Source organism: Acidovorax sp. FG42 (genome assembly GCF_057809195.1).
Map to the genome: position 1 here is coordinate 1 of NZ_JBMDJM010000002.1, position 56,837 is coordinate 56,837.

Annotated in this window: 48 protein-coding genes, 1 tRNA gene and 1 pseudogene (1 of these 50 running past the window's edge); 25 read left to right on the forward strand and 25 right to left on the reverse strand. The window is 63.9% G+C overall.

Annotation, left to right across the window (positions count from 1 at the left end; translation table 11 throughout):
• The 3 genes and pseudogenes from ACODSM_RS02625 to ACODSM_RS02635 all read left to right on the forward strand — a co-directional run.
• Positions 1-717: pseudogene (locus tag ACODSM_RS02625) on the forward strand (peptidase M48); the annotation flags it as partial.
• A gap of 103 nt (positions 718-820) precedes the next feature.
• Positions 821-2,095, forward strand: coding sequence for an RsmB/NOP family class I SAM-dependent RNA methyltransferase (locus tag ACODSM_RS02630; protein ID WP_488804241.1), 1,275 nt, complete (start codon positions 821-823; stop codon positions 2,093-2,095).
• 131 nt (positions 2,096-2,226) lie between these two features.
• On the forward strand, positions 2,227-3,441 hold the full coding sequence (locus ACODSM_RS02635) for a DesA family fatty acid desaturase (protein WP_488804242.1): 1,215 nt from the start codon (positions 2,227-2,229) through the stop codon (positions 3,439-3,441).
• A gap of 234 nt (positions 3,442-3,675) precedes the next feature.
• On the opposite strand, the gene rpmG is transcribed toward ACODSM_RS02635, so the two are convergent.
• The 3 genes from rpmG to trxB form a co-directional block, all read right to left on the reverse strand.
• Complete coding sequence (gene rpmG / locus ACODSM_RS02640; protein ID WP_005797189.1) at positions 3,676-3,846, reverse strand: 50S ribosomal protein L33; 171 nt, start codon at positions 3,844-3,846, stop codon at positions 3,676-3,678.
• An 11-nt stretch (positions 3,847-3,857) separates the two neighbouring features.
• The gene (rpmB, locus tag ACODSM_RS02645; protein WP_015013086.1) at positions 3,858-4,091 is read right to left on the reverse strand and encodes a 50S ribosomal protein L28; all 234 of its coding nucleotides are present in this window, start codon (positions 4,089-4,091) and stop codon (positions 3,858-3,860) included.
• Positions 4,092-4,360: 269 nt separating this feature from the next.
• Positions 4,361-5,314, reverse strand: a complete 954-nt coding sequence (trxB, locus tag ACODSM_RS02650; RefSeq protein WP_015013087.1) for a thioredoxin-disulfide reductase — start codon at positions 5,312-5,314, stop codon at positions 4,361-4,363.
• 186 nt (positions 5,315-5,500) lie between these two features.
• Between trxB and ACODSM_RS02655 the strand changes: the two genes are divergently transcribed.
• From ACODSM_RS02655 to ACODSM_RS02705, 11 genes are all read left to right on the forward strand, one after another.
• On the forward strand, positions 5,501-6,178 hold the full coding sequence (locus ACODSM_RS02655) for a Crp/Fnr family transcriptional regulator (RefSeq protein ID WP_015013088.1): 678 nt from the start codon (positions 5,501-5,503) through the stop codon (positions 6,176-6,178).
• Positions 6,179-6,251: 73 nt separating this feature from the next.
• Positions 6,252-8,588 carry a DNA translocase FtsK gene (locus ACODSM_RS02660; protein WP_209817264.1) on the forward strand — a complete coding sequence of 779 codons (2,337 nt, stop codon included), beginning with the start codon at positions 6,252-6,254 and terminating at the stop codon, positions 8,586-8,588.
• Positions 8,589-8,632: 44 nt separating this feature from the next.
• The gene (gene lolA / locus ACODSM_RS02665) at positions 8,633-9,265 is read left to right on the forward strand and encodes an outer membrane lipoprotein periplasmic chaperone LolA (RefSeq protein WP_488804243.1); all 633 of its coding nucleotides are present in this window, start codon (positions 8,633-8,635) and stop codon (positions 9,263-9,265) included.
• A gap of 94 nt (positions 9,266-9,359) precedes the next feature.
• Complete coding sequence (locus tag ACODSM_RS02670; RefSeq protein ID WP_488804244.1) at positions 9,360-10,715, forward strand: replication-associated recombination protein A; 1,356 nt, start codon at positions 9,360-9,362, stop codon at positions 10,713-10,715.
• Between the two features lie 360 nt (positions 10,716-11,075).
• Positions 11,076-12,005, forward strand: coding sequence for a branched-chain amino acid ABC transporter permease (locus ACODSM_RS02675; RefSeq protein WP_015013095.1), 930 nt, complete (start codon positions 11,076-11,078; stop codon positions 12,003-12,005).
• A 13-nt stretch (positions 12,006-12,018) separates the two neighbouring features.
• Positions 12,019-13,095, forward strand: a complete 1,077-nt coding sequence (locus ACODSM_RS02680) for an ABC transporter permease subunit (RefSeq protein WP_015013096.1) — start codon at positions 12,019-12,021, stop codon at positions 13,093-13,095.
• A 25-nt stretch (positions 13,096-13,120) separates the two neighbouring features.
• Positions 13,121-13,903 (forward strand): ABC transporter ATP-binding protein, encoded by a 783-nt coding sequence (locus ACODSM_RS02685; RefSeq protein WP_015013097.1) that lies wholly within the window; start codon positions 13,121-13,123, stop codon positions 13,901-13,903.
• 2 nt (positions 13,904-13,905) lie between these two features.
• Complete coding sequence (locus ACODSM_RS02690) at positions 13,906-14,634, forward strand: ABC transporter ATP-binding protein (RefSeq protein WP_015013098.1); 729 nt, start codon at positions 13,906-13,908, stop codon at positions 14,632-14,634.
• A 208-nt stretch (positions 14,635-14,842) separates the two neighbouring features.
• Positions 14,843-15,205 (forward strand): DMT family protein, encoded by a 363-nt coding sequence (locus ACODSM_RS02695; protein WP_015013099.1) that lies wholly within the window; start codon positions 14,843-14,845, stop codon positions 15,203-15,205.
• Positions 15,206-15,399: 194 nt separating this feature from the next.
• The gene (locus ACODSM_RS02700) at positions 15,400-16,047 is read left to right on the forward strand and encodes a DUF47 domain-containing protein (RefSeq protein ID WP_055403060.1); all 648 of its coding nucleotides are present in this window, start codon (positions 15,400-15,402) and stop codon (positions 16,045-16,047) included.
• A gap of 19 nt (positions 16,048-16,066) precedes the next feature.
• Positions 16,067-17,077, forward strand: a complete 1,011-nt coding sequence (locus tag ACODSM_RS02705) for an inorganic phosphate transporter (protein WP_056747483.1) — start codon at positions 16,067-16,069, stop codon at positions 17,075-17,077.
• Between the two features lie 127 nt (positions 17,078-17,204).
• Here ACODSM_RS02705 and ACODSM_RS02710 read toward each other — a convergent pair whose 3' ends face one another.
• Entirely contained in the window at positions 17,205-17,651 is a 447-nt protein-coding gene (locus tag ACODSM_RS02710; protein WP_291445108.1) for a TM2 domain-containing protein, read from the reverse strand.
• 12 nt (positions 17,652-17,663) lie between these two features.
• Positions 17,664-18,185 (reverse strand): GNAT family N-acetyltransferase, encoded by a 522-nt coding sequence (locus ACODSM_RS02715; RefSeq protein ID WP_488804245.1) that lies wholly within the window; start codon positions 18,183-18,185, stop codon positions 17,664-17,666.
• 144 nt (positions 18,186-18,329) lie between these two features.
• Here ACODSM_RS02715 and rpsP point away from each other — a divergent pair, with 144 nt between their 5' ends.
• The 6 genes from rpsP to ACODSM_RS02745 all read left to right on the forward strand — a co-directional run bounded on the left by rpsP (position 18,330) and on the right by ACODSM_RS02745 (position 22,389).
• Positions 18,330-18,581 (forward strand): 30S ribosomal protein S16, encoded by a 252-nt coding sequence (rpsP, locus tag ACODSM_RS02720; protein WP_015013104.1) that lies wholly within the window; start codon positions 18,330-18,332, stop codon positions 18,579-18,581.
• 74 nt (positions 18,582-18,655) lie between these two features.
• On the forward strand, positions 18,656-19,228 hold the full coding sequence (rimM, locus tag ACODSM_RS02725) for a ribosome maturation factor RimM (RefSeq protein ID WP_015013105.1): 573 nt from the start codon (positions 18,656-18,658) through the stop codon (positions 19,226-19,228).
• 29 nt (positions 19,229-19,257) lie between these two features.
• A complete protein-coding gene (gene trmD / locus ACODSM_RS02730) occupies positions 19,258-20,016 on the forward strand; it encodes a tRNA (guanosine(37)-N1)-methyltransferase TrmD (RefSeq protein ID WP_488804246.1) in 759 nt (252 codons plus the stop codon).
• A 128-nt stretch (positions 20,017-20,144) separates the two neighbouring features.
• Positions 20,145-20,528, forward strand: coding sequence for a 50S ribosomal protein L19 (rplS, locus tag ACODSM_RS02735; RefSeq protein WP_060986900.1), 384 nt, complete (start codon positions 20,145-20,147; stop codon positions 20,526-20,528).
• A gap of 97 nt (positions 20,529-20,625) precedes the next feature.
• Positions 20,626-21,345, forward strand: coding sequence for a CoA pyrophosphatase (locus ACODSM_RS02740; RefSeq protein WP_488804247.1), 720 nt, complete (start codon positions 20,626-20,628; stop codon positions 21,343-21,345).
• A gap of 57 nt (positions 21,346-21,402) precedes the next feature.
• On the forward strand, positions 21,403-22,389 hold the full coding sequence (locus ACODSM_RS02745; protein ID WP_015013109.1) for a CobD/CbiB family protein: 987 nt from the start codon (positions 21,403-21,405) through the stop codon (positions 22,387-22,389).
• Positions 22,390-22,440: 51 nt separating this feature from the next.
• Here ACODSM_RS02745 and rsgA read toward each other — a convergent pair whose 3' ends face one another.
• Genes rsgA through ACODSM_RS02760 form a run of 3 tightly spaced genes read right to left on the reverse strand, consistent with a single transcriptional unit; the run spans position 22,441 to position 25,040 of the window.
• Positions 22,441-23,385, reverse strand: coding sequence for a ribosome small subunit-dependent GTPase A (gene rsgA / locus ACODSM_RS02750; RefSeq protein WP_422849014.1), 945 nt, complete (start codon positions 23,383-23,385; stop codon positions 22,441-22,443).
• 12 nt (positions 23,386-23,397) lie between these two features.
• Complete coding sequence (locus ACODSM_RS02755; RefSeq protein ID WP_488804248.1) at positions 23,398-23,736, reverse strand: 4a-hydroxytetrahydrobiopterin dehydratase; 339 nt, start codon at positions 23,734-23,736, stop codon at positions 23,398-23,400.
• On the reverse strand, positions 23,733-25,040 hold the full coding sequence (locus tag ACODSM_RS02760; RefSeq protein ID WP_488804249.1) for a M48 family metallopeptidase: 1,308 nt from the start codon (positions 25,038-25,040) through the stop codon (positions 23,733-23,735). The genes ACODSM_RS02755 and ACODSM_RS02760 overlap by 4 nt, the downstream gene beginning before the upstream one ends.
• 37 nt (positions 25,041-25,077) lie before the next feature.
• On the opposite strand from ACODSM_RS02760, the gene orn reads away from it, so the two are divergent.
• The 3 genes from orn to ACODSM_RS02775 all read left to right on the forward strand — a co-directional run bounded on the left by orn (position 25,078) and on the right by ACODSM_RS02775 (position 29,555).
• On the forward strand, positions 25,078-25,671 hold the full coding sequence (gene orn / locus ACODSM_RS02765) for an oligoribonuclease (protein WP_488804250.1): 594 nt from the start codon (positions 25,078-25,080) through the stop codon (positions 25,669-25,671).
• Positions 25,672-26,056: 385 nt separating this feature from the next.
• Positions 26,057-27,928: a DEAD/DEAH box helicase gene (locus tag ACODSM_RS02770; protein WP_488804251.1), complete on the forward strand. Its 1,872-nt coding sequence runs from the start codon at positions 26,057-26,059 to the stop codon at positions 27,926-27,928.
• Positions 27,929-28,082: 154 nt separating this feature from the next.
• Positions 28,083-29,555, forward strand: coding sequence for a sensor domain-containing diguanylate cyclase (locus tag ACODSM_RS02775; protein WP_488804252.1), 1,473 nt, complete (start codon positions 28,083-28,085; stop codon positions 29,553-29,555).
• Positions 29,556-29,567: 12 nt separating this feature from the next.
• On the opposite strand, the gene ACODSM_RS02780 is transcribed toward ACODSM_RS02775, so the two are convergent.
• The 11 genes from ACODSM_RS02780 to ACODSM_RS02830 form a co-directional block, all read right to left on the reverse strand.
• Positions 29,568-30,800, reverse strand: a complete 1,233-nt coding sequence (locus ACODSM_RS02780) for a multidrug effflux MFS transporter (protein WP_488804253.1) — start codon at positions 30,798-30,800, stop codon at positions 29,568-29,570.
• A 171-nt stretch (positions 30,801-30,971) separates the two neighbouring features.
• Positions 30,972-32,549: a cellulose biosynthesis protein BcsG gene (gene bcsG, locus ACODSM_RS02785; protein ID WP_488804254.1), complete on the reverse strand. Its 1,578-nt coding sequence runs from the start codon at positions 32,547-32,549 to the stop codon at positions 30,972-30,974.
• Positions 32,546-34,741 carry a UDP-forming cellulose synthase catalytic subunit gene (gene bcsA / locus ACODSM_RS02790; RefSeq protein WP_488804255.1) on the reverse strand — a complete coding sequence of 732 codons (2,196 nt, stop codon included), beginning with the start codon at positions 34,739-34,741 and terminating at the stop codon, positions 32,546-32,548. Before bcsA ends, bcsG begins: the two co-directional genes overlap by 4 nt.
• A gap of 311 nt (positions 34,742-35,052) precedes the next feature.
• The gene (gene bcsQ / locus ACODSM_RS02795) at positions 35,053-35,844 is read right to left on the reverse strand and encodes a cellulose biosynthesis protein BcsQ (protein WP_488804256.1); all 792 of its coding nucleotides are present in this window, start codon (positions 35,842-35,844) and stop codon (positions 35,053-35,055) included.
• 13 nt (positions 35,845-35,857) lie between these two features.
• Positions 35,858-36,043: a hypothetical protein gene (locus ACODSM_RS02800; RefSeq protein ID WP_343735213.1), complete on the reverse strand. Its 186-nt coding sequence runs from the start codon at positions 36,041-36,043 to the stop codon at positions 35,858-35,860.
• Positions 36,040-37,860 (reverse strand): cellulose biosynthesis protein BcsE, encoded by a 1,821-nt coding sequence (gene bcsE / locus ACODSM_RS02805; protein ID WP_488804257.1) that lies wholly within the window; start codon positions 37,858-37,860, stop codon positions 36,040-36,042. Before bcsE ends, ACODSM_RS02800 begins: the two co-directional genes overlap by 4 nt.
• A 1-nt stretch (position 37,861) precedes the next feature.
• On the reverse strand, positions 37,862-41,779 hold the full coding sequence (locus ACODSM_RS02810; RefSeq protein ID WP_488804258.1) for a cellulose synthase subunit BcsC-related outer membrane protein: 3,918 nt from the start codon (positions 41,777-41,779) through the stop codon (positions 37,862-37,864).
• Complete coding sequence (gene bcsZ, locus ACODSM_RS02815) at positions 41,776-42,930, reverse strand: cellulose synthase complex periplasmic endoglucanase BcsZ (protein WP_488804259.1); 1,155 nt, start codon at positions 42,928-42,930, stop codon at positions 41,776-41,778. Before bcsZ ends, ACODSM_RS02810 begins: the two co-directional genes overlap by 4 nt.
• Positions 42,923-45,301 (reverse strand): cellulose biosynthesis cyclic di-GMP-binding regulatory protein BcsB, encoded by a 2,379-nt coding sequence (gene bcsB / locus ACODSM_RS02820; protein WP_488804260.1) that lies wholly within the window; start codon positions 45,299-45,301, stop codon positions 42,923-42,925. The genes bcsZ and bcsB overlap by 8 nt, the downstream gene beginning before the upstream one ends.
• Positions 45,302-45,802: 501 nt before the next feature.
• Positions 45,803-45,878 (reverse strand) — tRNA-Lys (locus ACODSM_RS02825).
• Between the two features lie 83 nt (positions 45,879-45,961).
• A complete protein-coding gene (locus ACODSM_RS02830; RefSeq protein WP_488804261.1) occupies positions 45,962-46,846 on the reverse strand; it encodes an NAD(P)-dependent oxidoreductase in 885 nt (294 codons plus the stop codon).
• Positions 46,847-47,056: 210 nt separating this feature from the next.
• On the opposite strand from ACODSM_RS02830, the gene ACODSM_RS02835 reads away from it, so the two are divergent.
• A complete protein-coding gene (locus tag ACODSM_RS02835; RefSeq protein WP_488804262.1) occupies positions 47,057-47,938 on the forward strand; it encodes an alpha/beta hydrolase in 882 nt (293 codons plus the stop codon).
• A 45-nt stretch (positions 47,939-47,983) separates the two neighbouring features.
• On the opposite strand, the gene ACODSM_RS02840 is transcribed toward ACODSM_RS02835, so the two are convergent.
• A complete protein-coding gene (locus ACODSM_RS02840) occupies positions 47,984-48,961 on the reverse strand; it encodes a GMP reductase (protein WP_015013119.1) in 978 nt (325 codons plus the stop codon).
• Between the two features lie 204 nt (positions 48,962-49,165).
• Positions 49,166-49,891 (reverse strand): hypothetical protein, encoded by a 726-nt coding sequence (locus tag ACODSM_RS02845; protein WP_488804263.1) that lies wholly within the window; start codon positions 49,889-49,891, stop codon positions 49,166-49,168.
• Between the two features lie 43 nt (positions 49,892-49,934).
• On the opposite strand from ACODSM_RS02845, the gene ACODSM_RS02850 reads away from it, so the two are divergent.
• Positions 49,935-52,409 (forward strand): UvrD-helicase domain-containing protein, encoded by a 2,475-nt coding sequence (locus ACODSM_RS02850; RefSeq protein WP_488804264.1) that lies wholly within the window; start codon positions 49,935-49,937, stop codon positions 52,407-52,409.
• A 178-nt stretch (positions 52,410-52,587) separates the two neighbouring features.
• On the opposite strand, the gene ACODSM_RS02855 is transcribed toward ACODSM_RS02850, so the two are convergent.
• The 4 genes from ACODSM_RS02855 to ACODSM_RS02870 form a co-directional block, all read right to left on the reverse strand.
• On the reverse strand, positions 52,588-54,540 hold the full coding sequence (locus tag ACODSM_RS02855) for a PhoX family protein (protein WP_488804265.1): 1,953 nt from the start codon (positions 54,538-54,540) through the stop codon (positions 52,588-52,590).
• Between the two features lie 260 nt (positions 54,541-54,800).
• A complete protein-coding gene (locus tag ACODSM_RS02860) occupies positions 54,801-55,592 on the reverse strand; it encodes a FecR domain-containing protein (RefSeq protein ID WP_488804266.1) in 792 nt (263 codons plus the stop codon).
• Positions 55,540-56,394: a BPSS1780 family membrane protein gene (locus ACODSM_RS02865; protein WP_015013124.1), complete on the reverse strand. Its 855-nt coding sequence runs from the start codon at positions 56,392-56,394 to the stop codon at positions 55,540-55,542. Before ACODSM_RS02865 ends, ACODSM_RS02860 begins: the two co-directional genes overlap by 53 nt.
• A gap of 166 nt (positions 56,395-56,560) precedes the next feature.
• Positions 56,561-56,837: the 3' portion of a homoserine kinase gene (locus tag ACODSM_RS02870; protein WP_476017139.1), read on the reverse strand. Its footprint extends 677 nt past the window's final position; only the last 277 of its 954 coding nucleotides appear in the window; its start codon lies beyond the right edge, outside the window; the stop codon is at positions 56,561-56,563.

The window sequence follows — 56,837 nt, forward strand, 5'->3', positions numbered from 1 at the left end:
CCCCCCCCCCCCCCCCCCGAGGCCCTGGGTGCATCGACGGCACAGAGCAGCGCCGGCGACCTGGTGGAACTGGCCCGTCTCAAGCGCCACCTGGACCCACATGCCGATGTGCGCGCCCTGTACGAGCTGGCGCTGCAGCGCAGCCCCGAATACCCTGCCGCGTTGCGCGGGCTGGTGCCCTGCCTGGCAGAGGATGATCGGGAGGGCAAGCTGCAGCTGCTGCACCGTCTGTGGGAAACGGGCAGCAGCGACCGCTACTGGGCTGCGCGCACGGCATTGGCCGAACTGGAGACCCCACGCCTGGGGCTGGACCACGATGCAGCCGCCTTCAAGCAATGGCGCAAGCGGCTGGAACGCGCGCAAGAATCCGAAGAGCGGGCCTGGGAAGAGCTGTCGGGCACCTCGTTCTTCAGCCGGATCGTGCGGCACGACCTCAGCTCGTTCGAGCTGGCCGAGCTGCAGTCCGAGCTGGCCCGCTGCGCACCGCTGGCGCGCTGCTGGCTGGTGTGCAAGAACCTGCGCGAATACCCCCAGCGCAGGGCCTACCTGGTGTTTGTCGAGTTGCCGGGCATGGACGATGAAAGCCGCTACCACCTGTGCCGCGCGCTGGAGCGCAACCTGAGCCTGCCGGGCCCCGCTCTGGTGCTGTGGGCGGGTGAGTCGCCGACCCTGCAGCAGATCGAGCGCTCGGCGTTCGAGCCGATCTACAGCCGCTGACGACCTGGCCGTGCATGGAGTGGCTTGCTCGTGGACTTGCGGCTGTCGCAGTGGGCGGGTGGGGGGATATTGGTAGCGCGGCGGGGAATGGGACAATCGCAGGATGCATCCCAAAGTTCTTCTCGACGCCTGCGCCGAACTGGTCAGGCTCACCCTCACGTTTGAACACCCCGCCGATGCGGTGGTGTCACGATTCTTCCGCGACAACCGGGGCCTGGGGCCGCGCGAGCGCGCCACGCTGGCGGAAACGGTCTACACCGTGCTGCGCAAAAAGCTGCTGTTCGATCACATGGCCCCGTCGGGCTCGGGCCCCAAGGAGCGCCGTCTGGCCATCCTGGGGTTTCATGGTCCGCGCGATTTTCTCAAGAGTGCCCTGACCGAGCAGGAAAAAAAATGGCTCGACCAGTGCGATGCGGTCACGGTGGACGACCTCATGGAGCGCCATCGCCACAACCTGCCCGAATGGCTGGTCAAACCCCTCAAGGATCAATTGGGCGACGGCTTCTGGCCGCTGGTGGAAAGCCTGGCGCAGAGCGCACCGCTGGATCTGCGTGTCAACGCACTCAAGGACAAGCGCGCCGACGTGCAAAAGGAGCTGGCCAAAGCGGGCATCAAGGCGCATCCCACGCCGTTTTCCCCTTGGGGCCTGCGCATTGACGACAAGCCCGCGCTGACCAAGCTGGACGCCTTCACACGCGGTGCCATCGAGGTGCAGGACGAGGGCTCCCAACTGCTGGCTCTGCTGCTGGATGCCAAGCGCGGCGAGATGGTGGTGGATTTTTGTGCCGGGGCCGGGGGCAAGACCCTGGCCATTGGCGCCAGCATGCGCAATACCGGGCGTTTGTACGCTTTTGATGTGTCGGGCCACCGGCTGGATGCACTGAAACCCCGCCTCGCCCGCAGCGGCCTGTCGAACGTGCACCCCGCCGCCATCGCCCATGAGCGTGATGACCGCGTCAAGCGGCTCGCAGGAAAGATCGACCGCGTGCTGGTGGACGCCCCGTGCTCGGGCCTAGGCACCCTGCGGCGCAACCCGGACCTCAAATGGCGCCAGTCGCCCAAGGCCGTCGAGGAACTGGTGGCCAAGCAGACGTCCATTCTGGACAGTGCGGCTCGCCTGCTCAAGCCGGGCGGCCGCTTGGTGTACGCCACTTGCAGCATCCTGCCGCAAGAAAACGAGGCCATTGCCGAGGCGTTCAGTGCCGCCCACCCGGACTTCCTGTTGTTGGACGCCAGCGAGCTGCTGGAGCAACTCAAGGTCGAAGGCGCCAAGGGTTTGTGCAGCGGCGGCGCATCGGGCAGTAGTTATTTGCGCTTGTGGCCCCATCTGCACCAGACTGACGGATTCTTTGCGGCCATCTGGGCCAAGAAGGACTGAAATGCCGGGGGTAGGGCTCTAAACCAGTGTAAACACGCTGGATTTCCCTGATCCTTTCAGAGGCAGGCCCTCTAAAATGAAATAGCTGCTTCGTTGGTGAGCAGGTTCTCTGTAGTAAGGTTTTTGTGAATATGCTGTTACCCGACTGGGCTGTACTGAACGCCGCCATTGACTGGCTGGGACATGGGTTGTGGAACCTGGCCTGGTGGCAGATCGTGTTGTACACCCTTGCCACGACCCACATCACCATCGCAGCGGTCACGATCTTTCTGCACCGCGCCCAGGCCCACCGCGCGCTGGACCTGCATGCCATTCCTTCGCATTTCTTCCGCTTCTGGCTGTGGATTGGGACCGGCATGGTCACCAAGGAATGGGTGGCCATCCACCGCAAGCATCACGCCAAATGCGAAACCGTGGACGACCCGCACAGCCCCCAGACCCGTGGGCTGGACACCGTGATGTGGCGCGGCGCCGAGCTGTACCGCGCCGAGTCCAAGAACATGGAGACGATCAAGAAGTTCGGTCACGGCACGCCCGATGACTGGATGGAGCGCAATGTTTACACCCGCTACGGCTGGCAAGGCGTGGGCCTGATGCTCATTCTGGACCTGGCCCTGTTCGGCGCCCTGGGCGCGGCAGTGTGGGCGGTGCAGATGCTCTGGATTCCGTTCTGGGCCGCCGGTGTGGTCAATGGTGTGGGTCACTACTGGGGCTACCGCAACTTTGAGGCGCAGGACGCCAGCACCAATTTGTCCCCCTGGGGCATCATCATCGGCGGCGAAGAGCTGCACAACAATCACCACACGTACCCCACGTCGGCCAAGTTCTCGGTCAAGCCCTATGAGTTCGACATTGGCTGGGTGTACATCAGCCTCATGAAGAAAATCGGCTGGGCTACGGTGAAGAAGGTGCCGCCCAAGCTGCAATTGGGCGATGTGAAGCCTGTGGCCGACGAAAAGACTTTGGAAGCCTTGATCGCCAACCGCTACGAAGTGATGGCTGGCTATGCACGCGGCGTGCGGCAGGCTTGCAGGGACGAGATTGCCGCGCTGCAGGCGCGTCAGGCCGATGTGTCGGTGCTCAAGGCGGCCAAGCGCTGGCTGCACCGCGATGCCGAGAAGGTGCCAGCGGGCGCCTTGTCGCAGTTGGCGCAGGCCCGTGCGGCATCACCGACGCTCGACAAGATGGTGACCATGCGTGAAGAGCTGCGTCAGCTGTGGTTGAACACCTCCCAGTCCCGCGAGCAGCTGACTGCTGACCTGCAAGCCTGGTGCCGCCGTGCGGAAGAAAGCGGTGTGGCGGCTCTGCGCGAGTTCTCCATCCGACTGCGCGCTGCGCGTGCCTGACCAGATGTTCTCAGGACGTTGAAGGGCTGGCTACAGGTCCGGGCACCTCAGGCGCACCTCCCAACAAACCGCTGTAAGGCCTTGTGCCTGCAGCGGTTTTTTGTTGGCTTCAGCGGAGAAGGAAGGAGCGCGGCGGGGATGCCGCCAGGCTGTACGCAAAGACCTGCATGCCCATGAAAAAAGCCGCCGGGCTGGACGCCGGGCGGCTTTTGGGAAGACCAGAAAGAGGCTGAATTACTTCAGCTTCATTTCCTTGTATTCCACGTGCTTGCGAGCCTTGGGATCAAACTTCATGATCGCCATCTTCTCGGGCATGGTCTTCTTGTTCTTGGTGGTGGTGTAGAAGTGGCCGGTACCCGCAGTGGATTCCAGCTTGATCTTGTCGCGTCCGCCTTTGCTTGCCATGGTGCTACTCCTTAAGCCTGGCCACGGGCACGCAGGTCTGCGAGCACCGAGTCGATACCGTTCTTGTCGATCAAACGCAGGGCAGCGCTCGAAACACGCAGGCGCACCCAACGGTTTTCGCTCTCAACCCAGAAACGGCGGTATTGCAGGTTCGGCAGGAACCGGCGCTTGGTTTTGTTGTTGGCGTGGGAAACGTTGTTCCCAGTCATGGGCTTCTTGCCCGTTACGTCGCAGACGCGTGCCATGAGGACACTCCGATACTGTATTAACGGCCGTTCGCTGAGCCCTGGGCGGTGGATTTGCCCAGGTTGGCTTGCGGCCTCACCTCGCCAGAAAGGGTGGCGGTAACCCGATTCGCCGGTTTCGGATGACCGCAAAAAACGGGCCGAATTCAGCAAAGCCGCAGATTATAGCCTGCAGCCCGATTTTTGTCGACGGGCCGCCCCAAGACAAAAAAGCCCCCTTGGGGGGCAGCGACCCGCGCAGCTGCGGAGCGTGGGGGTCTTGCTCGTGATCAAGCTTCTTGTTCAAGGAAGCGCTGCGCGTCCAGCGCGGCCATGCAGCCGGTCCCGGCGCTGGTGATGGCCTGGCGGTAAACGTGGTCCTGCACGTCGCCCGCGGCGAACACGCCGGGCACGCTGGTCTGCGTGGCAAAACCCTTGAGTCCGCCCTGGGTGATGATGTAGCCGTTTTCCATCTCCAGCTGGCCCTGGAAGATTTCGGTGTTGGGCGCATGGCCGATGGCGATGAAGCAGCCCTGCAGCTTGATGTCTTGCGTGCTGCCGTCCTGGGTGCTCTTGATGCGGATGCCCGTCACGCCCGTGTTGTCGCCCAGCACCTCGTCCAGTGTGTGAAACAGCTTGAGCTCGATCTTGCCCGCGGCGACCTTCTCGTGGAGCTTGTCCACCAGGATGGGCTCGGCCTTGAACTTGTCGCGGCGGTGCACCAGGGTGACCTTGCGGGCAATGTTGGACAGGTACAGCGCTTCCTCCACGGCGGTATTGCCGCCACCCACCACGCACACGTCCTGGTCGCGGTAGAAGAAACCGTCGCAGGTGGCGCAGCCGGACACGCCCTTGCCCATGAAGGCCTCTTCCGACGGCAGGCCCAGGTATTTGGCCGATGCGCCGGTGGCCAGGATCAGTGCGTCACAGGTGTAGGTGCCGCTGTCGCCGGTCAGGGTGAAGGGGCGCTTGCTGAAATCGACCTTGTTGATGTGGTCGAAGATGATCTGGGTCTTGAAGCGCTCTGCGTGCTCCAGAAAGCGCTGCATCAGGTCCGGGCCCTGCACGCCGTGCACATCGGCGGGCCAGTTGTCCACCTCGGTCGTGGTCATCAGCTGGCCGCCTTGGGCCATGCCGGTGATCAGCACCGGGTTCAGGTTGGCGCGCGCTGCATAAACCGCTGCGGTGTAGCCCGCAGGGCCTGAGCCCAGGATCAGAACTTTCGCGTGTTGGGTGGTGGACATGGTAAAAGCCTGTGTTTTGCGCCCGCTACATGGGGCGCTGTTGGGAAAGCTGGGGGTCGAGCCGCCGAGTATCAACCGGCGTCCGCTCGCACGAGTGGCCCCGTTTTCAATCACCGCGATTGTAAGAACCCATTGATAACCCGTTGCGGCTCCGGTTGGGTCGCGCCCCTGAAAGGAGATGTTTGCATGTCCACGATGTTGTCCAACCTCGACCTGCTGCGCCGGGTCCCCTTGTTCTCGCTGCTGACGGTGGCGCAGGCGGAGGTGATCAGCGGCGCGGTGATCAAGCGCCGCTTCAAGCGGGGCGAAGCGCTGGTGGAGCAGGGGCAAAAGTCCAATGCCTTGTTCATCCTGCTCACCGGCCGCGCCCGGGTCATGACCTCGGACAGCCGGGGGCGCGAGGTGATTCTGGCCACGCTGGCCCAGGGCGACTACCTGGGCGAGATGAGCATCATCGACAACGAACCCCATTCGGCCACGGTGCGTGCCGAGGTGCAGACCGACGTGCTGATGCTGGGGCGTGCAGAGTTTGCGCGCTGCCTGACGGAAAACGCCTCCATGTCGCTGGTGGTGATGCGCGGACTGGTCAAGCGGCTGCGCCACGCCGATCGCAAGATTGAGTCGCTCGCGTTACTGGATGTGTACGGCCGTGTGGCCCACGCCCTACTGGACTTTGCGGTCGCCGATGCACAAGGACAGCTGCTCATCAAGGAAAAAATCTCGCGCCAGGACCTGGCCAAGATGGTGGGCGCGTCCCGCGAGATGGTCAGCCGGGTGATGAAAGACCTGGAGGAGCGTGGCTTCATTGAAGCGTTGCCCAATGGGGCCACCTTGCTCAAGGACCGGCTGAACGCCTTGGGCTGAAAGTGGGGTGGCAGACCCTGCGCCGGGTGCCGCACCCGGCGCAATGCATGCGGTAAGCTCACCCCGCACGTTTATGACCTATTCCCTCAATACCCTGAATGCATCGGCGGCAGCCAAGTCGCCGCCCCGCACGGGCGCTGCCCGTTTTGGCCACGAAATCGCCTTGGTGGTGGGCTTGCTGGCCCTGGTTTTCTGGCTGCTGGCGCTGGTCAGCTATTCGGCGCAGGACGCGGCCTGGTCCACCTCCGGCGCCCGCGACGTGCGCTCTGTCGCCAACTGGGCGGGGCGTTTTGGTGCCTGGCTGGCCGATGGCAGCTACTTTGCGCTGGGCTTTTCGGTGTGGTGGTGCGTGGCGGCTGGTGTGCGCGCCTGGCTGTCGTCGCTAGCACGCTGGATGCGTGGGGGCGAAGTGGTGGCCGGTGCTGCCAGCCCCCTGGTGCGCCGGGCCACGTTCTGGGGTGGACTGGTGGTGCTGATGTGCTCCAGCACGGCGCTGGAGTGGTCGCGGCTGTACCGGTTTGAAACCTTCCTGCCTGGTCACGCTGGGGGCGTGCTGGGTTATGTGGTGGGGCCAGCCAGTGTGAAGTGGCTGGGTTTCACAGGCTCTGGGTTGCTGGCCATCGTGCTGGCGGTGGCGGGCGCAGCGCTGGTGTTCCGCTTCTCGTGGGGCCATGTGGCGGAGTTTCTGGGCGGGCGCATTGATGCGCTGGTGCAGTCTCGCCTGGCCAAACGCGAGGTGGCCAAGGACGTCGCCGTGGGCCGCAAGGCCGCCCGCGAGCGCGAGGTGGTGGTGCTCGAAGAGCGCACCGAAAGCGAAGTGCACCACCCTGAACCCGTGCAGATCATCGAGCCGGTGCTGGTCGATGTGCCGCAAAGCACCCGCGTGGTGAAGGAGCGCCAGAAGCCCCTCTTCACTGATATGCCGGACAGCAAGCTCCCGTTGGTGGATTTGCTCGACAGCCCACAGCAGCGCCAGGAGACCGTGGCGCCCGAGACGCTGGAGATGACCAGCCGCCTCATCGAGAAAAAGCTCAAGGACTTTGGCGTGGAAGTGCGCGTGGTGGCCGCCATGCCCGGCCCGGTGATCACCCGCTACGAGATCGAGCCCGCCACGGGTGTCAAGGGTTCGCAGATCGTGGGCCTGGCCAAGGACCTGGCGCGTTCGCTCAGCTTGGTGTCCATCCGCGTGGTGGAGACCATTCCCGGCAAGAACTACATGGCGCTGGAGCTGCCCAATGCCAAGCGCCAGTCGATCCGCCTGTCGGAGATCCTGGGTTCGCAGGTCTACCACGAGGCCAAGAGCATGCTCACCATGGGCCTGGGCAAGGACATTGTGGGCAACCCGGTGGTGGCGGATTTGGCCAAGATGCCCCACGTGCTGGTGGCCGGTACCACGGGCTCGGGCAAGTCGGTGGGGATCAACGCGATGATCCTGTCGCTGCTCTACAAGGCCGAGGCACGCGATGTGCGCCTTTTGATGATCGACCCCAAGATGCTGGAAATGTCGGTCTACGAAGGCATTCCGCACCTGCTGGCGCCCGTGGTCACTGACATGAAGCAGGCGGCGCACGGCCTGAACTGGTGTGTGGCCGAGATGGAGCGCCGCTACAAGCTCATGTCCAAGCTGGGCGTGCGCAATCTGGCGGGCTACAACACCAAGATCGACGAGGCCAAGGCGCGCGAAGAGTTCATCTACAACCCCTTCAGCCTGACGCCCGAAGAGCCCGAGCCGCTGCAGCGCCTGCCACACATTGTGGTCATCATCGACGAGCTGGCCGACCTGATGATGGTGGTGGGCAAGAAGATCGAGGAGCTGATCGCGCGCCTGGCGCAGAAGGCGCGGGCGGCCGGCATTCACCTGATCCTGGCCACCCAGCGCCCCAGCGTGGACGTGATCACCGGCCTGATCAAGGCCAACATTCCCACCCGCATTGCGTTCTCGGTGGGCTCCAAGATCGACAGCCGCACCATCCTCGACCAGATGGGCGCCGAGGCCCTGCTGGGCATGGGCGACATGCTCTACATGGCCAGCGGCACGGGCCTGCCGATCCGGGTGCACGGTGCCTTCGTGTCGGACGAAGAAGTACACCGTGTCGTCAGTTACCTCAAGGAACAAGGGGAGCCGGACTACATAGAAGGCGTGCTCGAAGGCGGAACTGTGGATGGCGAGGGCGATCTGTCAGGGGAAGGCGGCGGTGGTGAAGGCGGCGAGAAGGACCCCATGTACGACCAGGCCGTCGAAGTGGTGCTCAAGGACCGCAAGGCGAGCATCTCGTACGTGCAGCGCAAGCTGCGCATTGGCTACAACCGCTCGGCGCGGCTGCTGGAAGACATGGAAAAAGCCGGTCTGGTCAGCGCCCTCACAGCCAGCGGCCAGCGCGAAGTGCTGGTGCCCAACCGCAGCGAATGAGCAGCCGGACCGCAAGGCCGGCCCCCACCCCACAGGAGTTCGTGTTGAAAAAGATCGCTACTGCAATTTTGATAGCTGCTGCGGCAAGCGTGGCTAGCGCTGACGGCCTGAAAAGCCTGGAATCCTTCATGAAGGGCACGCAGACGGGCAAGGCGGACTTCACGCAAACCGTGACATCGCCGCCCAAGGACGGCCAGGCCGCGCGCACCAAGACGTCGAGCGGTAGCTTCGAGTTCCAGCGCCCCGGGCGTTTCAAGTTCGTCTACAAGAAGCCTTTCGAGCAGACCATCGTGGCCGACGGCCAGACGTTGTGGCTGTACGACGTGGACCTGAATCAGGTCACGCAGCGCTCGCAGTCGCAGGCGCTGGGCAGCACGCCCGCTGCACTGCTGGCGTCCGCGCCGGATTTGTCGGCGCTGAAGGCCGATTTCACGCTGGAGGCCGCCCCCGACGCCGATGGTTTGGAGTGGGTGCTGGCCAGCCCCAAGACCAAGGACGGCCAGCTCAAGAGCGTGCGCGTGGGCTTTGCGGGCGAGCAACTGGCGGCGCTCGACATCCTGGACAGCTTTGGCCAGCGCTCGCTGATCCGCTTCAATGGCATGCAGGCCAATGCGGCCTTGCCCGCCAGCACCTTCCAGTTCAAGCCTCCGGCAGGGGCTGATGTGGTGAAGCAATAGTTTGCTCCTAAAAATGTAGCTGCCGGCGCATGATTTGTAGGCGCTAGAGGCCTATCTGGCTTGAAAATCAGCCTACTGTAGACAGGACACGACCATGGCAGCACGCAGTGCCTCAGCCCCTTCTTCGGCGCACCCATCCAGCCACCAGCCCCTGGCTGAACGCCTGCGGCCCCGCACGCTGGGCGAGGTGATCGGGCAGCAGCATGTGCTGGGCCCAGGCATGCCGCTGCGCCTGGCCTTCGAGTCAGGCCGACCGCACAGCTGCATCCTATGGGGCCCCCCTGGAGTGGGCAAGACCACCATTGCGCGCCTGATGGCTGATGCGTTCGATGCGCAGTTCATCAGCATCAGCGCCGTGTTGGGCGGGGTCAAGGACATCCGCGAGGCGGTGGAGCAGGCCCAGGCCGCGCGCGACGGGCTCATGCAGCAGCGCACCATCGTGTTTGTCGATGAAGTGCACCGCTTCAACAAAAGCCAGCAGGACGCCTTCCTGCCGCATGTCGAATCAGGCCTGTTTACCTTCATCGGCGCCACCACCGAGAACCCTTCGTTTGAGGTCAACTCCGCGTTGCTGTCGCGGGCGGCGGTCTATGTGCTGCAGCCCTTGTCCGAAGAAGATTTGAAACGAATTGTGGCCCTGGCGCAGGCAGAACAAGCGCTGCCAGCTATTGAAAGCGTAGCAATCGACCGCCTGGTGGCCTACGCCGATGGCGACGCGCGCCGCCTGCTCAACACGCTGGAGACGCTGGCCATGGCGGCCGCGCAGGAGAAGCTCACCGAGATCACCGACGCGTGGCTGGTCAAGGTGCTGGGCGAGCGCATGCGCCGCTACGACAAGGGCGGCGAGCAGTTCTACGACACCATCAGCGCGCTGCACAAGTCGGTGCGCGGCTCCGACCCCGATGCTGCGCTGTACTGGCTGGTGCGCATGCTGGACGGCGGCGCCGACCCGCGCTACATGGCGCGCCGCCTGGTGCGCATGGCGGCCGAAGACATTGGCCTGGCCGACCCGCGCGCGCTGCGCCTGGCGCTGGACGCGAGCGAGGTGTATGAACGCCTGGGCAGCCCTGAGGGCGAGCTGGCGCTGGCCGAATGCGTGGTCTATCTGGCCGTCGCCCCCAAGTCCAACGCCGTTTACAAGGCCTACAACGCGGCCCGTGCCTGGGTCAAGCAGGACGGCACACGCCCCGTGCCCATGCACCTGCGCAATGCGCCCACCCAATTGATGAAAGAGCTCGACTACGGCAAGGGCTACCGCTACGCGCACGACGAAGAGGGCGGCTTTGCGGCAGGCGAAAACTATCTGCCCGAGGGCATGGCCGAGCCCGGCTTCTACCAGCCCGTGGAGCGGGGGCTGGAGATCAAGATCGCCCAGAAGATGCGGGATTTGCGAGAGCGCAATGTCGCCGCCGCCCACCCGGACGTGCAGGCGCCAGACACCGGCGTCTGATCGCGGGGCTGGCCTTTAGATCGCCCGGGAGTGGGGCGGCGCCTTTTCAGCCGAAGCTGCGTCCTTAAAAACCGCGTTATGCCGATTCGGCATGATCAAGGTAATAAGTTTGCACATCAATTATCTTGCGTGCATCAAAAATGCTTATGCAGTGCGTGGCGCGCTGATGTGACCAAAACCCGAGGGAAAACCCCGCCCGGCTTGGATTGGGGCGGTTGTGACTACTCGCTACAATCCCGTCCACAAACCCGCACAGCTGCATTCCTGGCGGGTTTTTTGCTAGATGGCAGTCGGGCCCACAAGGCTGTACCGATTCCGGTGCCAAAGCGGTGGGTACGTCACAAACGAAGGACTTCTCTTATGGACATTTTGCTGCAACAGATCATTAACGGTCTGGTACTCGGCAGCATGTACGCCTTGATAGCCTTGGGCTACACGATGGTGTACGGCATTATTCAACTCATCAATTTCGCCCACGGCGAGGTGCTCATGATCGGCGCCCTCACCAGCTGGAGCTGTATTGGAATGATGCAGGCCGCCATGCCGGGCGCGCCGGGCTGGACCATCCTGCTGCTGGCCACCATCATCGCGTGCGTGGTGGCTGCCACCCTCAACTACACCATCGAGAAGATTGCGTACAAGCCGCTGCGCAACAGCCCGCGCCTCGCACCCCTGATCACTGCCATCGGCATGTCGATCCTGCTGCAGACGCTGGCGATGATCATCTGGAAGCCCAACTACAAGCCGTATCCCACGCTGCTGCCCAGCACGCCGTTCCAGGTGGGTGGCGCCTTCATCACCCCCACGCAGATCCTGATCCTGGGTGTGACGGCGGTGGCCCTGGCTTCGCTGGTCTATCTGGTCAACCACACCAACCTGGGTCGCGCCATGCGCGCCACGGCGGAGAACCCCCGCGTGGCATCCCTGATGGGCGTGAAGCCGGACATGGTGATCTCGGCCACCTTCATCATCGGCGCCGTGCTGGCGGCCATCGCCGGCATGATGTACGCGTCCAACTACGGCACGGCACAACACACCATGGGCTTCCTGCCCGGTCTCAAGGCCTTCACGGCGGCGGTGTTTGGCGGTATCGGCAACCTGGCCGGTGCGGTGGTGGGCGGCATTCTGCTGGGCCTCATCGAAGCCATCGGCTCGGGCTACATCGGCACGCTCACGGGCGGTTTGCTGGGCAGCCACTACACCGACATCTTTGCGTTCATCGTGCTCATCATCATCCTGACGCTGCGCCCCTCGGGCCTGCTGGGTGAGCGTGTGGCCGATCGCGCCTGAGGAGCCTCACACCATGAAGAACACCAAAACCAACTGGATCATCGGCGCCGTGGCGCTGCTGGTGCTGCCGCTGATCCTGCAATCCTTCGGCAACGCCTGGGTGCGCATTGCGGACCTGGCCCTGCTGTATGTGCTGCTGGCCCTGGGCCTGAACATCGTGGTGGGCTATGCTGGCCTGCTGGACCTAGGCTACGTGGCGTTCTACGCCGTGGGCGCCTACCTGTTTGCCCTGATGGCTTCGCCGCACCTTGCGGACAACTTTGCGGCGTTTGCCGCCATGTTTCCCAACGGGTTGCACACCTCGCTGTGGATCGTGATACCGGTAGCGGCGTTGTTAGCGGCGTTCTTTGGCGCCATGCTGGGGGCGCCCACGCTCAAGCTGCGCGGTGACTACCTGGCCATCGTGACGCTGGGCTTTGGCGAAATCATCCGCATCTTCCTGAACAACCTGGACCACCCCGTCAACCTGACCAACGGCCCCAAGGGCCTGGGTCAGATCGACTCGGTCAAGATCTTCGGTCTGGACCTGGGCAAGCGCCTGGAGCTGTTCGGCTTCGACATCAACTCCGTCACGCTGTACTACTACCTGTTCCTGGTGCTGGTGGTGGTCTCCATCGTCATCTGCTACCGCCTGCAGGACTCGCGCATCGGCCGCGCCTGGATGGCCATCCGTGAAGACGAAATCGCCGCCAAGGCCATGGGCATCAACACCCGCAACATGAAGCTGCTGGCCTTCGGCATGGGCGCTTCGTTCGGCGGCGTGTCGGGTGCGATGTTCGGTGCCTTCCAGGGCTTCGTATCGCCCGAGTCCTTCAGCCTGATGGAGTCGGTCATGATCGTCGCCATGGTGGTGCTGGGCGGTATCGGCCACATCCCTGGCGTGATCCTGGGTGCCGTGCTGCTGTCGGCCCTGCCTGAAGTGCTGCGCTACGTGGCCGGCCCGCTGCAGGCCATGACGGACGGTCGCCTGGACTCCGCCATCCTGCGCCAGCTGTTGATTGCCCTGGCGATGATCATCATCATGCTGATGCGCCCCCGTGGCCTGTGGCCGTCGCCTGAGCACGGCAAGAGCCTGACGCAGAAGACCTGAAGAAGAACACCACCGAAAGTTAGCAATGACAGAGAAATCCAATGAAGTGGTGCTGAAGGTCGCCGGTATCTCCAAGCGCTTCGGCGGCCTGCAGGCCCTGTCCGACGTGGGCATCACCATCCAGCGCGGCCAGGTGTATGGCCTGATCGGCCCCAACGGCGCGGGCAAGACCACGTTCTTCAACGTGATCACTGGCCTGTACACCCCCGACGCCGGGACGTTCGAGCTGGCCGGCAAGCCCTACGAGCCCACGGCCGTGCACGAAGTGGCCAAGGCCGGTATCGCCCGCACCTTCCAGAACATTCGCCTGTTTGCCGAAATGACGGCGCTCGAGAACGTGATGGTGGGTCGCCACATCCGTACCAAGTCCGGCCTGCTGGGCGCGGTGCTGCGCACCAAGGGCTTCAAGGAAGAAGAAGCCGCGATTGCCAAGCGTGCCCAGGAACTGCTGGACTACGTGGGCATCGGCAAGTTTGCCGACTACAAGGCGCGTACCCTGAGCTACGGCGACCAGCGCCGCCTGGAAATAGCCCGCGCGCTGGCCACCGACCCGCAGCTGATCGCGCTGGATGAACCCGCTGCCGGCATGAACGCCACCGAGAAGGTGCAGCTGCGCGAGCTGATCGACCGCATCCGCAATGACAACCGCACCATCCTGCTCATTGAGCACGACGTGAAGCTGGTGATGGGCCTGTGCGACCGGGTGACGGTGCTCGACTACGGCAAGCAGATTGCCGAGGGCAACCCTGCCGAAGTGCAGAAGAACGAAAAAGTGATTGAGGCCTATCTGGGCACCGGAGGACATTGAGAATGGCCGAAAAATCCAACAAGGTACTGCTGCAGGTCAAGGGCCTGAAGGTCGCCTACGGCGGTATCCAGGCCGTGAAGGGCGTGGACTTTGAAGTGCGCGAAGGCGAGCTGGTCTCGCTGATCGGCTCCAACGGCGCTGGCAAGACCACCACCATGAAGGCCATCACCGGCACGCTGGCGATGAACGATGGCGACATCGAGTACCTGGGCGAAAGCATCAAGGGCAAGGGCGCCTGGGACCTGGTGAAAAAGGGCCTGGTCATGGTGCCGGAAGGCCGCGGCGTGTTCGCGCGCATGACCATCACCGAAAACCTGCAGATGGGCGCCTACACACGCTCCGACAAAGCGGGCATCCTGGCCGACATCGAGAAGATGTTCACCATCTTCCCGCGCCTGCGCGAGCGCAAGGACCAGCTGGCCGGCACCATGTCGGGCGGCGAACAGCAGATGCTGGCCATGGGCCGCGCGCTGATGAGCCAGCCCAAGGTGCTGTTGCTGGACGAGCCCTCGATGGGTCTGTCGCCCATCATGGTGGACAAGATCTTCGAGGTGGTTCGTGACGTGTACGCCCTGGGCGTGACCATCGTGCTGGTGGAGCAGAACGCCAGCCGCGCGCTGGCGATTGCCGACCGTGGTTACGTGATGGAGTCGGGCCTGATCACCATGACCGGCCCCGGCCAGCAACTGCTGAACGACCCCAAGGTGCGCGCCGCCTACCTGGGCGAATAAGCCGCTGCAGCACGTGCACCGCCCAGTCGGTGCCGCACTCTCTGAAAGGCACTCCAGTGGAGTGCCTTTTTTGCGCCTGCTGCCGGGTGCAGTCGAGCGAATGTTGCTATTAAATGAATAGCTGTCAAGGCATGTAACACCGGCGCGATCGGCTGATTTTGTTCATAATCGATCGATTCGTTCACTCTCTCAGCCCTGACGCCTCACCATGAACGCGCTCCAGTCCCTGCCCATCTCGCTGCAAACGGTGCTGCTGCTCACCGCCAGCAACATCTTCATGACCTTTGCCTGGTATGGGCACCTCAAGAACCTGGCCTCCTCGCCGTGGTACGTTGCAGCCCTCGTCAGCTGGGGCATCGCGCTGTTCGAGTACCTGTTGCAGGTGCCAGCCAACCGCATCGGCTTCACCCAGTTCAACGTGGGGCAGCTCAAGATCATGCAGGAGGTCATCACGCTGGGCGTGTTTGTGCCGTTCGCCGTGTTCTACATGGGTCAACCCCTGAAATGGGACTACCTCTGGGCGGGACTGTGTCTGGTGGGCGCTGTGTATTTCATCTTCCGGGGTGCCTGACGGGGGAAGGCCGGGGCGGGTGTCGCCCCGCCGTCCGCCGCCCGTGACCCTGTGCGCAGGGCGGCAAGACCGCATGAGGCGGCGGCATCAACCCCCTGCAGGGCGCACGGTTAAACTCGCCGGGTCACAAAAGCGTCATGGTTTTGTCATGGCGCAGCCTTTTCTCACCATTCGTTCCCGATCCAGGAGTCTCCATGCTGTTTGCCAAGCTGTTGCCACGCGAAGGCAATTTTTTCGAAATGTTCAACCAGCATGCGGACCGCATCGTCGAGGCGGCCCGGGCCTTCTCGCAACTGGTGGCCAACTACAGCGACCCGCACCTGCGCGACAAATACAACCAGGACGTGGACAACGCCGAGCGTGCTGCCGACCGCGTGACGCACGAGGTGAACAAGGCCATCCACAAGACCTTCATCACCCCCATCGACCGTGAGCAGATCCACACGCTGATCAACACCATGGACGACGTGGCCGACCTGATCCAGGACTCGGCCGAGACGATGGCGCTGTACGACGTGCGCCACATGACGGAAGAAATCACCCGCCTCACGGACCTGAGTCTCAAGTGCTGCGAGCGCCTGCGCGATGCCGTCAAGTTGCTCGACAAGATCGCCGACCCAGCCGTTGCCGAGGCCGCGCTCAAGACCTGCGAGGAGATCGACAAGCTCGAATCCGACGCCGACCGCGTGATGCGCAGCGCCATGAGCAAGCTGTTCCGCGAGGAGCCCGATGTCCGCGAGGTGATCAAGCTCAAGGCCATCTACGAACTGCTGGAGACGATCACCGACAAGTGCGAGGACGTGGCCAACTGCATCGAGGGCATCGTCCTCGAGAACTCCTGATCCGCGCAGGCTGACCAGTATGGAAACCGTACAGACGGCCCTCTGGGTTGTGGTTCTGCTCGTGGCCCTGGCAATCCTGTTCGACTTCATGAACGGGTTCCACGACGCGGCCAATTCGATCGCCACGGTGGTCTCCACCGGCGTGCTCAAACCGGCGCAGGCGGTGCTGTTTGCCGCCTTCTTCAACTTTGTGGCGATCTTCGTCTTTCACCTCAGCGTGGCGGCGACGGTGGGCAAGGGCATTGTGCAGCCGGGCATTGTGGATACGCACGTGGTGTTTGGCGCCCTGGTGGGCGCGATCACCTGGAACGTGATCACCTGGTACTACGGCATTCCCAGCAGCTCCTCGCACGCCCTCATCGGCGGCATCGTGGGTGCGGTGATTGCCAAGGCCGGTGCGGGGGCGCTGATCTCGGCAGGCATCCTCAAGACCGTGGCGTTCATCTTTGTTTCGCCACTGCTGGGTTTTGCGCTGGGTTCGCTCATGATGGTGGCGGTGGCCTGGATCTTCCGGCGCACGCGCCCGAGCAAGGTGGACAAATGGTTCCGCCGGCTGCAGCTGGTGTCTGCCGGCGCCTACAGCTTGGGGCACGGCGGCAATGATGCGCAAAAGACCATCGGCATCATCTGGCTGCTGCTGATTGCCACGGGGTACTCGTCGGCGTCTGATGCCTCGCCCCCCACCTGGGCCATCATCAGCTGCTACGTGGCCATTGGCCTGGGCACCATGTTTGGCGGCTGGCGCATTGTGAAGACCATGGGCCAGAAGATCACCAAGCTCAAGCCGGTGGGCGGCTTCTGTGCCGAAACGGGCGGGGCGCTGACCTTGTTCCTGGCCACCACGCTGGGCATTCCGGTCTCCACCACGCACACCATCACAGGCGCCATCGTCGGTGTGGGCTCCACCCAGCGCGCCAGCGCCGTGCGCTGGGGTGTGGCGGGCAACATCATCTGGGCGTGGATATTGACCATTCCCGCCAGTGCGTTTGTGGCCGCCGTTGCCTACTGGATCAGCCTGCAGCTGTTCTGATGGGCGATATGCCCAGGTGCTTCTGATTGCTATTAAATAGATAGCTTTCAGGGCAAGCAGCACTAGCGCAAAAGCCCCATTGAATGTGAATTCAATGGGGCTTTTTGTTTGGGTGCCTGTCGGCAGATCACTGAGAGATCTTGCGCGCTTCCTCGATCTGGTATTCAAAGTACCGCTGAAAACTGAACGCCAGGCTGGCCATCAGCACCGTGGTGCCAATCAGCAACGACACCACGATGGCGCCCACGGTGATCCATTGCGTCCTGCCCGGTGCGGCATCGGGCGGGGCACTGGGGTTGTAGCGCGCATTCCAGGCCTCGGGCGTCATCAGCGCATACAGGATGGCACGCAGCGCACAGGCGGCAATCGTGAAGCCCAGCAGCGGTATCAGCACCCAGCTGTAGTGGTCGTCCTGGCCGAGTTGCTGCACCCGCTGGATGCCATAGATGCCCAGCGCCGTGGGAATGGGCAGCAGCCAGCCGAGCATGTCGGACAGGCCGTGCAGATAGAAGCGGTGCAGGCCCAAGGGCCCGCCCACAAAGGCGAGCCAGGCCGCCACGGTTTTGTTTTTCATGGGGGCGTCGCGTTATTCGGGAGAGGTGGTGTCGCCTGCGCCCAGGGTCTTTTCCATGAGCACGATGTCGCGCCAGGCGCCAAACTTCCAGCCCACCGAGCGCATGATGCCCACATCGGTAAAGCCCAGCGCCCGGTGCACGCCGATGGAGCCCGCGTTGGCCGAGTCGCCAATCACCGCCAGCAGCTTGCGCACGCCCACGGCCTCGGCCTGCACGGCCAGCTCGGCCAGCAGCTTGCGGCCCAGGCCCATGCCCCGGGCGCTGTCGGCCACGTAGATCGAGTCCTCGGCCGAGAAACGGTAGGCCGGACGGGGCTTGAACCAGTTGGCATAGGCAAAGCCCAGCACCTGTCCGCCCTGCTCGGCCACCAGCCAGGGCAGCCCGCGCGCCAGCACGTCAGCGCGGCGGCCTGCCATGTCGGCTTCGGAAGGGGGATCGATCTCGAACGTGCCCGTGCCGTGGAGCACATGGTGTTGGTAAATGGCGGTAATGGCGGGGATATCGCTGTCGGTGCTGGGGCGGATGGTGGACATTGGAACAAATAGATATAATCGCGGGCTTTGCAGCGTGTCGCTGGCCGGGTGGCCATGTCGCGTGTCTCAAGCGTTGCGAATATGGTTGCGAACACTGTGGCTTACGGCAAATGTTGCCGGAGTTCACCACCCGAAGGATAAATCATGGTCGTCATTCGACTCTCCCGCGGCGGCTCCAAGGGCCGTCCTTTCTTCAACATCGTCGTTGCTGACAAGCGCGTGCGCCGTGATGGCCGCTTTATCGAGCGCATCGGCTTCTACAACCCCACCGCCAAGGAATCCGAAGAAGGCCTGCGTATCGTGCAAGACCGTCTGGCTTACTGGGTGGGCGTGGGTGCCCAGTCCTCCCCCACGGTGGACCGCCTGATCAAGCAAGCCGCCAAGAAGGCTGCTTAAAGCTCCCCGAAAAGGGCGGGTTCCGTCGGCTGGTCTGGCGGAACCCGCCCTTTTCTCATTCTGGATTCACTGCCATGGCCACCACACCACTGACCCTCGAACCCGCAGAACTGCCTGCCGACGCCGTTGAAGTAGGGCGCATTGCAGATGCCTGGGGCGTCAAGGGCTGGTTCAAGGTGCTGCCGCACAGCAGCAATCCCGAGGCACTTTTTTCGTCCAAACGCTGGTACCTGCAGCCGTCCGAGCGCGGGGCCAAGACCTTCAACGGTACCGTGCTGCTGCCCATCCGCCAGGCCAAGGACCATTCGGACTCCGTGGTGGCCTGGGCGCAGGGCATTGACGACCGCAACGGCGCAGAGGCGTTGCGGGGCGCGCGGATTTTTGTGCCGCGTTCCAGTTTTCCATCCACTTCGGATGACGAGTACTACTGGGTCGATCTGATCGGCCTGTCGGTATTCAACCGCGAAGGCGTGGCGCTGGGCCAGGTGCGCGAGCTGATGTCCACCGGCCCCCAGACCGTGCTGGTACTGGCTTACGAGCAGGATGGCAAGGCGCAGGAGCGCATGATCCCGTTTGTCTCGGCCTTTGTGGACAAGGTGGATCTGGCCGAGAAGCGCATCACCGTCGACTGGCAGCCCGACTACTGACAGGCGCTCCCCGAGCCGCGCCGCACACCATGCGCTTTGACATCATCACCCTCTTTCCCGAGCTGTTTGCCCCCTTTCTGGCAAGCGGCGTGACCCGACGCGCCTATGCCAGCGGCCAGGTCGATGTGCGCCTGTGGAACCCCCGGGACTACGCCGACGGCAACTACCGCCGGGTGGATGACCGTCCGTTTGGCGGCGGCCCGGGCATGGTGATGATGGCCGAGCCCCTGGCGCGCTGCCTTGCGGCCATCCGGGCGGAGCGGGGTGAGCCCGAGGAGGCTCAGGCGCCGGTGGTGCTTTTCTCTCCCATCGGCGAGCCGTTGAACCACGCTGCGGTGGAGCGCTGGTCTGCCAGCGAGGGAGCGGTGTTGCTGTGTGGCCGCTACGAAGGCATCGACCAGCGGTTCATCGATGCGCATGTGACTGTGCAGATGAGCATGGGCGACTTCGTGCTCTCGGGGGGCGAGATTCCTGCCATGGCCTTGCTGGATGCGGTGGCGCGCCTGCAGCCCGGCGTGCTCAATGACGAGGGCAGCCACCAGCTCGACAGTTTCAATCCCGCGCTGGACGGCCTGCTGGACTGCCCGCACTACACCCGGCCGGAAGAGTGGGCGGGGCAGCAGGTGCCTGCAGCCCTCCTGTCGGGCCACCATGCGCAGATTGAGCGCTGGCGGCGCGATCAGCGCCTGGCCATCACGGCCCGCCATCGGCCCGATCTCATCGACGCCGCGCGCCAGGCAGGGCGTTTGGCACCCGCTGATGAGGCAGTATTGGCCAAGCTCGGCTGAATTGCTATAATCAAAGGCTTTTCGATCCTCTGGCCGGCCGTTTTGCTTGGGAGTTCTCCCGCAAAACACTGAGACGTCAATCCCGACGCAGCCATTTTTGGCGCGGACAAGATCACTAGGAAACTCACATGAACCTGATCCAGACCCTGGAAGCGGAAGAAATCGCCCGCTTGAACAAGTCCATCCCCGAATTCGCCCCTGGTGACACCGTCATCGTGAGCGTGAACGTGGTGGAAGGTAACCGCAAGCGCGTGCAGGCTTACGAAGGCGTGGTGATTGCCAAGCGCAATCGCGGCCTGAACAGCGGTTTCACCGTGCGCAAGATCTCCAGCGGTGAAGGCGTGGAACGTACGTTCCAGACCTACAGCCCGCTGATCGCCAGCATCGAAGTCAAGCGCCGTGGTGACGTGCGCCGTGCCAAGCTGTACTACCTGCGCGACCGCAGCGGCAAGTCGGCACGTATCAAGGAAAAGCTGCCTTCGCGCGTCAAGGCTGCTGCCACCGCCGCTTAATCCAAGCAAGGCGAGGGCCTGTCCTGACAAGCCGCTACAGCATCAGCCTGTAGCGGCTTTTTGTTTTTTGGTTCGTCAAAAACCTGCTTCGCTTCTTGTGAACCCTCCTTCTCCTCCTGCCGTCTCATCGGTCATCGCGCCACTGTCGAGCCTGCCCGACTTTGACCCCCGCATGGTGCCGGTGGTCGGGGTGGATGCGCATCTGCCTGCCGTGCCTCTGGCTGCGCAGACGCCCGATGCACTGCGTGCGCGCTTTGCGCAGCCGCCTCAGTGGGAGCCGGAGGTGGTGCTGGAAAAGAAGTTCATGAACCGCGAGCCAGCTCATGCGTCCGTGTTGCTGGCCATCGTCTTGCGCGAGCAACCCATGGTGCTGCTGACGGAGCGCACGGCACATCTGTCCACCCATTCCGGGCAGGTTGCCTTTCCGGGGGGGCGCGCCGATCCGGAAGACGCCAGCCCGGCCGAAACCGCCTTGCGCGAAGCACAGGAAGAGGTGGGCCTCGACCGTGCGTTTGTCGAGGTGCTGGGAACCTTGCCCACCTATGTGACCGGCTCATCGTTCATCATCACCCCCGTGGTCGCCTTGGTGCAGCCGGATTGTGTGCTGCGGCCCAACCCGTATGAAGTGGCCGATCTGTTCGAGGTGCCCTTGGCCTTCCTGCTGGACCCTGCGCATCACCGTCGCCATGTGTTCGATCGCGATGGCGTGCATCGCGAGTGGTTCTCCATGCCCTACGAGCAAGGCGGCAAAACCCATTTCATCTGGGGTGCTACGGCGGGCATGCTGCGCAATTTCTACCGCTTCATGCAGGCCTGAAGCTGCCGCACACGCGATGGGGCGCACCAGGGCGAAGCGCCAGTATCATTGCCCTCCATGAGTTTCTTCGCCATCCTGTTCGCTCTGCTGATCGAGCAGGCACGTCCCCTGGCTCGCAGCAATCCCATCCATGCTGGGCTGCGTGCATGGGCGCTGTCCGTGAGCCGCAATTTCGACGCGGGCAAATCGCACCACGGCTGGGTGGCGTGGAGCCTTGCTGTGCTTGTGCCTGCACTGGTCACACTGGCCATCCACTGGCTGCTGTTGTGGGGGCTGGGCTGGCCGTTTGCAGTGCTCTGGAGTGTGGCGGTGCTGTATGTCACGCTGGGTTTTCGGCAGTTCAGCCACCACTTCACTGGCATCCGTGATGCACTGGAAGAGGGGGACGAAGATGCGGCGCGCGAGCGCCTCGCGCACTGGCAGCAGGTGGATGTGGGCGCGCTGCCGCGCAGCGAGATCGTGCGCCATGTGATTGAGTATTCGGTGCTGGCCGCCCACCGGCACGTGTTTGGCGTGCTGGCCTGGTTCTCGGTGCTGGCCGCGCTGGGGCTGGGGCCAACGGGAGCGGTGCTGTATCGCCTGGCTGAATTTGTCTCCCGCTACTGGCACTACAAGCAGCGTACCGGTGCGCTGCCGGCCAGCGAATCCCTGCAGCAGGCCTCGGCGCAGGCCTGGACCGCCATCGACTGGCTGCCGGCGCGGCTCACGGCACTGAGTTTTGCGGTGGTGGGCAGCTTTGAAGAAGCGATTGAAGGCTGGCGTTTTCACGCGCAGCGGTTTCCCAACGACAACGATGGTGTGGTGCTCGCCGCGACAGCCGGGGCCATCAATGTGCGCCTGGGCGGTGAGGCGCTGAAGGCACGCACCGAGCTGCATGCACCGCAGGGCTTGGAGATCGACGCCGACATGGGCGACAGCGACTCCACCCCCGGCCGCGAGCCGGAAGTGGGCCACCTGCGCAGCGTGGTCGGCCTGGTGTGGCGCTCGGTGGTGGTCTGGATGCTGCTGCTGGCGTTGCTCACGCTGGCGCGCTTGCTGGGCTAGCGGGTCACGGCCTGCGGACGCTGTGTTGAGCAGCGCTTCGGGGGGAGGCCATCAATACCGGGTGTGGCTCAGCTCTTCAAATAAATCGCTATATATCTTGTAGCGGGAAGGGCTTATTCCACCAGCGCTTGGGCCACTTTTTACTGCATCCAGCACGCCACAGCCCGGCTCGTGCAGGTGGGTGCAGTTGTAGAACTTGCAGGCCGTCGCGTGTTCGGCGATATCAGGCATGCAGGCGGCCAGCTGCATGGGGGCGATATGGTGGAGCCCGAATTCCTGGAACCCTGGCGAGTCGATCAGCGCCGTGGTGCGCGCCGCATCCATCCAGTACCAGTGGGTGCTGGTGGTGGTGTGTTTGCCCGAGTTCAGCGCTTGCGATATTTCGCCAGTCAGCACAGAAGCACCGGGCACCAGCAGGTTGATCAGGGTGCTTTTGCCTGAGCCCGACGGGCCCAGCACCAGAGTGGTCTTGCCTTGCAGGTGTTCCATCAGCAGGGCGCGGTCCACATCGCTGGACAGCGCCAGCGACAGCGGCAGTACACCGTAGTGTTTGCCTGCGCCCATGTGTCGGTAGGGCAGTAGGCGCTCCCATGCGCGGGCGAAGGGCTCGACCAGATCACTCTTGTTGAGGGCGATGATGGGCTTGATGCCCTCAGCTTCTGCCGCAATCAGTGCGCGGGACAGCTGGCTTTCCGAGAACACCGGCTCTGCCGCAATCAGGATGAGCACCTGATCCAGATTGGCGGCGAAGGATTTGGTGCGGATCTCGTCCTGGCGGTAAAACAGATTGCGCCGCTCTTTGACCTTTTCGATGGTGCCTTCTTCGCCTTGGCCGGGTGGCGGTGCCTGCCACAGCACGTGGTCGCCAACGACGGCTTGGCTTTTTTTGCCACGGGGGTGGCAGATGCGGCGCTCCCCATCCGGGGTCTCGACCATGCAGTGGCGCCCATGGCTGGCCACCACGGTACCTTCCATGAGGGCGCTGCGCTCAGCCATGGTGGGCCTGTGTCATGGCGCGACCAGCGCGTCGAACTGTGTGGCGCACTCGAAGTCGGTGCTGGAGATGCCGTGCACGTCGTGCGTGTTCAGCCGTACCACGCAACGGTTGTAGTGCACCGACAGATCGGGGTGGTGGTCTTGCGCGTTGGCGATGAACGCCAGTGCGTTCACGAACGAGATGGTCTCGTAGTAATTGGCAAAGTGGTAGGTCTTTTCGATGGCGACGTTGGCGCCGTCGCCGCTGAGGCTCCAGCCTTCCAGCTTGGCCAGATTTGCTACGACTTCTGTAGCTGTCAGCGCACGACGGGGCAGCGTGGACCAGTCTTTTTTCTTCAACATGGTAGTCATGGGTGGGCAGGGGTTTGCATGCGCGCCAGCCGTTCTGTGGCAGGTGGATGCGAGTAGTAAAACTTCACGTACACCGGATCGGGTGTGAGCGTGGAGGCATTGTCTTCATACAGCTTGAGCAGGGCCGACGACAGATCGGCGCCGCTGGCTTGGGCCACCGCGTACGCATCCGCCTGGAACTCATGGCGGCGCGATTGCTGTGAAAACAGCGGCGAGATGAAGAAGGTAAACACCGGCACGACCAGCATGAACAGCAGCAATGCCAGCGCGTCATTGGGAGCAGCTGCCATGGCCGGGTCCAGCGAGATATTGGGCCGCACACCCAGTCCGGTGTAGAACCAGACCTGCGTGGAGAGCCAGCCCAGCAGCGCAAAGCCGGCCAGGCTCAGCGCAAACATCATCACGACACGCTGGACGATGTGGCGGTGCTTGAAGTGGCCCAGCTCATGGGCCAGCACGGCCTCTACCTCGCTGGGGGCCAGCTGGCGCAGCAGGGTGTCGTAGAACACCACGCGCTTGGCGGCACCAAAGCCCGTGAAGTAGGCGTTGGCGTGGGCGCTGCGGCGGCTGCCGTCCATCACAAACAGGCCCTTGGCCGAGAAACCGCAGCGCTGCATGAGTGCCGTCACGCGGGCTTTGAGCGATTCATCTTCCAGTGGCTGGAATTTGTTGAACAGCGGTGCGATGAAGGTAGGGTAGATCACCATCAGCAGCAGGTTGAAACCCATCCAGAAGCACCAGGCCCACAGCCACCACAGTGGGCCTGCAGCGCCCATCAGCCAGAGGATCAGTGCGGCAATCGGCAGCCCGATGATGGCGCCCACCAGCAGGCCCTTGAGGGCATCCGCCAGCCACAGGCGCCAGGTCATCTTGTTGAAGCCAAACCGTTCTTCCACCACGAAGGTCTGGTACAGCGACAGGGGCAGGTCGATCAGTCCGCTGATGGCAGCAAAGGCCACCAGCAATGCCATCTGTTGCCACATGCCGCCACCCAGCGCGCCAAGCAGTGCCTGGTTCAGTGCATCCAGGCCGCCCAGCAAGGTCCAGCCCAGCAGCACTGCCGCGCCCAGCGCCATCTCCAGCATGCCCAGGCGGGCTTTGGTGATGGTGTAGTCAGCCGCCTTCTGGTGTGCGGCCAGCGCGATGCGTTCGGCAAACGGGGCGGGAACTGCATCGCGGTGGCGGGCCACATGCCGGACCTGGCGTGTCGCCAGCCAGAACTTGAGGGCCAGGCCCAGCAGCAGCGCGGCGGCAAAGGCCAGGGTGAGCAGCAAAGAGGGAGAAATGTCGTCAGAGGCGGGCATGTGCGGCGAGTTTAGGCCATCGGCGACAATGCGCGCCATGTCAGAAGCCAACAACCCCACCCCTGCCACGCTTGCCAAATCCGACCAGAACCTGGTCTGGCTGGACTGTGAAATGACCGGCCTGGAGCCCGACACCGACCGCCTGCTGGAGATCGCTGTGGTCGTGACCGGCCCGAGCCTCGAACCCCGCGTCGAAGGCCCCGTGTTCGCCATCCACCAGTCGGACGAATTGCTGAACAAGATGGATGCCTGGAACAAGGGAACGCACGGCCGCAGTGGCCTGATCGACAAGGTGAAGGCGTCCACGGTGACGGAAGAGGAAGCGGAGCAGCAGATCCTTGCCTTCCTGGCCCAGTACGTGCCCAAGGGCGCTGCGCCCATGTGCGGCAACAGCATTGGCCAGGACCGGCGTTTCCTGGTGCGCTACATGCCCAAGCTCGAAAAGTTTTTTCACTACCGCAACGTGGATGTGAGCACGCTCAAGGAACTGGCCAAGCGCTGGAAACCCGAGGCCTACACGAGCTTCAAGAAGGCGCAAAAACACACGGCGCTGGCGGATGTGCATGAGTCCATCGACGAACTTGCACATTACCGCCAGCACCTGTTAGCGGTAGAGGTGAAAGCGCCTTGAGTTGCCAACCCTCCTCCGATGCAAGGAGGGGCAAGAATCCCTCGAGGCGCCGAGCTCAACGGGCTTGCTTCGCTTGGGGGAAGATCGAATTCTTCGTATTCGGAAGGCTCCTCAAGCGAGGGATAGGGATGGGGGTTGCGGGGAAACCCTTAACCGTGCGATAATCTACGGCTGCGCAGGAAATCCTCGCAGTTTGTGCATCTCCCCTCACACACCGGGCTTGCCAGCCGACTGTCTTCGACAGTGCAGGGCTAGCGAACAACGCCCACCCGCACCGGCCTCCACAGAGAGCCAACGCAGGTTTCGTTTGATGGTTGATGTTTTTTAACCATTGACGAAGCCCCTCGCAGGCGCTGCCTGCGATCGTCTTCGTGAGAGAAAAATCATGACCGACACCTCTTTGGTGCAGGGCGAATTCGCGCCTGCCGATACTTCCTTTGCTGCCGACGTTTCCGTGCAGTCTTCCCCTCTGGACGCCGTGATGGCATCTGCCATTGAGGCCGATGCCGCTGTGTCCGCTGAACCCAACGGTTTTGTGGAGCTGGGCCTGGCGCCTGAACTCGTTCAGGCGGTGGCCGACCTGGGCTACACGCAGCCCACGGGCGTTCAGCTCAAGGCCATTCCCCTGGCCATGGGAAGCGGCAACGACTCCACCAAGTTCATCGACCTGATGGTTTCCAGCCAGACCGGCTCGGGCAAGACAGCTGCATTCCTGTTGCCCGTGCTGCACACCCTGATCAAGCAGCAGGCCGCCGCCGATGCCGAAGAACGCGCCGCTTTCGAGCGCGCTGTTGCAGAGGCTGCCGCACGTGGCGAACCTGCCCCCAAGCGCGCCAAGCGCAAGGACCCCACCAGCTCGCGCAACTTCAAGGCAGCGACCCCTGGCGCGCTGATTCTGTGCCCCACGCGTGAACTGGCGCAGCAAGTTGCGCACGACGCGATCGACCTGGTCAAGCATTGCCGCGGTCTGCGCGTGGCCAACGTGGTGGGTGGCATGCCTTACCAACTGCAGATTGCCAAGTTGCAGAACGCCAACCTCGTGGTGGCAACCCCTGGCCGCCTGCTGGACCTGCAGCGCTCGATGCAGATCAAGCTCGACAAGGTGCAGTTCCTGGTGGTGGACGAAGCCGACCGCATGCTCGATCTGGGCTTCTCGGACGACCTGGCAGAGCTGAACCAGCTGACCAGCCAGCGCAAGCAGACCATGATGTTCAGCGCGACTTTTGCCCCGCGCATTCAGCAACTGGCCATGCGCGTGATGCACGACGGTGGTTCGTCGGTACAAAAGGTGACCATCGATTCGCCGCAAGAGAAGCACGCCAACATCAAGCAGGTGCTGTACTGGGCTGACAACGCCCAGCACAAGCGCAAGATGCTCGACCACTGGTTGCGTGACACCACTATCAACCAGGCTATCGTCTTTGCCAGCACCCAGGTGGAGTGCGATGGTCTGGCCAACGACCTGCAGCAAGACGGTTTCTCCGCCGTGGCGCTGCATGGCGCCCTGAGCCAGGGTCTGCGCAATCGTCGCCTGATGGCGCTGCGCGCGGGTCAGGTACAGATCCTGGTGGCGACCGATGTGGCTGCCCGTGGCATCGACGTGCCCACCATTACCCACGTGTTCAACTTCGGCCTGCCCATGAAGGCTGAGGATTACACCCACCGCATCGGCCGTACTGGCCGTGCGGGCCGCGATGGCCTGGCCGTCACGTTTGCCGAGTTCCGCGATCGCCGCAAGATCTACGACATTGAGTCGTACAGCCGCCAGCAGTTCAAGGCCGAAGTGATTCCGGGCATGGAGCCTTCGCAGCGCGCACCGCAGGCGCCTCGCGGTGGGGACTTTGGTGGTGGCCGTGGCCGCTCGTATGACAACCGCGACAACCCATCGCGTGGCCGTTTCGGTGGTCCCGCACGCGGTGGCAACGACCGTGGTGGTTTCGGTGGTGGCTTTGGCGGCGGTTTTGCCGGCCGTGACAATCGCGGCGCGCCTGCCCGTGGTGAAGGCAGCGGTTTTGCAGGCCGCGACGATCGCGGCGGTGATCGTGGTTTTGCCCCACGCCGTGACAGCGAGGGTTATGGCCGCAAGCCTGGTTTTGGCGACACAGGCCGTGGTGGCTTTGCTCCCCGTGGCGACGCGGGTGCACCGCGCGGTGATTTCGCACCCCGCAAGCCCGCGTTTGCCAAGCCTGCGGGTGGTGGCGGCAAGCCTTTCGTGGCCCACGACGCCCGCAAGCGTCCTGCTCGCCCGGCTCGCTGAGCGTTGAGGGTTATTGGCGCTAGTTAGCTAGCTAGTGCCGCTCCCGTTGCAAAGGCTGGTACCGCAAGGTGCCGGCCTTTTTTCATGGTGGCTGCCCGGTGTGTCGCAGAGGCGGCGGGCGGCTCGTCAATAATGGCCTCCGGAGGAATCTGCTGTGTCGTCTTCTTTATCTTCGGGTGCGGACTTTGAGCACATGTTCGGGCTGGCGCCGGTGTCACTCTGGCTGGAGGACTACAGCGCGCTCAAGCAGCTTTTTGATCAGTGGCGTGCCGAAGGTGTGACCGACATCCGCCAGTTCCTGGCCCAGGACCCGGCCCGCCTGAGGGCCTGCAGTGCCGCCCTCAAAGTGCTCAAGGTGAATCAGCGCACGCTGGATCTGTTTGCCGCCGAGAGCCAGCATATCCTGGAAGCCAACCTGGACAAGGTGTTTCGGGACGACATGCACGACGCGGTGGCGCATGAGCTGTCGCAGTTGTGGGATGGGCAACTGGAGTTTTCCAACCAGACTGTGAACTACGCGCTCGACGGTCGACGGCTGGATGTGCAGATCCGTGCGCGCATCCTGCCCGGCTATGAGGACAATTGGAGCCGTGTGCTCGTGTCGCTGGAGGATGTGACGGCCACCGTGCGCGCAGGGGCGGAGCTGCGCCGTAGCGAGCGGTACGCTCGCGACCTGTTCGAGCATTCACCCGTGTCCTTGTGGGTGGAGGACTTCAGCGCGGTCAAGAGCCTGCTTGATGGTGTGCGTGCGCAGGGCATCGACGATTTCAAGACATTCATTCGGGTGCATCCCGAGTTCGTGACACGTTGCATGCACGAAATCCGGGTGATTGACGTGAACCAGCAGACCCTGCGCATGTTCGGTGCAGAGAGCAAGGAGATGCTGCTGAACAACATTGGCCGGGTGTTTCGCGGGGAGATGCACGAGTCCTTTGCGGAGCAGTTGCTGGACCTGTGGGAGGGCAAGACCTTTCAGCAGCGCGAAGTGGTCAATTACGCACTGTCTGGCGATGCGGTGCATATCCACATGCAATTCTCGGTGCTGGCCGACCACATGAGCGACTGGGGTCTGGTGCTCCTGTCGCTGGTGGACATCACGGCGCGCAAGAAGGCTGAGGCCTACCTGGAGTACCTGGGCAAGCACGATGTGCTCACGCAGTTGCGCAACCGGGCGTTTTACGCCGAGGAACTCAACCGTCTGACCCGCAAGGGCCCCTGGCCTTTGTCCATCATCGCCATCGACCTCAATGGGCTCAAGGTGGTGAACGACGAGCAGGGCCATGCGGCGGGAGACTCCATGCTGCGCCGCGTTGGCGAGGTCTTGGCCAAGGCTGTGGATGCACCGGCCTGTGCAGCACGCATTGGCGGCGATGAGTTCACGGTGTTGTTACCCGGTACGGATGAACGTGGAGCCATGGCCCTGCAGGAACGCATCTTGTCGATGCTCGAACTCAACAACCAGTTCTACCCTGGCCAGCACCTCAGCCTGGCCATGGGAATCGCCTGTTGCCAGTCGGGCGATGCGGTGGAGGCTGCAATCCACCGTGCAGACCAAATGATGTACGCGGAAAAGAACCGCTACTACCAGCAAAAGAACGTGGATCGGCGGCAGTCTGGCAGTCCTTGATCCGCAGGTGGATCAGAGGTGGACCGGGGTGCGGCCGATCTCGGGCCAGCGATGGTGCAGAAAGATCCACGACAGCATGCCAATGCACAGCATCAGCAGTGATGACAGTGCCAGCAAAACCGTGGAATGCATCACCAGTGGCGCAATGAGGCCCGCCACCAGCCCATTGGCCGTCGAACCGACAAACGCCTGCATGGACGAGGCCATGCCTCGCCGCTCCGGGTAGAGGTCCAGTACCAGCAGCGTCACCACGGGCACCATCAGCGCCCAGCCAAAAGAAAAGATCGCAATGGGTGCGAGTGCCCACCAGGCGTGGGCGGTGAACAGGAGATTGGCGCCCAGGTTCAACACGGCCACCGAAAACATGATGACGAACCCGTGGCGGATCTGGCGCTTGGGCGGAATGCGTCCCGCCAGCCTTCCGCTGAGCCATGCACCGCCCATGATCCCTGAAATGGTGAGCACAAAAAACCAGAAAAACTGTGTCGGTGCCAGCGACAGGTGCTCGCCCAGAAACGCAGGGGCCGACAGCACGTACAGGAACATGCCATTGAAGGGAACGCCGCTGGCCAGCGCCAGCAGCACAAAGCGTGCACTGGTGCCCAGCTGCATGTAGCCCCGCATCAGGTGGCGCACATGAAAGGGCTGGCGCTGCTCCACATGGAGGGTCTCTGGCAGCAGCCGGAAGTTGGCAGTCCACAGGGCAACGCCCACCACGGTCAGGAACCAGAAAATGCTGTGCCAACCCGCGTGGACAAACAGCCAGCCACCAATGATGGGTGCAATCGCCGGAGCCACCCCAAAGTAGATGGTCACCTGGCTCATGACCTTCTGGGCCTGTGCCGGGGGGAACATGTCGCGGATCACCGCACGCGAGACCACGATGCCTGCCCCCGTGGACAAACCTTGCAGCGCGCGGAAAAAGACCAGTTGCCCAATCGTTTGTGACAGGGCGCATCCGGCGGAGGCGAGCGTGAACACGGCAATGCCCCACAAGATCACAGGCCTGCGCCCGAAGCTGTCCGCCAGCGCGCCATGGAACAGGCTCATGAATGCAAAGCCGAAAAGGTAGGCCGACAGCGTCTGCTGCATCTCCACCGGCGTGGCTCCCAGCGCCGCGGCGATGCCTGAGAACGCGGGGATGTAGGTGTCGATGGAGAAAGGCCCGAGCATGCCCAGCACAGCCAGCAGGATCGCGAGCGCCCAGCGGGGTGCTTTCCAGAGCAGATGGGCTTGAGGATTCATGGATGGAGACCGATGGAGTTGCAGACGCGCGGAAGGACATCACACCGCCGTGCCATTGCGGGATGGCGCGGAGTGCGGATGGATTATGCGGGACGCACTTGGGCGTCTGTGAAAGAGGGGCACCGTCGCGCAACCCCCTGGTCACGCCCCTTCGGCTTCAAGCCAACGCCTTCAGTAGTTGTAGGGAACCCATTCGCCGTTCCCCGAGCGCATCAGGTACTTGCCTTCCATGTTGCGCATCACGATCACATCGGCGTTCTCTGAAACAAACGGGGTAGTGACCGGTGTCGCGAGCCGCTCTGCCAGAGGGCGTGCGGAGTTGGCGTAAGGGTTGTCGCGAATTAGATCGCCCAGCAAGGTGTACAAGCCCAGATAGCTCATCGGCTGGTTCACGACCAGGGGACCGGGAGGAGGGGATGCCTCTGATGCCTTCATGCCCACCAGCTTCACCGCAGCCGGGACAAGGGTGATGCGGGGGCCGGGAATCTCCCGCATGCCCGACATCTGGATCTTGTCTCCGCGCAGCGACGCCCCATGCTCGGGAACCAGCATCACGACAACGGGGCGTCCAGATGACTCCAGCTCAGAGATGAACTTGTCGAAGTCGGCGAGCAGTTGCACTAGGCGGGGCTTGAACGTCTCCAGGCTGTTGCGTGAAGCCATGCCCGGTACGCGATTGCCATCGTGCAGCGAGATGGTGTTGTAGTACAGCGCTACCGGTCCGGTACTGCGGTCAGTGCTGCGCTTCTTCCACCACTGCGCCAGCAGGGCATGGTCGTTGTAGATGGGCGAGCCATCAAAATTCTGCATGTGGACGGGTGCCCCCTGGTTGGATTGCAGCTTGCCCGCAAGACCTCCGCGTTGCTCCAGCGCATGCGCAAACTCTTCATACACCCCGTCGTGGTTGAGCAGCGCAGCGGTCTGGTAGCCCACTTTCTCCAGGTTGGGAAATACATAACACTGCGGATCGATGCCCTCGTACAGCTTGGTGTGCGGTGTTTGTCCGCAGGTGCCGTGCAATACCCGCAACGAGGCCGGCCCGCTGTAGCTGGCGGCACTGTTGAAGTTCGTGAACAGCACATCAAAGCGCTTGAGGAACGGGTTGTCGCGCTGTCCTACAAAGTCCATGTCGTCCCATGAGAGGGAACAGACATGCAGCAAGATGATGTCGAACGCGGGTGGTCCGTTGGGCGCGGTGAACTGAACGCGCCGCTGGCTTTCGCTGGCGTAAAAGCGCTGCAGCAGGGCGTCTGGTGACGTGTCCTGACTGTCGTTGGGCGCAGCAGCCGAATTCGATCCATTGGCTGCAGCCATGGTGGTTGTAGATGTAGCTGCCTGCTCCTGCAAGGCCGCGACCACCGGCACGCTCAACAACGCCAGCAATGCAAAGGTTCCTGCACGCACCCGCCGGGCCAGTGCCGAATAAAGCACGATACCGGCCAATCCCACCAGCAGCATTTCAGGGTTGAACACCCGCTGGGCGAGTTCCAGCCAGTAGTCTGCGCTGAAACCGCTCAGCGCTTTGAGCTGTGACAGCACGCGCGCCGGGCTGGGGAGGTATGAGTCGGCATACAGCAGTGCGATGGCTGCCGGTATGGCGATGGCCGTGCGTGCACGTCGCCACCCGTTGTGCGCAATGGGGGGCAGCATGGACGCCCACAACAGCAGGTTCAGCCACCAGTTCAGGCCGATGTAGCCACCAAAGTACAAACCTACCTTGGCAAGGAAAATCAGGTGCCAGAAGCTCATGCCGGCAGCCTTTCTTGCCCGCGCTGTTTGCGAAGGGGCCATCGGCTCCGTGCCGATTCCACCAGCGAAGCCCAGAACTTGCGGTAGCCCAGAACACCCAGCTGCGCGATTTCCTGCAGGCCATGCAAAGGCCGGTCGGTATCGTGGCTGTCGTTCCATTGCGTCCAGGTGTCGGGGCGGGCAAAGGTGCACTGCACCAGGTCGATTTGTTGTTCGCGCGTCATGGGGTCAAACTGAAAACCGGTGGCGCTCTGGCCCCTGTGCAGCATCACCGTGGCGGGAAAGACGCATTCCGAATCGTTGCGCCACAGTCCTACCTGCACCTTGTCTCCTACGGTCAGCGGTATGCCTTCAGGCAACTGCAGGCCCACACCGGTCATGGAAAAGTCGATACAAACGGCCCGTAGCACTGTCCCATCGTCCAGGTACAAGGTCGCAGGCAATCGCGTGGCCACGCGGTGCATGCGCCGCACCTGGCGGGCCTCGGACGCCACACCCAATGCGGCACCTAGCATGAGGATGCTGTAGACCGTCCACAGCAGGTTGAGGAGCACGGTGGCGGTTTCCTCGGTGTTCCAGAAGAACAGGCGCAACAGGCCCATGCCAAAGGCCGCAAAGTTCAGCACAACCAGAATGGTGTAGGGGCGGGAGATCACCCAGTCGAAATACGGCTCATCCACCAGCCCGCCCTTGGCTGTCACGTTGAACTTGCCCAAGCGCGGGTTGATCAACGCCACCGTGGTGGGCAGGGCCACATACCAGGCCAACACCGTCTCGTAGACCTCCGCCCAGAAGGTGTGCCGGTGCTCGCCTTGCACGTGCGCATTGGCAATGTTGGACTGCAGGATGTACGGCAGCACGTACAGCGCAATCATGATGGCGCCTGCATTGATGATGTGCCATTCAAAAAACAGGAAGGCCATGGGCGCGGTGAGGAACACCAGCCGCGGCAGCCCGAAGAAGAAGTGCACCATGGCATTGGCGTAGCAGATGCGCTGCCACAGCGTGAGCCCCTTGCCCAGAAACGGGTTGTCCACGCGAAAGATCTGCGCCATGCCGCGCGCCCAGCGGATGCGCTGGCCCACGTGGGCCGACAGGCTCTCGGTGGCCAGGCCCGCGGCCTGCGTCTCGTTGATGTAGGCCGTGGTGTAGCCGCGCCGGTGCAGCTTGAGCGCGGTGTGCGCATCCTCGGTCACGGTTTCTACGGCAATGCCGCCCACTTCCAGCAAAGGGCCGCGCCGTATCACTGCGCAGGAGCCGCAGAAGAACGTGGCGTTCCAGAAATCATTGCCATCCTGAATCAGCCCGTAGAACAGCGCACCCTCGTTGGGGACGCGGCGGAAGGTGCCCAGGTTGCGCTCAAACGGGTCGGGCGAGAAGAAGTGGTGCGGCGTCTGCAGCATCGCGCACTTCGGGTCGCGCTGGAACCAGCCCACGGCCGTGGTCAGGAAGGAGCGTGTGGGGATGTGGTCGCAGTCGAAAATGGCAACCAGCTCACCATCAGTCTTTTTGAGCGCGTGGTTCAGGTTGCCAGCCTTGGCGTGGTTGTTGTCGGGCCGCACGATGTAGCCCACCCCCATGGATTCAGCGAATGCACGGAATTCCTCGCGCCGCCCATCGTCCAGGATGAAGACCTTGACCTTGTCTTTGGGCCAGTCCAGTGCCATCGACGCCAGCACTGTGGTGCGCACCACGCTCAACGGCTCGTTGTAGGTGGGGATATACACATCCACCGTGGGCCAGGACGCGGGCGTACCTTGCAGCTCCGCCGGACGGCGGTGCAGGGGCCAGGCCGTCTGTATGAAGCCCAGTACCACCACCAGCCAGGTGTAGGCCTCTGCCGCCAGCAGGCCATAGCCCAGGAAGGACTCGATGACCGAGTCGAATTCAATCGACGAAGTCAGGCGCCACCAGGCATAACGCCCCATGGCCAGCAGGCTGATGGCTGCAAGCGCCAGCGATGGATAGCGGCCCGGCAGGCGCCGGAGCACCAGGGAAAGCCCCCAGCAGAGCAGCATGAACAACAGTTGCCCAAACCAGTTGAATGGGGTGGTCATGACGACCAGGCCGGTGACTGCCCCCACTGCCAGAATCACCCAGCGCAGACCCGGAATCTCCAAGGCCGGTGTGAGCCACTGGTCTGCCAGCCGCATGCCCTTGCCCACGTTGACGTGGGTGGCCAGGCGGTCCATGGCCCGCAGGAAAAGCCGGATTGGCCAGAAAAGGAGATTCAGTGCGAATGCCACACCCCCCCAGAGCCAGCGCATCGCCCAGCCGAGGCCTGCCCCTAGACCCCGCACTGGACGCAGCAACCAAGGGCGTAAAGCACGCTGCGGCGAGGGCGGCAGCACAAAGCAGCGCCACAGCCACATCCACCAGGGAGCACCAGGCTCAATCTCCAACCAGACTCGGAGCCACCCCAGCACTGGGTGGGCAGGTGCTTGTACACCCGTTCGCTCAGGGGACGGCGTGGGCGTCGTGATGCTGGAAGGGGGTTGATCCGTCATGGTGCCGCCACTTCTGCCGCGGGCAAAGACGGAGCCTGCACGGGAGACATTGCCGACAGCCAATGGAAAATGCCCTGTAGATCGTGTGCCGACTGTGCATGGGGGGCCATGCTGTTCACGGACTGCGATGCCGCCAGCGCACGCGAGAGGTTCTCGTCTTCGTGCAGCGTGTACGGTAGTAGCTGGCTTCCCCACTGCTGGCGCAGAGTGGTGAGTGCTTCCCGGTGTGAGGCGCGGCGCGGGTCGAAACGTGTGACTGCGATGCCCTGCGCGTTGGGTGCTGCTGGCGATGCCTGCAGCATGGCGCGCACGGTGTCCATGCTGGCACATCCGCGTGCAGACGCTTCCATGGCCACCAACACTGCATCCGCGCAGTGCAGCGCTGCCTGGGCCAGTGGCGAAGGCCATTGCGGTGTATCCAGCAGCACCGTGCAATCCTCCGGGATATCGAGCAGTGCCAACTGGTCTTGCAGCCACTGCGGGTTGGCCGCCAGCAGTTGGTGGAGTGTGGTGATGGTGTCCGGCGCCGCCGGGCCAAAGGGGAGAACGCCGACGCCGTCGGTGTTGTCAAAGCTGCCATCCGCCCACCATGAGCCCGTGGCCGCAAGTGCTGCCCACCCCTGGCTGGCGGGGTGTGGCATCCCCAGGTGCATGCCCAGCAGATTCTGGGCGCAGAGCTCTATGGCCAAGATGGACTGACCTTGCCGGGCACCTAGTGATGCCAGGTGTGCAACCAGGGTGGTACGCCCAGACCCGCCGAGGGGCGAAACAACAGCAATCACGCGCATGCAAACTCTTTGTTCATGGGGCCTTGTTCACCCCGTCTTGCGGAGGAACAGGGGGTTCTTTGGGCAGAAGGACAGGGCGGTAGGGCTGCACACAGCGCAGCGGCTGGCGCGCCTGCAGCATGCGGCGCAGCAGCCTGGAACAGGGCCAGGCCAGCAAGGCGCCCAGCAGCACGTAAACGAGCATCCACGCATTGCTCATGCTGAAGCCCTCCCGAGTGCACGTGGCACGGCGCGCCGTCCGATGGGGTGAGGTCGCACTTGCGGGCTCGCCGCAACTCGCGGCTGGGCGCTGGGTTGCGGGTATTCCATAGGGTTGTGCTGGGGCAATGCCGGCGTTGCCTTCGGCGCCTGCGCCTTGGGTGTAGCGGAACTGTTCACAAGGACGGCCGCCGGTGGAGCGCTGGCGTCGGCCAACAGGGCGCTGTAGTCAGGCACCCCTTTGCGCAGGGTCTCCTGCAATTGGTCGGTCATGGCGCGTATGCCGGGTGCGGAGCAATCTGTGGCCTGTGAGGTGAACAACTGGGTCAGTGGCAGCGCAAACACACGCTGCAGGGCCAGCTCCACATCGGGCTCCCGGCAGGCAAAAAGGAACACGTAGATTGCTTCGTGGTCGGCCGTGAACAGGTCTCCATCGCGAGAGGTGTGGCAGGCACGCAAGGCATCGATGTGCGGCATCTGGTCCAGCATGCTTAGCCGCACCATGCTGTGCGACAGACCGATGTCATGGGTGCGGTCCAGCATCCCCCGTACCAGCGTACAGAACCGTGCCGGGGCCTGGTAGCCCCGCTCGCGGGGCGGCATGAAGCTGTCGAGCGCCTGCGCGTAGTCGGGGTGCACTTTGCGGGTATGGCTCTGGGCATTGATGTCCTGCAGCAGTTGCAGCAGGCGCGAGAACCCCACCTCTCTGTAGACCACCACGCTGGCGCCCAGTTGGAGCAGTGCCTGTTCGCTGTGGGTGCGCAACTTGCCCAGGTTCTCGCGCACCACGATCTTGAGCGTGGGGGGGCGCGAGAGGCGCAAGTGGTGCACCAGGCGTGCGCGGGACTCGAACTCGCTTGCGGAGCCCGCATCAATCAGCACCGTAGAAGCGACGCAGGTGGTGGCAGCCACTTCGATGTCCTCCAGCCCATCGAAGATGCGCCAATGGCCGGGGATACCGCGCTGCCCCTCCACCGATGCCCGGGTGGCCAGCACACTCCATTGGTCGGCCGCAGTGACCAGTTCGGGTGTGGCACCCTGGGTGCGCGTGCCATCGGCAGCCAGCCGATGGGTGGTGGCGTCCTGCACCAGGCCGAAGCCCGTCTGAAAGAGCGCCCCGGTGTCCGAACTCCAGCGGTCCAGGCTCAGGCGCCAGCGGTCTGCGTCGGCATGCAACGTGGCAATGTGCATGGACATCCGGCACAGGTTGCGTAGCGTTGGTAAAAGGGCGCTGGTGTCCAGTGGCGGGGTGAATCCGAGCACCACCGGGCGAGGCCGTTGGCGGCACAGTGTGCTGAGCTGGTCGCTGATCCGAGCGAGTTGGGTCATGTTCAGGCCGGACAGCAGGTTCTGTGCGTCGCACAGATACAGCGCGTGCTCTGCTTGCAGGCCGGTGCGCTCAAGCTCCTGCATCAATGCACTGAGGCCGTTGCGCTGGACTTGCGCGTGCAATCCCGGCGAGAGTGTCCAGAGCCTCAGCCGGCCCGCTTGGTAGGCGGCTTGTACTGCAGGGCGCTCCAGCAACTCGTCCAGCCACTGTGTGCTGGATGCGACCAGTCCCAGAGGACCCGCTGTCAGGGCGTCTTCAATGAGTGCTGGGAACCATGCCGCAGCGCTGCGGCTGTCGGCGGCCACGAGGGATACGGGCACATGGGCTGGCAGTTGGCCGATGCCGTCCGGCAGCCCTGCAATGCCGATGTTGGTCGGTCGCAGCGCGTTGCCGGCTACCCCCTTGGAGGGCCAAAGGCGTGTGGCGAGCGAACGCAGCACACCGCTGGCGGGTGGGCTCTTGCTTGGGGATGAAGCGGCAGAGGACATGTCAGAAGCTGGAATAGGTCTGCACCGGACGGGGGCGGTTGTCCAGCGGAGCGTTCCCGGGCTCAAAGCGGTAGCGGCCGTACACCATGAAATTGGTGGGCGCGTAGTAGGCCGAACGATCCAGCTCCAACTGTGCACCCAGTGCGAGGTGGGGGGTGACCTGGTACTCCAGTGCGCCCCTGAATGAGCGACCGAAACCCGAGCCCGAACTGCCCGCATACACCGGAACACCACCGTCGGCGGCCAGCCGGGCACGCGCCAGGGACTGCAGGAGTGCGCTCTGCGGAAAATAGTCGCTGTCGCCACTGCTACTGCGCGAGACAGACACAGACCCGCGCGCGAGCCACGTGAGTGCGCCACGGCGTCCGCTCCACTCCAGTGGCAGGGCGACGGACACGTAGTTGCGCGGGCTGTAGTAGCCCCCGTGCCCGAAGCTGTACTCGGACAGGTCTTTGCTATAGCGCCAGGCCGACACCGCAACCCCGAGGTTGACCACCCCGTCAGCATAACGCCATACGTCGCGGTCCAGGGCCCATCGCAGTTGCATGCGGGTGTTGGTCGCCACGTTCTTGCCGGTGAGCGCGGCCAGGCTGAGGCTCAGCGAAGTGCTGTAGGGGCCCATGTCGGTGGAGAGGCGGCCTGCAGCGCCCGTGGCCACCACGCCGCCCCATACCTGGCCCGTGATGGGGTCGCGTGCTCCTGCGTACGACAGCAGGCTGCCAGTGATGGGGCGTCGATACGCTTCGAGCTTGTAGCTGTAACGGCCGATATCGCCGGTCTTGGACAGGCCTCCTACGACATTGGTCACCGGAAAACCCACCCCGGTGGTTCCGATGTCCCACTGGATGTCGTCGCCAACGTAGCCGAACCCCAGGTTGGTGCCCTGGCCGCGTTGGCGTCGCTCGGTGGCAAAGGGCGACCCGGGCGGTAGCGCCGCCACCTGCCCGTAGGTGAGCAGGTCCGGACCGTCAGTGGGAAGATCGCCCGCATCCAGCTGCACCCGATCCACGTGAAGGAAGTAGTGCCCGTCGTAGCCACGCGGCATCCACGCCACTACCGGTCGCTCCCAGCCGTGCAGGCTGGAAATGCCGTCGGTGGAGCGCTTGCTCAGTGCCTGATGTCCCGCTTCGATCCGAGGCTGACGCCGTGCCTCGATGGCGTCGATCTCGCCCTGGATCTTGGCAACCACGGCCGGGTCGGCGGGGACGGACAGTGTGTAACTCTGCTGGAGAGCCAGTGGTCGGTCGGAATCAGCCGGCACCTGGGCCTGGCTGTCTGGGGCCTTTGCATCAGGGGCGTTGGTCTTTCCGTGCATCTCCAGCATGAGCGCACTGCGGAAGAACACCATGGCCTGTGCGTAGTTGCGGTTGGCCCGCTCCAGGCGCGCTGCATGCAGCAGCACGTCACTGTCCTGCGGAAAGCGGTCCAGCAAACGGGTCGCCAATGCCCGTGCCTCGTCCATGCGGCCAATGCGTTGCCAGATGCGTAGCAGTGCCAGTTGCTGCCCCATATCGCTCGGAGGGATACGGTCTCTCAACCAGTCGGCCTCATTGGCCGCAGCCAGCCGGTCTCCGGTGTCCTGCAGTCGTGACAGGGTGTCCGCCAGCGCCATGCGCACAGACAGATCATCCGGTTGTGCGGATGCCAAAGGCTTGAGCAATTGGGCGGCATCGGCATATTCGGCCGCAGCCATGAACAACCGGGCCTGGGCCAGGCTGCGTTGGCGTGGTGTGGAGAGTGTGTCCGGCAGGGGTGTCGCCTGGCGTGCCAGGCGCGAGGCTTCGTTGGTACGTCCGGCCTGCCGCTGCTTCTCGATGAGCCGTTCCTGGTGCGCTGCATACAGCGCTACCAGCCGGTCTTCCTGCTCCGCGCTCCAGCCCTTGGCTTGCAGCAGACGAGGCAATTGCTCGGCCAGGCCGGCATCGTCCTCCGCCCGGTTGAGCAGCTGTGCGTAGTCCAGCTGCGTGTCTGGCGCCAGCGTGGGAACACGCGCTGCCAGGCGATGAAAGACTGCCACGCCCCGCGCCGGCTGCGCACGGCGAAACCAGGCATTGGCAACGCTGTAGAGCAGGTCTGCCTCATTGCCTGCTGTCCGTTCCGCTTGCTGTAGCAGTGCCTCGACTTCAGCTGCCGGCAGGGGTTTCAGGGCCTGCGTGACGAGCGACTTGACCTGGGAGCGCCGCACCAGCGCGCGCATGGCGTCTGTCTGATCGGTGGAGGGTATCCGCTGCATGTCTGCAAGGGCAGCGGTGTCATCGTCCAAGGCCGAACGTATCAGGGCGCGGGCATACAACATCTCGGCACTGACAGTGCCGGACGGAATGCGTGCCACGCCCTCATCCATGGCGTGCAGTGCTTCCTGGGGGCGGCCCAGGCGCAAGTAAACACGTGCGAGGCGGTGCCGTAACCACGCATCGTCAGGGGTCAGTACCACGGCCGACTCCAGCGCACGCAGTGCGGGGCCCAGGCGCTGGGCCTGCAGGTCGTCCTCTGCCTGGGCCACCAGCACATCCGCCTGGGCACTGGCGAGTTTTTCGGCGAGTGTGGTGTCACGTGCAGCGGCCTCTGCCAGCAGGGACTGCGCTTTGGTCACCCGCCCGGTGCGGGCATAGAGACTTGCCAGGCCTTTGATGGCAGAGGTGCTGTTGGGCTCCTGTTGGAGGGCCTGTTGGTAGAAATTCTCTGCCAGCGCATGGTCACCCTGCAGGTCGCGAATGCTCGCCAGGGTGGTCAATGCGTCGGCACTTTGGGGCTGCATCTGCAGTGCGCGTTCGGCCAAGCTGGCCGCAGTGACCAGTTCTTTTTGTTCGACGGCTCGGTCGGCCTGTCGCAGCAGTCCCCAGAACCTGGCGGTGGCCTGCAAATCCTTCCAGCGGCCCTGGCGTGTGAGGGCATAGGCTTGGCTGAAGAGATCCTGCGCCTGGGCATGCTGGCCTTGCCGCAGTCGGATCAACCCCAGGTTCCCCAGGCTTTCGCCGTCCTGGGGACGCAAAGCCAGCGTCGCCTGGATCTGCTCCTCCGCCAGCTCCATATCGCCCTGGTCCAGAGCAGTGCGCGCTGCCTGCCGGGCGATGTTGGCCGGGTCCCGGGCCGCGCGCTCTGCGCGCTCGACCGCCTGTTGCATGGCGGCCAGTCGTTCCACCATGGCGCTGTCAGCCGGGTAGCGCTGCAGAAATGCGCGCACGCGGGGCAGGTTGGCGGGTGTGTTGGCCAGCCGGTCCAGGGCGCGACGCCAGAGGTCTTGCAGCTGCTGGGCGTTGGTATCGGGCTGCTTTGCCAGAGCCTCGATCTCCTGCACCACGCCCGTCGGGTTGCCCCCCTGGTACATGCGCAGCTCCAGCTGTGCCAGCCGGTAGCGGGATTCCCCGGTCTGCTGGTACAGCTTGGCCAGCTGGCGCTGGGACTCGGTGCTCTGCTTGGCGGTGGAGCCCATGATTTGGTGGTACTCCAGCGCCAGTCCGCCGAGCGTGGGCGGGCCTTGCGGGAACAGCTCGCGCGCCAGGTCGGCGGCCTCGGCCTTGCGGCCTGCGCGTGCCATCAGGCGCATCTGGGCGAGTTTTTCGCGGTCGGGGCCATACACGCGCACCAGGGTTTCCAGTTCCTGGGTCAGCACATGGCTGGGGTGGCGGGCGCGCAAGGTAGCCAGAGCGAGTTGGGCCTCATCGGTTTTCTTTTCGCGCAGAGCCAGGTCGCCCAGCGTTGCCAGCCCCTCAGGAGAGTTCGGGTCCATGGCTAGCAGTTTGTCCACCAGCTGGCGGGCCATGTCCGGCCGGTTCTTGCTGGCCCACAGGCGGGCGCCGCTGAGCAGCTCCGCTTCGATAGCGGGTGGGGTGCTGGCATGCACGCCGTGCTGCCCAGGCAGGCAGGCGGCGGCAAGCAGGGTCAGTGAGGGTAGCCAGCGGCGTGTACGGCGTTTCACGGTTTCCATCGCACAGTGAGTTGGCCGTTGGCCGTGAAGCGATAGTGCCCCTCCACGGCGCCCAGCCCAAACAGGCCGAGAACCTGCTCGTAGTAGGCCGTGGGGCGCAAGGGGCGGGCCTCCAGGCGCATGCGCTGCGATTGCAGGGTACGGTCGTCGCCCACCGCCCGCAAAAACGGCAGGACTGCCGCAGAGAACCCGGAGGGGGCGGGGCCCGAGGCCTGCGCCGTCAGGATGTCGATGGACTCCGGCGGGTATCCCTGCTCGCGCACAAAGCGGGCCATGGGCTGCAGGGTATCCAGCAGGGCCTTGCGACCGGGGGCGCTCGCGTGCAAGGTGCCCGCCCACAGATAGACGCGGATGGCGTTGTAGCTGCCCTGGCCTTTTTCCTTGCCCTTGTCATCCACCAGAAAGCCCTGCTTAGGGTCGTACAGGGTCCAGTCCGGCGTGAAACCCTTGGGCGACGCGCCCTGGATGACCTTGAGCGAACTGTCCACCAGCTGCTTCCATTCGGGCTGCGGGTCCACCGCTGCCAGCCAGTGCATCAGGTGCATGGGCATGTAGCTGGGATTCAGGCGCCAGCGTCCGTCCCCTTGCGCAAAACCTTGGGGTGCCGGCAGAAGGGTCAGTCCCAGGCCGGGCAGTTGCGCGGTTTCTTCACGCAGGATGCGGGCCGCCAGCAAGGCTGAGAGTGCGCGGTAGCTGCGCACGTTCCACAGGCGGCCTGCTTCGCCCAGTGCGTAGGCAATCCAGAGGTCGGCATCAGAAGCGGCGTTGCTGTCGATGACTCCCCAGGAGCCATCGGGGCGTTTGCCCCACAGCCAGGCCGGGAGGCGGGCGGTCATATCGCCGTCGCACAGATTGTTTTCCGTCCAGCGCAGCAACTTGTCGAAGGCGGCGCGGTCGTTGGCCACCAGGGAAAAAAACAAGGCATAGGCCTGGCCCTCGGAGTAGGTCTGTCCTCCCCCCGCATCGTCCGAGATGACGCGGCCGCCTTCGTTGATGAACTGGGCCTTGAAGGCCTCCCAGGCGGGCCATCCGGGGCGTTCTGCTGCGGATTGGGGTTGCGCCCGAAGGCTTGGCAGCCAAGACAGCAGCGCGGCACCGCCGCCAGCCTGCAGGGCCGTGCGCCGACGGAGGGAATCAGTCATGCTGGGAGGCCAGTCGGCGGCGCGCCATGGTGCGCAAGGCGCCATAAACGATGAAGGTCAGCAGTAGGCCGGTGGCGATGCCCGCCAGCGCCAGCAGCAAGGGGTGGCTGTGCAGGTGAAACCACAGGCGCTGCCACCACGGCAGGTCGCCCACGTAATACACCGGCTTGATGCGGAAGCTTTCGATCGCGTCGCCGCGCATCAGTCCCAGATCGCCGCGCAGGCTCTTGATCTTGCCCGCGTCGTTCAGGCTCTGGCTCAGCAGCCCCATGGCTTCCTTGTCCGTGGCAGTGAGGGCCACCACACTGCGCCCGCTGTGCAAAGGCGATTCAAAGCCGGTGACGGCAGCCAGCGGACCTGTGCCTTGCAACACGGCTTGCCCGCCGGACGCGGAGAGGCGGTGTTCGGACTCCAGGTTGAATAGTTCGATGAACGATCCCAGGGCCCGCTCCAGGGGCTGGACGGACCGTGCCCCGGCGACCAGCAGCGCCGGCAGATGGTTCTTCCATTGCTCCAGCAAACCATCGGCGTCGGCCTGCGACACGATCAGGATGTCTGTGTCGCCAGCCTTGTTTGCATCTGCGGCGCGCAGCAGCTGAAAGCGGGTACCGGGATAGCCGGTCGATGCACTCATGCGGCCCACGGAGGTCAGGAAGACCTCGATGTCTGCGGTGCTGGGCTGGTTGGGAAGGATGATGGAGGTCTGGGCCAGGTCCGGCACCCGGGTGAACGGGAAACCGCTGTTGGCATAGGCCGCCAGATTGGGCATGGCCAGGTAGTGGCGAAAACCTGTGAGGTCGATGGTGGACTGTGGATCGATGGCCGCAAACAGTTCGGTGGGTGGCGCGGACTTGCAACGGCCCAGGTCGTTGGGCGGTATCTGGAACGCGAACTGCAACTGGTTGTCGCCACCGATCATGAAAGCCGGAATCTTGAGGTCCGAACGGTTCTGGGCGTTCCCGTCGTCGAACAAGGGCAGCATCACCGTGTTCTTGCCACTGGTGCGGTCGTCTCGCGACTGCAGCGGATACGACTGGATGAACTGGTTGTTGATGGAGATGTTCAGGCTGCCATGGTCCGAAACACTGCTGGGGGTGTAGCGGTAGGCGAGGTCCAGCGGCACGCCCTTGGCGTTCCAGGTGAACAGGTCTGGGGCCATGCGGGTGTAGATGTTCACCGTGTCGTTGAGCACCGTGCCACGCAATTGCAAGTCCGAAGGACTGCCCACCAGCTCGGCCAGCTTCACGGGCCGCTGGGTGGTGATCCAGCGGGGGGCGTCATAGGGCTTGGTCAGTGCGGGATAGTCCAGCGACTTCACGGCAATGGTCTGCCCGGACAAAACCGCTTTCCCCAGGGCCAGGGCGTCGGCCGCCATCTGCAGCTGGGCGTCGTCCTTGCCCAGCACCAGCAGCAATTTGGCGCCTGGTACTTCGGGGTGGTTGACCACCGAGATCGTGGGCTCGGTCACGGGTGCCATGTCCTGCAGGAAAGCGGGACGTTGGCTGTTGGTGGCCAGCACCACGGCGTGCGAGCGGGGGAGCTGGTTTTCCAGCACCGGGAACTGGTTGCCTCGGTAGCCTGCGAGCATGCCGATCCAGCTGGCGATGGAGCCAGACGCCTTGAGTGTGCCGGTGCTGGGTTGGTTGCCAAACACAAACGGCAGCTTGACGGGGCGGTTGTCCCGGGGGTCGAAGAACGGTGCCGGCAGCAGCGCGAGGTCATTGCGCAGAGGGATCTGCCGCAGCGAAAGCTCCAGCTGGCTGTCGTTGCTGATGGTGGCCCACAGGCTGGAATGGGTGGGCGTTTCACATTCCATCGTGTAGTGGCCGATGAACTGGAAGCGGAACCGGTTGTAGTCCGTGAAATAGCGGGGGTCGATGTTCAACTCGACCGTCTGTGGTGTGCCCAGACGCTCCTTGTCCAGCACCACTGTCTGCAAGGTTTCGTCGTTGAGCATCAGCTTGAGATGCGACAGCGACGGAATCAGCGCGGGTGACAGCGTGAAGGTCAGGCGCAGCTTGGCAGCTTCGACGATTTCGTCGCGCCGTACACCCACCCCCACGCTGGCTTCGCTCTCCACGCCGCGCAAGGCGATGGGGCGCCCCACGCCCAGCTCCTTGAGGCTGACCTTCCACTGCCGCGCAGGCAACGCCGCGTTGGGGGCAGCCGGGCTTGCCCCGCTCGTGTTGTCAGTAGCCTGCGCTGCGCGGTCTGCCTCGCGTTCCTGGCGGGCCATCGCCTTCTCCTTGGTCGCGGCGTTGCGGGCCTTGCTGGTCTGGGCCTTGGCTTCAGGGGTGGGGGCGGAGATCAGCCCGGCAGTGATCAGCGCAATCAAAAGGGGGAGTGAGCGGGTAGCGGAAGTGGATTTCACAGTGTTCTTTTTGCTGGCTCGTACCTGGTGGATGGGGTGCGTTGGACCCATGCCGGGGCGGTGTCACTTGTATGACAAAGTGTATCGAGGAGGCAGTGCGCGGCGGCTTTGCGAGACAGTTGTTTGCAATTGCGGGGCCGACAGCGTTGCTGCTTCGGAGCAGCAAATACGCGAAGAGTGGTTGCCTGGATTCATGGTTCGAAAAAACGGTGCGCGACTGCTGCACTGTTCGGGGCCCGTGACATGGTGTGTTGTACGTCTATCTATGGCCAGCGAATAGCAAGCAGCTCACGCGGTGGTTCTTGCAAAGACACATCCGTTGCCACCCGTGGAGGGCGGACACCGGGGCCGTAGGCCCCAGGCGGCCAGACGATGATGCTGCCGGCGGATGACTCCTGACCCTGGAGGGCCGGGCTGCCGCTGACGGGGAAGCAATCGGTCTGAAAACAAAAAAGCCTGCTACTTATGGGTAGCAGGCTTTTTGTGCCTTGCGGCTTGATTTGGTGGGTCCTGAGTGACTCGAACACTCGACCTACGGATTAAGAGTCCGCTGCTCTACCAACTGAGCTAAGAACCCAAATCTTTAAAATTTGTCTGCATCGCTGCAGAGCCTCGAATTATGCACTAGTTTTTGCGACCTTTGCAACTCGCGCCCAAAAATTATTGCATTGCGTTGCGGCTGGCCAGTTCCACAAAGAGGCCGCTGTGGTCCAGTTCGCCCAGGCCGTGGTCCACGCCCTCGGCATACAGCGCCTCAAACAGGGCCGTGATGGGGGCATCGAAGCCAGTCTCTCGGGCAGTGGCCAACGCATTGCGCATGTCCTTCAACTGGACGGCCATGCGGCCCCTGGGGGCAAAGTCGCGTTCCACCATGCGCTGGCCATGCAGCTGCAGGATGCGGCTGTCGGCAAAACCACCGCTGATGGCTTCGCGGACCTTGGCCATGTCGGCGCCGCCCTTGGCGGCAAACAGTAGGGCTTCGGCCACGGCGCCGATGGTGATGCCCACAATCATCTGGTTGGCCAGCTTGGCCAGCTGACCCGCACCGTGCGGCCCGACATGGGTGGAGCGGCCCAGGCAGGCGAATACGGGCTGGGCGCGCGCAAAGTCCTCGGGGCGGCCCCCGGCCATGATGGCCAGGGTACCGGCCTCGGCCCCGACGGTGCCTCCGGATACCGGTGCGTCCAGGTGGGCCACGCCCAGCTCGCCCAGACGGGCCGCGTGGTCGCGCGCCTCGCTGGGCTGGATGGAGGCCATGTCGATGAAAAGGGCGCCCGGGCGCATGGCCTGTGCTGTGCCTTGCTCAAACAGGACCTGGCCCACGACCGGGCCGTTTTCAAGCAAGCTGATGGCCACGTCGGCGTCCTTGACGGCATCGGCAGGGCTGCTGTGCACGGCGACACCCCATTGCGTCAGCGGTTCTGCCTTGGCGCGGGTACGGTTCCATGCATGTACCTGGTGGCCTGCTTCGCTGAGGCGTCGGGCCATAGGCAACCCCATCATGCCAATGCCAAGAACGGCGATACGAAGCGGAGTGGTAGTCATGGCGTTGTTCTTCTTGGGAAAGGAGTTCAAGAGCGTCTCTGTTGCCATCATGTGCCTTTTTGGCGCTGCAGTCTGTCACGGAGCTTGCAGCGCACAGCGATTGGCCAGATGATTCTGCAGCGCCAGCGCCGTTCCTGCGTCTGCCGAGCCTGTGGGCCGGGCCGCGGTATGGCACCGAAGGCCGCCCACACAAACCGGAGACCCTTGCCCATGACCTTGCCCCTGTACGACCCTGCCTGGCTGGAACGCATGTACAACAACCGTGCCCTCGTCCCCGACCACATGGACTACTTTGAGCGCTGGGCCCGGGACTCCGCCCAGGTGCGCGCCAACATTCCCTGTGCGCTCGATGTTGCTTATGGAACCGGTGTGGGTGAGACCCTGGACGTGTTCCCCTCCGCCCGCACCACCGGTGGGCCGGTGCCGGTGCTGGTGTTCATCCACGGAGGCTACTGGCGGTCGCTCGACAAATCCGACCACTCGTTCATCGCGCCACCCTTCACCCAGGCCGGGTTTTGTGTGGTGGTGGTGAACTACGCGCTGTGCCCGGGCACCCCCGATGCACCGGTGAACATTCCCCACATTGCGCGGCAGATGGAAAAGGCGCTGGGCTGGGTGTGGCACCAGATCGCCGCCCATGGTGGCGACCCCCGGCGGATCACCGTGGCGGGGCACTCGGCGGGCGGGCAGCTGGCGGCCCTGCTGCTCACCAGCGTGTGGCCGCTGATCGGCAAGGGCTTGCCCGATGGCCTGGTGCGCAATGCGCTGTCGATCTCGGGGGTGCACGATCTGGAGCCCATCATGCACACGCCCATGTACCAGTCGGTGTTGCACCTGACTGAGCAGCAGGTGCTGCAGTGCAGCCCCGCACGTTTGTTGGAGCCACCCACAGGCACGCTGTATTGTGCCGTGGGGGGCGATGAAAGCCCCGAATTCCTGCGCCAGAACCAGCTCATGCAGGACGCCTGGGGCAGCCATTTTGTGCCCCGCAGCGTGGCCTTGCCGGGGTTGAACCACTTCAGCATCGTCGATGCCCTGGCCAAACCGGGGCATGACCTGCACCACATGGCGCAGAACCTGCTGCGGGCCTGAGAACAGGTTCTCCTACCGGGGGGCGGCTCGTGCCCGGTGGGTGGGTTACATCAGCAGGTGCTCGCCTGCGTTGTCGCCGCCCAGGATCACGTAGTTGACCTTGCGCACATCCATCAGCTTGGTACCACCCGCGTAGCTGATGGAGCTTTGCACGTCCTGCTCCATCTCGATGAGTGTTTCGGCCAGCTTGCCCTTGATGGGCTCCAGGATGCGCTTGCCTTCGACGTGCTTGTATTCGCCCTTGTTGAAATCGCTGGCCGAGCCGTAGTACTCCTTAAACAGCGCGCCGTCCACTTCCACCGTCTTGCCCGGTGATTCCTCATGGCCTGCAAACAGCGAGCCGATCATCACCATGCTGGCGCCAAAGCGGATGCTCTTGGCAATGTCGCCATGGCTGCGGATGCCGCCGTCGGCAATGATGGGCTTGGTGGCCACGCGGGCACACCACTTGAGCGCGCTGAGCTGCCAGCCGCCCGTGCCAAAACCTGTCTTGAGCTTGGTGATGCACACCTTGCCCGGGCCCACGCCCACCTTGGTCGCGTCGGCGCCCCAGTTTTCCAGGTCGATGATGGCTTCGGGGGTGGCCACGTTGCCGGCAATCACAAACGACTGCGGCAGGTGCTTTTTCAGGTAGCCGATCATGTTCTTCACGCTGTCGGCATGGCCGTGGGCAATGTCGATGGTGATGTACTCGGGCGTGATGCCCTGTGCTACCAGCTGGTCCACGGTGGCGTAGTCGGGTTGCTTCACGCCCAGCGAGATCGACGCGTAGCAGCCCTTGGCATGCATGTCTTTGACGAACTGGACGTTGTCCAGGTCAAAGCGGTGCATGACGTAGAAATAGCCGTTCTGTGCCATCCAGGTGCAGATGGTTTCGTCCACCACGGTCTTCATGTTGGCCGGCACCACCGGCAGGCGGAAGCGGCGGCCGCCCAGCTCCACGCTGGCGTCGCATTCCGAGCGGCTTTCCACGCGGCACTTGCGGGGCAGCAGCAGGATGTTGTCGTAGTCGAAGATTTCCATGAGATTCCAAGCTCCATAAAGGGACGCCGCCAAACTATTTCGACGGCGGTGGGCGCTTGGCTGTCAGACCGGCTTTGCGGGAGTGAACGTGACAGTCACTCCGAACCCTGCTGAGCGCAGGCACAAAAAACCGGGCGTCAAGAAACTTGGGCCCGGTGATTGATTCTACCCGCCTGACAAATGGCCGTCATAACGGCCCCGGTATTACCTGCATACGGATTGCGCAGCCGCCACGATCTGGCCCGATGCATCTTGTACCCAGCCGACCAGGTGCAGCCGTTCGGCCCGCGCGCCTTCGGGAATGCGCATGGACCGGGTCTCCATCCAGGCCCACGGTTTGCCTGGGGTGCGAGCTTGCCGCTGGGCGGGGAGCCACTCGCCCTCGAACGCGTTGCGCACGACATGGCGGGGCACCACCGTGCCGTCCGTGCCGGCGGCGATGGCTTCCACCAGCAGCAGGTGAAAGGCAAAGGGGGCTGCGGCCACCTTGCGCTGTGGCTTAGCAGCGGAAGGCGCGAAGTTGATGCCCACACCCACATAGTCGTTGAACGCCACCCCGTGGGCCACGCGCAGCCGCCCACGTGCGTCCACATCGACGGTACTGATGTGTACGTCAGTGGAGGTGGGAGGCTTGCGCCCCAGGGCTTGCAGGCGGGGCAGGGCGTCGGTGGTGCCGGCTGCCGACAAGGGGGCATCGTCGCCCGCCGCACTTGGCACGATCCAGTCCAGCACCACGGCGCCTGCCTTGGCCGACGGTGCCGGGGTGGCTGCATCGCCCCAGCAGGCCTCGCAGTCGGCGCTGATGAAGCGTTCGAAGAGCGCCACGGGCTTGGGCGTGCCGTCGCTGCTGCAATGGGTCTGGGCCAGCGCCTGCGGGGCATGCGCCAGTGCCAGCGACAGGCTGGCCAAGGTGAGGGCAATGTTTTTCATGGTGCGGGGCAGCGTGGGGCGGGGTGCTTTCTACAATGGCCGGATGTTCCCACAAGACCCGTTTTCGGGTGCGCCAGACGCCCTGGTGCCCTCACACTCCGGTGCGCCGTCGGCCGCATCCCCCCTTCTCGCCCACCTGAACGACGAGCAACTGGCTGCGGTGACCTTGCCCGCCGGCCATGCGCTCATCCTGGCGGGGGCCGGGTCGGGCAAGACCCGTGTGCTGACCACCCGCATCGCCTGGCTGCTGCAAAACGGCTATGCCACGCCCGGCGGCATTCTGGCCGTCACGTTTACCAACAAGGCCGCCAAGGAGATGGTGGCCCGCCTGTCGGCCATGCTGCCGGTGAACGTGCGGGGCATGTGGATCGGCACCTTCCACGGCCTGTGCAATCGGCTGCTTCGCGCGCACCACAAGGCGGCGGGGCTGCCTCAGTCGTTCCAGATTCTCGACACCCAAGACCAGCTCTCGGCCATCAAGCGTTTGTGCAAGCAGCACAACGTGGACGAGGAGCGGTTTCCGCCCAAGCAGCTGTCGTACTTCATCGCCAGCTGCAAGGAAGAGGGCATGCGGCCTGGCGATGTGCCTACGCACGACAGCGACAGCCGCAAGAAGGTCGAGATCTACCAGCTGTACGAAGAACAATGCCAGCGCGAAGGCGTGGTGGACTTTGGCGAGCTGATGCTGCGGTCTTACGAGCTGCTGCGCGACAACGACCCGATCCGCGAGCACTACCAGCGCCGGTTCCAGCACATCCTGGTGGACGAGTTCCAGGACACCAACAAGCTGCAGTACGCCTGGCTCAAACAACTGGCGGGCAACGAGGTGGGCGGGCGCTATGAGGCCCGGGGCAGCGTGATCGCCGTGGGCGACGACGACCAGAGCATCTACGCCTTCCGTGGCGCCCGCGTGGGCAACATGACCGACTTTGTGCGCGAGTTTGATGTGCAGCGCCAGATCAAGCTGGAGCAGAACTACCGCAGCTACAGCAACATCCTCGACTCGGCCAACCACCTCATCAGCCACAACAGCCGCCGCCTCGGCAAGAACCTGCGCACCACGCAGGGAGCGGGCGAGCCGGTGCGGGTGTACGAGGCCAGTTCTGACTTGGCCGAGGCGCAGTGGATGGTGGATGAGATCAAGCAGCTGGTGCGCAACGACGGCTTTGAGCGCAAGGAAATCGCCGTGCTCTACCGCAGCAACGCGCAAAGCCGGGTGATCGAATCGGCGCTGTTCAATGCCAGCGTGCCCTACCGCGTGTACGGTGGACTGCGGTTTTTTGAGCGTGCCGAAATCAAGCACGCACTGGCCTACCTGCGCCTGCTGGAGAACCCGCACGACGACACCAGCTTCACGCGCGTGGTCAACTTTCCGCCGCGTGGCATCGGTGCGCGCAGCATTGAGGTGCTGCAGGACGCTGCCCGCGCTGCAGGCTGCTCGCTGCACGACGCGGTGAGCGCCGTGCCCGGCAAGGCGGGCGCCAACCTGGGCGCCTTCGTCGCCATGGTCGATGTGCTCCGCGAGCAGACGCAAGGCCTGAACCTGCGCGGCATCATCGAGCAGATGCTCGAATCCACGGGCTTGGTGGAGCACTTTCGCACCGAAAAGGAAGGCGCCGACCGCATCGAGAACCTGGAAGAACTGGTCAACGCCGCCGAGAGCTTCGTCACGCAAGAGGGCTTTGGCCGTGATGCGGTGGCGCTGCCGCTGGATGAGCACGGCACGCCGCTGACCCAAAGCGTGCAAAGCCCTGTGAGCCAAGGGCTGGACCCCAACGCGCCGTTGCTCGACGAGCCTTTGAAACCCGCAGTGCCCGGCATCGTGGACGCCGACACCGGCGAAACCCTCTCGCCCCTGGCCGCCTTCCTGACCCACGCCGCGCTGGAGGCGGGCGACAACCAGGCCCAGGCTGGGCAAGACGCGGTGCAGCTCATGACCGTGCATGCCAGCAAGGGCCTGGAATTTGATGCCGTGTTCATCGGCGGCATGGAAGAGGGCCTGTTCCCCCACGAAAACTCCGCCAGCGAGCGCGATGGCCTGGAGGAAGAGCGCCGACTGATGTATGTGGCCATCACCCGCGCCCGCAAGCGCCTGTACCTGAGCCACTCGCAAACGCGCATGCTGCATGGGCAGACGCGCTACAACATCAAGAGCCGCTTTTTTGACGAGCTGCCCGAAGCGGCCCTCAAGTGGATCACGCCCAAGCAGCAGGGCTTTGGCTCGTATGCGCCCAGTTTTGCTACTAATTCAGGAGCTGGTGGCGCATACGGATCTGGCGCTAGAGGCCAATTTGGCTTCAAGTCCGAGACATTTGCCAGCCCCCCAGTGCCTGCGCAGAAGGCTGCGCCATCCCATGGCCTGCGCGTGGGCATTGCCGTGTTTCACACCAAGTTTGGCGAGGGCAAGGTGCTGGCCATTGAAGGCACCGGCGATGACGCACGTGCACAGGTCAACTTTCCGCGCCACGGCACCAAGTGGCTGGCGCTGTCGGTGGCCAAGCTGACGGTGGTCGAGTAGCAGGTTTTGAGCAAAATCGCCGGGTAGCGATAGTACTTTATGCCTGGATAGCTATCGTTTGTATAGCTAACCAGCGCCACCAATGACAACGGGGCCCTCGGGCCCCGTTGGTTTTTGAAGCGGGCCGCACCGGGTGCAGCCCTATTGGCCCCTAGCTCAGGCGGGTTTCAGGCTGAGTTCAGGCCTGGTTCAGGCTGGGCTGCTTGGCAGCAGCCGTCAGGTAACCCACGGCCGCGCCGTTCTTGTTCTTGTAGTTGGCCTTGATCATCGGGTCCAGCGTGTCCTTGACCACGCTGTGGATGCTGCCCCAGTCACCGGGGTGCTGGAAGTTGCTCATGATGTACGTCCAGCCGTTGATCTCGTCCACGGCGTGCAGGCCGGTGGACTCGCCGCCCGCGGGGATCGACATCACGCGCGACAGCTGCTTGGTGTCCACGTTGTAGGCCCACAGGAAGTTGTTGACGTGCTGGCTGCTGTCCTCGCCGATGAACAGCGTGCGCATCTTTTCGGAGAACTTGAGGTTGTCCGGGTTGGCGATGTTGTTGGGGTTGGCGGTGTTGCCCAGGGCGTCGGCGGTGATGTCTTCACCGGCCAGCAGCACCTTGGTGTCCACGGGCATCCATTCGCTGTTGATAGTGCCGCCAGCGGTGTCCTTCTGGCCACCCTTGAGGTTCAGCGCCATCACGGCACCAGCCACCAGTTGCTTGGGCACCGAGATGCCGTTGCCCGGCACGTTGGCGGCGTTGCCTGCCACCATGGACGACTGGATGTTCTGCAGCGCAGAGTAGGCAATCTTGTCCTTGGCGTTGACCGTGGTGCCTTCCATCTTGGTGAAGCCCAGGCTGGCGCCCAGGTAGGCGGCGTAGCGGTGGGTTTCCAGGAAGGCAGCGGCCTTTTCCATGCCGGGGTTCAGCTTGATCCACTCGGTCTTACCGTTGGCCACGATCTTGGTGTAGCTGGCGTCGGCCGGGTCGGTGGTCTTCACGGTCATGATGTCCGTGGGCTTGAGCGTGTTGGCCAGGTTCTCGATCTCGGCGCTGGTGGCCGAGCCCATCTTGATCCAGGTGAGGGGCGCTGCTGTGCCGACCTTGGGGTCGATGGAGAAGCCGCTGCCCACCTTGGCAACGTACAGCGTGCCGGACGACAGGTCTTTTTCCTTGTCGGCCACGAACACGAAGTAGCCGCTGTTGGTGGCGTCGTCGCCCATCAGCGCCGTGCGGTTGTCAGGCATCACCTGCACCAGTTCGTGCGAGATGCGGCCCATGCAGAAGTGCTTCTTGATGCTGGCGGTGCCGTCGGGGTTCACCGTCACCTCGGGCATGTGTCCGTAGTGGTAGGGGTTGGCCTTGGTTTCGTCGCCAAGCAGGTTCTTGCTGTAGGCCTTGAACATGGCGTTGCTGGCGATGCTGAACGCATCGGGTTCGTATTCTTCGCTCGACAGGTGGGTGCCCCAGGGCGACAGGCTCGCGCCGCAGGTGATCCACAGGCCGTGCACCTTGGAGGTGTCTACGTTGTGGTACTTCACCAGACTCAGCTTGCCGGTGGTCTGGTCCTGGTCCAGCGTCAGCACGGCGATGGGCGATGGCAGCTTGCCGTACATGTCGGTCTTGCCGTCTTGCGCCCAGGTGGTGTATTCAAACTGCACTACGGCAAACACGGCCTTGCCCTTGAGGCCGGTCACGGTGGGGTTGGCCACGGTCAGCAGCGAGGTGCCGTCGGGCGAGTCCGAGAAGTACTGGCGCTCCTTGCCAGCCACCGTGGCGTCGATGATGGGCTTGTTGTTGATGTCGTAGTAGCCACCCGACAGGATGGTGCCGCCCTTGCCGTCGGACACCATGTCGCCCGTCACGAAGAACGGCTGGTACGCCAGCTGGTACGAGCGCACCGAGTCGTCGCTGAGCTTGATGTTGAGCGTGGAGCCCACGGTGGTGGTGGCCATGGCAGCGGCGTTGGCCAGGGTGGGGGCTGCCATCGACGTGAAGCTGGCCGACACAAAGCTGGGCGCGGCGGAGTCGCTGCCACCACAGGCGGTCAGCAGGGCGGCCGAGGCGCTGGCGCTGAGCGGCAGCATGGGAACGCCGGCCAGCAGTTGCAGGGCCTTGCGGCGGGTGGGCATCGTCGGTTGGGTCATTTTCGGGGTGTTTCCAAGTGGGTATGCGAACGGGCATGCCACGCCCTGATCCGACCAGGAGCCTTGTTGGAAAGGCGTGTGGAACGGGTGGCATGGAGTCCAGCCCGCGATCCTAGGAACGCCCCGTGACAATGGTTTGACGTTTGTGTGACGGTTTGACGCAGTGCCTGGCGCACAGCGTAACGGCACCTCAAGGCGCGCCGCGCAGCCATCGCGGAGAGCGCTGCGGCTCAGCGCGGCAGGGGACCGCTGAGCCGCGTTCAGTCCCGGGAGCCGGGCGGGCCGTAGGAGTTGCCAGTTCCGTAGTTGTTGGCCGGTGCGGTCGCGCCACCGCTGCCGTCCTTGATGCCTTTGCGGCCCGACACCTGCCACGCCGTGCGCTGGTTGACCAGGCCGGCTAAGAACTCCAGCTCTTCGTCCGTGTGGTTGATGGCGCCGGCCGGAGTCAGCAGCCGGCCATTGCGGGGTGCGGGCTCGGCCCAGAACGACTGGTGGTAGCTGGACTGGCTCACCAGGCGCTCGCCGCCTGCCGTCAGCTCCACCGTGCCATAACAGTTGCAGAGGTAGCCGCGCTGGTCCTGGTTGGCAAACACCTCGGCGTACACGCCGGTACCTCGAATGCCTGCGGTAGCCGTGGGCAGCGCAATCTGCCGGTCGGGGCCGCGCCCCCACACGGTGGCCACCGCACCGCTGAGCAGGCGCAGCAGCTTGACGGCGGTGGGGGTGTCGCTCTCCATCGCCATGCGCGAGTTCTGCCGCACCATGAAGGCGCTGTCGCTCACCGAGAACACCAGGCTGGCGCCCGGCCCGGTCTCAATGCGGTCGTTGGCGGTGATGGTGTGCTGCGCCGTCAGGGGCTCGCCATTGCGCAGCACATCGCCGCGCACTTCCACGATGTTGCTGCGTGCCTGGGCATGGGCGGCAGCCCAGCCGCCGCCCGCTACCCACAGCGCGGCGGCCTGCACCACGCTGCGGCGCTGGAACCAGACCAGCTCGTCGTCAGAGCGGCCCTGCAGGTGGTGCATCAGGGGGGCTGGGGGGCGGGGTGTCATGGGGCGCCTCTTCTTGCTGCGGGGTGTAGGGGGGCTCGAAGCAGTCGCGGAAGGTGAAGACCACCGAGGTGAAGAACATGGCCGCCAACATCATGGCAGCGCCCACCATGATGCCACCGGCCATCGATCCCGCAAGCCCCGCCACAGCCAGCAGGGCCGACACGATGCTGACCACCAGCCCGCCCAGCAAAAACACCCCCAGCCAGCCCAGCCCATAGACGAGGAACGCGCCAAAGTTGCGCACGCAGGCCACGATGGAGAAGAACAGCGCCTTGACCGGCGGCACGCCATGCCAGTGCACAAGGCCCGGTGCATGCCAGAACAGCAGCGACAGCGGCAGGTACAACAGCATCGACAGCCACATGGCGCGCTGGAAGTCCGGGTTCTCGGCAATCTCCCGGGTCATGGGCGCGCCGCCCAGGTACACCTGCGCAAACTGGCCACCATCCAGCAGGGCCGACAGCCCCATGATGCCGAGGAAAGCCACCGCATACAGCACACCCAGCGTGAGCATGTCGCGCAGCCGCTCGCGCCCGGTGCGAAACGCCACCAGCAGCACCGTGGGCATCGGAAACCGCCCTTGCGATGCCTGCGCCGCCGCCACCATCATGGCCAGCGTGGCCGAGGGCAGCAGTGCGAGGGCAATGGCTGGGCCCACCAGTGGAATCATCGTGGCCAGCGACATCGCCGCCATGGTCATGAAGAACAGCGCAGCCAGCGCCATGGGCTGCCGCCAGAACGCCCGAACGCCGAGCTTGACCCAGGCCATGCCGGTGCGTGCGGGAACGATGTGGAGTTTCATGAATACGTTGGAAAGGAGGAGAGGCCCGCACCGCCAGCAGTGCCTTGGCGCCAACAGGGGCGCCGAGCGGCATCTGATGTCGAGTGGGCGAATAAGGTCGAATTTACCCCACTGCCCCAAACCGGTGGCGGGGTCAGGGGTTAGAGGCTGCCCGCCTGTGGTGGGATCAGCCCGCGCGTACGGGCAGGGCCAGGCGCCCGCGCAGCACGCGCTCGAAGTGCGTGGGGTCGTGGGGTTTGAGCATGGAGGCCTCGCGCGGCAGGTAGAAGTCCCACAGACGCGAGATCCAGAACCGCAAGGCCCCTGCGCGCAGCATGGCGGGCAGCAACTCGCGCTCGGCGGCCGTCAGCGGACGCACGGCCTGGTAAGCGTCCAGCATGCGCGTGGCGCGCTCGGCATCGTGGGCGCCGGTGGGCAGGTCGATGCACCAGTCGTTCAGGCAC

Coding starts and splice junctions, on each gene's coding strand:
- ACODSM_RS02630 (WP_488804241.1), top strand. CDS start 821: ATGCATCCCAAAGTTCTTCTCGACGCCTGCGCCGAACTGGTCAGGCTC.
- ACODSM_RS02635 (WP_488804242.1), top strand. CDS start 2,227: ATGCTGTTACCCGACTGGGCTGTACTGAACGCCGCCATTGACTGGCTG.
- rpmG (WP_005797189.1), bottom strand. CDS start 3,846: ATGGCAAGCAAAGGCGGACGCGACAAGATCAAGCTGGAATCCACTGCG.
- rpmB (WP_015013086.1), bottom strand. CDS start 4,091: ATGGCACGCGTCTGCGACGTAACGGGCAAGAAGCCCATGACTGGGAAC.
- trxB (WP_015013087.1), bottom strand. CDS start 5,314: ATGTCCACCACCCAACACGCGAAAGTTCTGATCCTGGGCTCAGGCCCT.
- ACODSM_RS02655 (WP_015013088.1), top strand. CDS start 5,501: ATGTCCACGATGTTGTCCAACCTCGACCTGCTGCGCCGGGTCCCCTTG.
- ACODSM_RS02660 (WP_209817264.1), top strand. CDS start 6,252: ATGACCTATTCCCTCAATACCCTGAATGCATCGGCGGCAGCCAAGTCG.
- ACODSM_RS02670 (WP_488804244.1), top strand. CDS start 9,360: ATGGCAGCACGCAGTGCCTCAGCCCCTTCTTCGGCGCACCCATCCAGC.
- ACODSM_RS02675 (WP_015013095.1), top strand. CDS start 11,076: ATGGACATTTTGCTGCAACAGATCATTAACGGTCTGGTACTCGGCAGC.
- ACODSM_RS02680 (WP_015013096.1), top strand. CDS start 12,019: ATGAAGAACACCAAAACCAACTGGATCATCGGCGCCGTGGCGCTGCTG.
- ACODSM_RS02685 (WP_015013097.1), top strand. CDS start 13,121: ATGACAGAGAAATCCAATGAAGTGGTGCTGAAGGTCGCCGGTATCTCC.
- ACODSM_RS02690 (WP_015013098.1), top strand. CDS start 13,906: ATGGCCGAAAAATCCAACAAGGTACTGCTGCAGGTCAAGGGCCTGAAG.
- ACODSM_RS02695 (WP_015013099.1), top strand. CDS start 14,843: ATGAACGCGCTCCAGTCCCTGCCCATCTCGCTGCAAACGGTGCTGCTG.
- ACODSM_RS02700 (WP_055403060.1), top strand. CDS start 15,400: ATGCTGTTTGCCAAGCTGTTGCCACGCGAAGGCAATTTTTTCGAAATG.
- ACODSM_RS02705 (WP_056747483.1), top strand. CDS start 16,067: ATGGAAACCGTACAGACGGCCCTCTGGGTTGTGGTTCTGCTCGTGGCC.
- ACODSM_RS02710 (WP_291445108.1), bottom strand. CDS start 17,651: ATGAAAAACAAAACCGTGGCGGCCTGGCTCGCCTTTGTGGGCGGGCCC.
- ACODSM_RS02715 (WP_488804245.1), bottom strand. CDS start 18,185: ATGTCCACCATCCGCCCCAGCACCGACAGCGATATCCCCGCCATTACC.
- rpsP (WP_015013104.1), top strand. CDS start 18,330: ATGGTCGTCATTCGACTCTCCCGCGGCGGCTCCAAGGGCCGTCCTTTC.
- rimM (WP_015013105.1), top strand. CDS start 18,656: ATGGCCACCACACCACTGACCCTCGAACCCGCAGAACTGCCTGCCGAC.
- trmD (WP_488804246.1), top strand. CDS start 19,258: ATGCGCTTTGACATCATCACCCTCTTTCCCGAGCTGTTTGCCCCCTTT.
- rplS (WP_060986900.1), top strand. CDS start 20,145: ATGAACCTGATCCAGACCCTGGAAGCGGAAGAAATCGCCCGCTTGAAC.
- ACODSM_RS02745 (WP_015013109.1), top strand. CDS start 21,403: ATGAGTTTCTTCGCCATCCTGTTCGCTCTGCTGATCGAGCAGGCACGT.
- rsgA (WP_422849014.1), bottom strand. CDS start 23,385: ATGGCTGAGCGCAGCGCCCTCATGGAAGGTACCGTGGTGGCCAGCCAT.
- ACODSM_RS02755 (WP_488804248.1), bottom strand. CDS start 23,736: ATGACTACCATGTTGAAGAAAAAAGACTGGTCCACGCTGCCCCGTCGT.
- ACODSM_RS02760 (WP_488804249.1), bottom strand. CDS start 25,040: ATGCCCGCCTCTGACGACATTTCTCCCTCTTTGCTGCTCACCCTGGCC.
- orn (WP_488804250.1), top strand. CDS start 25,078: ATGTCAGAAGCCAACAACCCCACCCCTGCCACGCTTGCCAAATCCGAC.
- ACODSM_RS02770 (WP_488804251.1), top strand. CDS start 26,057: ATGACCGACACCTCTTTGGTGCAGGGCGAATTCGCGCCTGCCGATACT.
- ACODSM_RS02780 (WP_488804253.1), bottom strand. CDS start 30,800: ATGAATCCTCAAGCCCATCTGCTCTGGAAAGCACCCCGCTGGGCGCTC.
- bcsG (WP_488804254.1), bottom strand. CDS start 32,549: ATGAGCTTCTGGCACCTGATTTTCCTTGCCAAGGTAGGTTTGTACTTT.
- bcsA (WP_488804255.1), bottom strand. CDS start 34,741: ATGGACCGCCTGGCCACCCACGTCAACGTGGGCAAGGGCATGCGGCTG.
- bcsQ (WP_488804256.1), bottom strand. CDS start 35,844: ATGCGCGTGATTGCTGTTGTTTCGCCCCTCGGCGGGTCTGGGCGTACC.
- ACODSM_RS02800 (WP_343735213.1), bottom strand. CDS start 36,043: ATGAGCAATGCGTGGATGCTCGTTTACGTGCTGCTGGGCGCCTTGCTG.
- bcsE (WP_488804257.1), bottom strand. CDS start 37,860: ATGTCCTCTGCCGCTTCATCCCCAAGCAAGAGCCCACCCGCCAGCGGT.
- bcsZ (WP_488804259.1), bottom strand. CDS start 42,930: ATGACTGATTCCCTCCGTCGGCGCACGGCCCTGCAGGCTGGCGGCGGT.
- ACODSM_RS02830 (WP_488804261.1), bottom strand. CDS start 46,846: ATGACTACCACTCCGCTTCGTATCGCCGTTCTTGGCATTGGCATGATG.
- ACODSM_RS02835 (WP_488804262.1), top strand. CDS start 47,057: ATGACCTTGCCCCTGTACGACCCTGCCTGGCTGGAACGCATGTACAAC.
- ACODSM_RS02840 (WP_015013119.1), bottom strand. CDS start 48,961: ATGGAAATCTTCGACTACGACAACATCCTGCTGCTGCCCCGCAAGTGC.
- ACODSM_RS02845 (WP_488804263.1), bottom strand. CDS start 49,891: ATGAAAAACATTGCCCTCACCTTGGCCAGCCTGTCGCTGGCACTGGCG.
- ACODSM_RS02850 (WP_488804264.1), top strand. CDS start 49,935: ATGTTCCCACAAGACCCGTTTTCGGGTGCGCCAGACGCCCTGGTGCCC.
- ACODSM_RS02855 (WP_488804265.1), bottom strand. CDS start 54,540: ATGACCCAACCGACGATGCCCACCCGCCGCAAGGCCCTGCAACTGCTG.
- ACODSM_RS02860 (WP_488804266.1), bottom strand. CDS start 55,592: ATGACACCCCGCCCCCCAGCCCCCCTGATGCACCACCTGCAGGGCCGC.
- ACODSM_RS02865 (WP_015013124.1), bottom strand. CDS start 56,394: ATGAAACTCCACATCGTTCCCGCACGCACCGGCATGGCCTGGGTCAAG.